Annotated in this window: 50 protein-coding genes; 25 read left to right on the top strand and 25 right to left on the bottom strand. The window is 68.6% G+C overall.

What is annotated here, in order from left to right; translation table 11 throughout:
• Positions 1-163 precede the first annotated feature (163 nt).
• Positions 164-925: a DUF2470 domain-containing protein gene (locus GC106_RS39350; RefSeq protein WP_312873239.1), complete on the bottom strand. Its 762-nt coding sequence runs from the start codon at positions 923-925 to the stop codon at positions 164-166.
• 311 nt (positions 926-1236) lie between these two features.
• Here GC106_RS39350 and GC106_RS39345 point away from each other — a divergent pair, with 311 nt between their 5' ends.
• From GC106_RS39345 to GC106_RS39330, 4 genes are all read left to right on the top strand, one after another.
• Entirely contained in the window at positions 1237-1566 is a 330-nt protein-coding gene (locus tag GC106_RS39345; protein WP_217281528.1) for a YciI family protein, read from the top strand.
• A gap of 3 nt (positions 1567-1569) precedes the next feature.
• On the top strand, positions 1570-1884 hold the full coding sequence (locus tag GC106_RS39340) for a YciI family protein (RefSeq protein WP_173141112.1): 315 nt from the start codon (positions 1570-1572) through the stop codon (positions 1882-1884).
• Complete coding sequence (locus GC106_RS39335; RefSeq protein WP_376777812.1) at positions 1881-3071, top strand: RNA polymerase sigma factor; 1191 nt, start codon at positions 1881-1883, stop codon at positions 3069-3071. The genes GC106_RS39340 and GC106_RS39335 overlap by 4 nt, the downstream gene beginning before the upstream one ends.
• Before the next feature lie 328 nt (positions 3072-3399).
• Positions 3400-4083, top strand: a complete 684-nt coding sequence (locus tag GC106_RS39330; RefSeq protein WP_312873237.1) for an HAD hydrolase-like protein — start codon at positions 3400-3402, stop codon at positions 4081-4083.
• Positions 4084-4215: 132 nt separating this feature from the next.
• On the opposite strand, the gene GC106_RS39325 is transcribed toward GC106_RS39330, so the two are convergent.
• Positions 4216-5253: a hypothetical protein gene (locus GC106_RS39325; RefSeq protein WP_173141108.1), complete on the bottom strand. Its 1038-nt coding sequence runs from the start codon at positions 5251-5253 to the stop codon at positions 4216-4218.
• A 190-nt stretch (positions 5254-5443) separates the two neighbouring features.
• Between GC106_RS39325 and GC106_RS39320 the strand changes: the two genes are divergently transcribed.
• The 3 genes from GC106_RS39320 to GC106_RS39310 all read left to right on the top strand — a co-directional run bounded on the left by GC106_RS39320 (position 5444) and on the right by GC106_RS39310 (position 6825).
• Positions 5444-5770, top strand: coding sequence for a hypothetical protein (locus GC106_RS39320; protein WP_173141106.1), 327 nt, complete (start codon positions 5444-5446; stop codon positions 5768-5770).
• 69 nt (positions 5771-5839) lie between these two features.
• Entirely contained in the window at positions 5840-6085 is a 246-nt protein-coding gene (locus GC106_RS39315; protein WP_173141104.1) for a helix-turn-helix domain-containing protein, read from the top strand.
• A 116-nt stretch (positions 6086-6201) separates the two neighbouring features.
• A complete protein-coding gene (locus GC106_RS39310) occupies positions 6202-6825 on the top strand; it encodes a LysE family translocator (protein WP_173141102.1) in 624 nt (207 codons plus the stop codon).
• 37 nt (positions 6826-6862) lie between these two features.
• On the opposite strand, the gene GC106_RS39305 is transcribed toward GC106_RS39310, so the two are convergent.
• From GC106_RS39305 to GC106_RS39280, 6 genes are all read right to left on the bottom strand, one after another.
• On the bottom strand, positions 6863-8014 hold the full coding sequence (locus GC106_RS39305) for a VWA domain-containing protein (RefSeq protein WP_173141100.1): 1152 nt from the start codon (positions 8012-8014) through the stop codon (positions 6863-6865).
• Positions 8011-10197, bottom strand: coding sequence for a DUF5682 family protein (locus tag GC106_RS39300; RefSeq protein WP_173141098.1), 2187 nt, complete (start codon positions 10195-10197; stop codon positions 8011-8013). Before GC106_RS39300 ends, GC106_RS39305 begins: the two co-directional genes overlap by 4 nt.
• The gene (locus tag GC106_RS39295; protein WP_173141096.1) at positions 10194-11285 is read right to left on the bottom strand and encodes an ATP-binding protein; all 1092 of its coding nucleotides are present in this window, start codon (positions 11283-11285) and stop codon (positions 10194-10196) included. The genes GC106_RS39300 and GC106_RS39295 overlap by 4 nt, the downstream gene beginning before the upstream one ends.
• Positions 11282-12658, bottom strand: coding sequence for a DUF5691 domain-containing protein (locus GC106_RS39290; RefSeq protein WP_173141095.1), 1377 nt, complete (start codon positions 12656-12658; stop codon positions 11282-11284). The genes GC106_RS39295 and GC106_RS39290 overlap by 4 nt, the downstream gene beginning before the upstream one ends.
• Positions 12655-13938 (bottom strand): SWIM zinc finger family protein, encoded by a 1284-nt coding sequence (locus GC106_RS39285; RefSeq protein ID WP_173141093.1) that lies wholly within the window; start codon positions 13936-13938, stop codon positions 12655-12657. Before GC106_RS39285 ends, GC106_RS39290 begins: the two co-directional genes overlap by 4 nt.
• Before the next feature lie 89 nt (positions 13939-14027).
• The gene (locus GC106_RS39280) at positions 14028-14855 is read right to left on the bottom strand and encodes a helix-turn-helix domain-containing protein (protein WP_173141091.1); all 828 of its coding nucleotides are present in this window, start codon (positions 14853-14855) and stop codon (positions 14028-14030) included.
• Positions 14856-14944: 89 nt separating this feature from the next.
• Between GC106_RS39280 and GC106_RS39275 the strand changes: the two genes are divergently transcribed.
• Complete coding sequence (locus GC106_RS39275; RefSeq protein ID WP_173141089.1) at positions 14945-15160, top strand: hypothetical protein; 216 nt, start codon at positions 14945-14947, stop codon at positions 15158-15160.
• Here the strand turns inward: GC106_RS39275 and GC106_RS39270 are convergent.
• Positions 15157-16335 carry a homogentisate 1,2-dioxygenase gene (locus GC106_RS39270; protein WP_173141087.1) on the bottom strand — a complete coding sequence of 393 codons (1179 nt, stop codon included), beginning with the start codon at positions 16333-16335 and terminating at the stop codon, positions 15157-15159. The two genes, GC106_RS39275 and GC106_RS39270, sit on opposite strands and share 4 nt — an antisense overlap.
• A gap of 69 nt (positions 16336-16404) precedes the next feature.
• Between GC106_RS39270 and GC106_RS39265 the strand changes: the two genes are divergently transcribed.
• Genes GC106_RS39265 through GC106_RS39255 form a run of 3 tightly spaced genes read left to right on the top strand, consistent with a single transcriptional unit; the run spans position 16405 to position 19075 of the window.
• On the top strand, positions 16405-17271 hold the full coding sequence (locus GC106_RS39265; RefSeq protein WP_312873236.1) for a hypothetical protein: 867 nt from the start codon (positions 16405-16407) through the stop codon (positions 17269-17271).
• Positions 17268-18431 carry a fumarylacetoacetate hydrolase family protein gene (locus tag GC106_RS39260; protein WP_173141085.1) on the top strand — a complete coding sequence of 388 codons (1164 nt, stop codon included), beginning with the start codon at positions 17268-17270 and terminating at the stop codon, positions 18429-18431. Before GC106_RS39265 ends, GC106_RS39260 begins: the two co-directional genes overlap by 4 nt.
• A complete protein-coding gene (locus GC106_RS39255) occupies positions 18428-19075 on the top strand; it encodes a helix-turn-helix domain-containing protein (RefSeq protein ID WP_173141083.1) in 648 nt (215 codons plus the stop codon). Before GC106_RS39260 ends, GC106_RS39255 begins: the two co-directional genes overlap by 4 nt.
• Here GC106_RS39255 and GC106_RS39250 read toward each other — a convergent pair.
• Positions 18993-20180 (bottom strand): MFS transporter, encoded by a 1188-nt coding sequence (locus tag GC106_RS39250; protein WP_173141081.1) that lies wholly within the window; start codon positions 20178-20180, stop codon positions 18993-18995. The two genes, GC106_RS39255 and GC106_RS39250, sit on opposite strands and share 83 nt — an antisense overlap.
• Positions 20181-20264: 84 nt before the next feature.
• Between GC106_RS39250 and GC106_RS39245 the strand changes: the two genes are divergently transcribed.
• The 4 genes from GC106_RS39245 to GC106_RS39230 are packed head-to-tail and all read left to right on the top strand — an operon-like array spanning position 20265 to position 27312.
• Entirely contained in the window at positions 20265-21734 is a 1470-nt protein-coding gene (locus GC106_RS39245) for a cytochrome ubiquinol oxidase subunit I (protein ID WP_173141079.1), read from the top strand.
• Positions 21735-21743: 9 nt separating this feature from the next.
• Positions 21744-22751, top strand: a complete 1008-nt coding sequence (gene cydB, locus GC106_RS39240; protein ID WP_173141077.1) for a cytochrome d ubiquinol oxidase subunit II — start codon at positions 21744-21746, stop codon at positions 22749-22751.
• Positions 22748-26167 carry a thiol reductant ABC exporter subunit CydD gene (gene cydD / locus GC106_RS39235; RefSeq protein WP_246367853.1) on the top strand — a complete coding sequence of 1140 codons (3420 nt, stop codon included), beginning with the start codon at positions 22748-22750 and terminating at the stop codon, positions 26165-26167. Before cydB ends, cydD begins: the two co-directional genes overlap by 4 nt.
• A 14-nt stretch (positions 26168-26181) precedes the next feature.
• Positions 26182-27312 carry a GAF domain-containing sensor histidine kinase gene (locus GC106_RS39230; RefSeq protein WP_173141075.1) on the top strand — a complete coding sequence of 377 codons (1131 nt, stop codon included), beginning with the start codon at positions 26182-26184 and terminating at the stop codon, positions 27310-27312.
• Here GC106_RS39230 and GC106_RS39225 read toward each other — a convergent pair.
• Positions 27301-27933 carry a response regulator gene (locus tag GC106_RS39225; RefSeq protein WP_173141073.1) on the bottom strand — a complete coding sequence of 211 codons (633 nt, stop codon included), beginning with the start codon at positions 27931-27933 and terminating at the stop codon, positions 27301-27303. The two genes, GC106_RS39230 and GC106_RS39225, sit on opposite strands and share 12 nt — an antisense overlap.
• 2 nt (positions 27934-27935) lie before the next feature.
• Positions 27936-28859, bottom strand: a complete 924-nt coding sequence (gene coaA / locus GC106_RS39220) for a type I pantothenate kinase (RefSeq protein WP_173141071.1) — start codon at positions 28857-28859, stop codon at positions 27936-27938.
• 69 nt (positions 28860-28928) lie between these two features.
• Between coaA and GC106_RS39215 the strand changes: the two genes are divergently transcribed.
• On the top strand, positions 28929-29414 hold the full coding sequence (locus GC106_RS39215; protein WP_173141069.1) for a GNAT family N-acetyltransferase: 486 nt from the start codon (positions 28929-28931) through the stop codon (positions 29412-29414).
• Here GC106_RS39215 and GC106_RS39210 read toward each other — a convergent pair.
• The gene (locus tag GC106_RS39210; protein ID WP_312873235.1) at positions 29403-29999 is read right to left on the bottom strand and encodes a macro domain-containing protein; all 597 of its coding nucleotides are present in this window, start codon (positions 29997-29999) and stop codon (positions 29403-29405) included. The genes GC106_RS39215 and GC106_RS39210 overlap by 12 nt on opposite strands.
• Positions 30000-30062: 63 nt before the next feature.
• On the opposite strand from GC106_RS39210, the gene pheA reads away from it, so the two are divergent.
• Positions 30063-30971 (top strand): prephenate dehydratase, encoded by a 909-nt coding sequence (gene pheA / locus GC106_RS39205; protein ID WP_173141067.1) that lies wholly within the window; start codon positions 30063-30065, stop codon positions 30969-30971.
• A complete protein-coding gene (locus tag GC106_RS39200) occupies positions 30971-31579 on the top strand; it encodes a histidine phosphatase family protein (protein WP_173141065.1) in 609 nt (202 codons plus the stop codon). Before pheA ends, GC106_RS39200 begins: the two co-directional genes overlap by 1 nt.
• Before the next feature lie 32 nt (positions 31580-31611).
• On the opposite strand, the gene GC106_RS39195 is transcribed toward GC106_RS39200, so the two are convergent.
• Complete coding sequence (locus GC106_RS39195) at positions 31612-33360, bottom strand: phosphocholine-specific phospholipase C (protein WP_217281509.1); 1749 nt, start codon at positions 33358-33360, stop codon at positions 31612-31614.
• A gap of 134 nt (positions 33361-33494) precedes the next feature.
• Between GC106_RS39195 and GC106_RS39190 the strand changes: the two genes are divergently transcribed.
• Together GC106_RS39190 and GC106_RS39185 are read left to right on the top strand one after the other, a co-directional pair.
• Entirely contained in the window at positions 33495-34097 is a 603-nt protein-coding gene (locus GC106_RS39190) for an FMN-binding negative transcriptional regulator (protein ID WP_173141063.1), read from the top strand.
• A gap of 57 nt (positions 34098-34154) precedes the next feature.
• The gene (locus GC106_RS39185; protein WP_173141061.1) at positions 34155-34805 is read left to right on the top strand and encodes a DUF4232 domain-containing protein; all 651 of its coding nucleotides are present in this window, start codon (positions 34155-34157) and stop codon (positions 34803-34805) included.
• Here the strand turns inward: GC106_RS39185 and GC106_RS39180 are convergent.
• Positions 34793-35533, bottom strand: coding sequence for an SDR family NAD(P)-dependent oxidoreductase (locus tag GC106_RS39180; protein WP_173141059.1), 741 nt, complete (start codon positions 35531-35533; stop codon positions 34793-34795). The two genes, GC106_RS39185 and GC106_RS39180, sit on opposite strands and share 13 nt — an antisense overlap.
• A 166-nt stretch (positions 35534-35699) precedes the next feature.
• Between GC106_RS39180 and GC106_RS39175 the strand changes: the two genes are divergently transcribed.
• Positions 35700-36059: a PASTA domain-containing protein gene (locus tag GC106_RS39175; RefSeq protein ID WP_173141057.1), complete on the top strand. Its 360-nt coding sequence runs from the start codon at positions 35700-35702 to the stop codon at positions 36057-36059.
• Between the two features lie 185 nt (positions 36060-36244).
• On the opposite strand, the gene GC106_RS39170 is transcribed toward GC106_RS39175, so the two are convergent.
• Together GC106_RS39170 and GC106_RS49560 are read right to left on the bottom strand one after the other, a co-directional pair.
• On the bottom strand, positions 36245-36898 hold the full coding sequence (locus tag GC106_RS39170; RefSeq protein WP_312873234.1) for a response regulator: 654 nt from the start codon (positions 36896-36898) through the stop codon (positions 36245-36247).
• Positions 36895-38589 (bottom strand): sensor histidine kinase, encoded by a 1695-nt coding sequence (locus tag GC106_RS49560; RefSeq protein ID WP_173141055.1) that lies wholly within the window; start codon positions 38587-38589, stop codon positions 36895-36897. Before GC106_RS49560 ends, GC106_RS39170 begins: the two co-directional genes overlap by 4 nt.
• A gap of 760 nt (positions 38590-39349) precedes the next feature.
• On the opposite strand from GC106_RS49560, the gene GC106_RS39160 reads away from it, so the two are divergent.
• Both GC106_RS39160 and GC106_RS39155 read left to right on the top strand, forming a co-directional pair.
• Positions 39350-39535 (top strand): hypothetical protein, encoded by a 186-nt coding sequence (locus tag GC106_RS39160; protein ID WP_173141053.1) that lies wholly within the window; start codon positions 39350-39352, stop codon positions 39533-39535.
• Positions 39536-39539: 4 nt separating this feature from the next.
• Positions 39540-39863, top strand: a complete 324-nt coding sequence (locus tag GC106_RS39155; RefSeq protein WP_173141051.1) for a nucleotide pyrophosphohydrolase — start codon at positions 39540-39542, stop codon at positions 39861-39863.
• Here the strand turns inward: GC106_RS39155 and shbA are convergent.
• Positions 39850-40467: an RNA polymerase sigma factor ShbA gene (gene shbA / locus GC106_RS39150; protein ID WP_173141049.1), complete on the bottom strand. Its 618-nt coding sequence runs from the start codon at positions 40465-40467 to the stop codon at positions 39850-39852. The genes GC106_RS39155 and shbA overlap by 14 nt on opposite strands.
• A 146-nt stretch (positions 40468-40613) precedes the next feature.
• On the opposite strand from shbA, the gene GC106_RS39145 reads away from it, so the two are divergent.
• The gene (locus tag GC106_RS39145) at positions 40614-41786 is read left to right on the top strand and encodes an RtcB family protein (protein ID WP_312873233.1); all 1173 of its coding nucleotides are present in this window, start codon (positions 40614-40616) and stop codon (positions 41784-41786) included.
• Positions 41787-41818: 32 nt separating this feature from the next.
• Here GC106_RS39145 and serS read toward each other — a convergent pair whose 3' ends face one another.
• From serS to GC106_RS39130, 3 genes are all read right to left on the bottom strand, one after another.
• Positions 41819-43084 carry a serine--tRNA ligase gene (gene serS, locus GC106_RS39140; RefSeq protein WP_173141047.1) on the bottom strand — a complete coding sequence of 422 codons (1266 nt, stop codon included), beginning with the start codon at positions 43082-43084 and terminating at the stop codon, positions 41819-41821.
• 161 nt (positions 43085-43245) lie between these two features.
• Positions 43246-44703 carry an aldehyde dehydrogenase family protein gene (locus GC106_RS39135; protein WP_173141045.1) on the bottom strand — a complete coding sequence of 486 codons (1458 nt, stop codon included), beginning with the start codon at positions 44701-44703 and terminating at the stop codon, positions 43246-43248.
• A gap of 36 nt (positions 44704-44739) precedes the next feature.
• Positions 44740-45636: an SDR family oxidoreductase gene (locus GC106_RS39130; RefSeq protein ID WP_173141043.1), complete on the bottom strand. Its 897-nt coding sequence runs from the start codon at positions 45634-45636 to the stop codon at positions 44740-44742.
• Between the two features lie 81 nt (positions 45637-45717).
• On the opposite strand from GC106_RS39130, the gene GC106_RS39125 reads away from it, so the two are divergent.
• Entirely contained in the window at positions 45718-46338 is a 621-nt protein-coding gene (locus tag GC106_RS39125; RefSeq protein ID WP_173141041.1) for a TetR/AcrR family transcriptional regulator, read from the top strand.
• A 9-nt stretch (positions 46339-46347) separates the two neighbouring features.
• Here the strand turns inward: GC106_RS39125 and GC106_RS39120 are convergent, their stop codons facing one another.
• From GC106_RS39120 to GC106_RS39105, 4 genes are all read right to left on the bottom strand, one after another.
• A complete protein-coding gene (locus GC106_RS39120) occupies positions 46348-47370 on the bottom strand; it encodes a MerR family transcriptional regulator (RefSeq protein ID WP_173141039.1) in 1023 nt (340 codons plus the stop codon).
• Between the two features lie 92 nt (positions 47371-47462).
• Positions 47463-47924, bottom strand: coding sequence for a DUF350 domain-containing protein (locus GC106_RS39115; protein WP_173141037.1), 462 nt, complete (start codon positions 47922-47924; stop codon positions 47463-47465).
• A 42-nt stretch (positions 47925-47966) separates the two neighbouring features.
• Complete coding sequence (locus GC106_RS39110) at positions 47967-49133, bottom strand: glutathionylspermidine synthase family protein (RefSeq protein ID WP_173141035.1); 1167 nt, start codon at positions 49131-49133, stop codon at positions 47967-47969.
• Between the two features lies 1 nt (position 49134).
• On the bottom strand, positions 49135-49758 hold the full coding sequence (locus GC106_RS39105; RefSeq protein ID WP_246367849.1) for a hypothetical protein: 624 nt from the start codon (positions 49756-49758) through the stop codon (positions 49135-49137).
• Positions 49759-49815 lie beyond the last annotated feature (57 nt).

Below are 49815 nucleotides of genomic sequence, written 5' to 3'. Positions count from 1 at the left end.
TAGGCCGTGTTTCAAATGCCCGATCGCGATAGCCGGGCCGGATGCGGCCCCTGACGCCACCGCGGGACCGCCCAAAGACAACCAGTATTCGCGGCGATCCCGCGGCGACGCCAGGAACCGCCCCGATCCCGACTCTCATCGACCGGGACATTCAAAACACGACCTAGTGCTGCCTGCGCGTCTCCGCGAGGAACGGGCAGCCGACCAGGCGACGTAGTTCGTTCGCCAGTTCGGCTGTCGTCGCCACCGGCTGCTCGAACGCGAGCCGCACGTCGTGGTCGGCGTCGGCTGCCTCGACCCGCAGCCGAAGCCCGAACCGGTCGAGCCCGAGCGGCCGGATGTGACCGCCGCGCAGCTCGTCCGGCAGGTGACGGCCCAGCATCGAGACGACGTCGGTGTGCGCGAGCTCCAAGTGACGCAACCAGTCCGCCTCGTACGCGCAGAACGGGTCCGGCGTCGCGGCGGTGAAGTCCTCCAGCGACAGCGAGTGCGTGCCCTCGGCGTCGGCGAGCACGAGCGAGGCGGGGATGACCTGGAGCATCGTTGCGCCGTGGCCGACGTCCAGCAGACGCGGGTCCGGACGCTCCTCGGCGACCAGCATCGCGGCGCGCCTGGCTTCGTCGTCGGACAGTGCCCGCACCCAGCCCGTGAACCACAGCAGGCCACGCACCGGCTCCCGCAACGGAACCGGCGCAGTGTCCGCGAGCTCGAGCATCGCCGCGAGCTCACCGCGTGGCGCCGCCCACGCGGCCGCCACGAACGGGTTACTCTGCGCGATGAGCACGCTGGCCACGCCGTCCGCGTGCACGTGGTGTGTCAGTGGCACGACTTTTCCGGCACCTTCGGCGGACGGCATCAGCGTGGCCTTGCCGCCGCGCGTGGCGATGGTGCGCGCACGCTCGGCCGGAGTGGGTGTCTCGGTCACTGTCACCTCCAAGTTAGGGCAGCCTAACTTGGAGAGCCGGTTCTTGGGAAGTGGGCGTCACCCGAACCGGTGGGCGACGCCGCCTGCGCCAGCGCTGGACCAGCCGTCCGAGCCGGTTGTCCACTTCGAGGCGGTCCTGGCGGGTTTCGTGGTCGATGCACCAAGCGTGGTTGATCATGGCTTCCTCCTTCGTCATGAAGGCGACGCGCCGGGCCGGCGAAATCGACAGCGCGGGGGATGTCGATTTCCGGCCGTTCCCGCGTCGTGTCGGTGAGAACCTTGACCCGACAAGGAGGCCTTGAGTGCGGTACATGCTGATGATCTGCGACGACGGGGCGAAGCTGGAAAGCCCCGCCGAACTGGACGCCAAGCCCGACCACGTGGCCTGGATGCGCGATCTGGACGAACGCGACATGAGCCGTGGCAGGTACCTGATGCGTCCGCCCGCGGAGGCGAAGACCGTGCGGGTGCGGGACGGCAAGGAACTGGTGTCCGACGGTCCGTTCGCCGAGACCAAGGAGTGGGTCGCGGGCGTCGAACTGATCGAGTGCGCGGACCTGGACGAGGCGATCGCGATCGCGTCGGCCCATGAGGCCGCGGGCCGGTACCCGATCGAGATCCGTCCGTACTGGGAGGACTGAGCGATGAAGTTCATGATGTGGGTCTGCGTGGACGACGCCCTGATCGGGACCACAGAAGACTGCCCGGACACGTGGATCGCCGACACCGGCTCGCGCCACCTGGAAGGCAACCAGCTTCGGCCCGTCTCGGACGCGACAACGCTGTGGCCACGTGACGGCCGGGTTTTCGTGTCGGACGGCCCGTTCGCCGAGACGAAGGAGCAGATCGCGGGCTACGACATCCTGGAGTGCGCCGACATGGACGAAGCGTTGGCGATCGCGGCCAGGCACCCGGTCGCGAAGTTCGGCGCGATCGAAGTGCGGCCGATTTGGGAGTGACGGAAGCGATCGAGGAAGCTTTCCGCGCCGAATGGGGGCGCGTGGTCGCGACCTTGATCCGCCTGACCGGCGACTGGGACCTCGCGGAGGAGTGCACCCAGGAAGCGTTCGCGCGCGCCATGGCCCACTGGCCCCAGGACGGCGTCCCCCGCCGCCCTGGGGCTTGGCTCACCACGACAGCGCGCAACCGTGCCCTCGACCGCATCCGCCGCGCGGCCGCGGAAACCAATCGTCTGGCCGATCTCGCGACCATCGGGTCACCTGAGGCGTCCACAGAGGACTCGTTCCCGGACGACCGGCTGAAGCTGATGTTCACCTGCTGTCACCCGGCACTGCCGCTGGAAGCCCAGGTGGCGCTGACCTTGCGCACGTTGACGGGCATGACCACCCCGGAGATCGCCCGCGCGTTCCTCGTGCCAGAGCCGACCATGGCCCAACGCCTCGTACGCGCGAAACGGAAGATCCACAACGCGCGCATCCCGTACCGCGTTCCGCCGCCTTCGTTGTTGCCTGAACGCACCTCGGGCGTGCTGGGTGTGCTGTACCTGCTGTTCAACCAGGGCTACTCGAACTATTCGTTGGTGGACGAGGCAATCCGCCTCACCAGAGTCCTGGTCTCGCTGATGCCGCACACGCCGGAAGCCAGCGGCCTGCTGGCCCTGATGCTGTTCCACAACTCCCGCCGCGACACCCGCCTCGACGCGTCCGGCGATCTCGTGACGCTCGAAGACCAGGACCGATCCCGATGGGACCAGGAGTTGATCGAGGAAGGCATCGCGGTACTGGACGCGGCGCTGGAACAAGGCCACCCGGGCCCGTACCAACTCCAGGCCGCGATCGCCGCCTGCCACGCCACCGCACCGACGGCATCGGACACGGACTGGCCCCGCATCGCCATGCTGTACGAGGCAATGCTCCGCCTGAACCCGTCACCCGTCATCGAACTGAACCGCGCCGTCGCCGTCGCCATGGCCTCCGGACCGTCCGAGGGCCTGGCACTGCTCGACTCCTTGCAGGACAAGCTCACCGGCTACCACCTCCTGCCCGCGACCCGCGCCGACTTCCTACGGCGGCTCGGCCGCATTCCAGAAGCGGCCGAGGCCTACCGCGAGGCCCTGGAACTCGCACCCACCGATGCCGAACGCCGCTTCCTCACCCGCCGCCTCTCGGAGCTGGACAGCGCTTGACCTGACCGAACTCGGCCCTTCACGGGTCGACCGTTGACACACCGTGGACAGGAAGACTGATCTTTGTAGGCTCAGTGCACGGGTACAGCCAGCTGTGCGGCGAGGCGAGCGGCTTCGGCGGCTACTGACCGACGACCACTGTCGACGATAAATCTGATAGCGGCGCCCCGGTAGAGCGCACCCGTTCCCCGATGCGTCGGGCAAGCTGCTCGTCCACAGTTTCTCGGTCGCCTTGCCTTGGGGGCTGTGACCTCGAATGATGTTACGCGGCACACCCGTGACACGACCAGGTGACAGACTTGCTGGCGTGCCTTCGCCGTGCATACTCGTGCTGTTCGACGTCGACCACACGCTCGTCGAGACGCGCGGGATTGGCCGTGAAATGTATGAACGCGTGTTTCCGGCTGTGACCGGGGTGCCGTTTCACAAGCTCGCTGCTGTCTCCGGACGGACTGAGCTGGACATCATTCGCGAGACCTTGGATCTGCATGGTGTGGAACCCACCGCGGAGGCGATCCGGAAGCTGGCTGATGCTCTGGCTGCGGGCTATGACGCTGCGCGAGATGAACTCGCCGAACGTGGCCGTGCCTTGCCGGGCGTCTTGCGGTCGCTCGCCACATTGGCAGGAGAACCGAAGATCCATCTCGGTGTGCTGACCGGCAATCTGCGGGCTGTCGCGCAGATCAAGCTGGAGGTCTTCGGACTTGATCGATACCTCGACCTGGAGACCAGTGCGTACGGGGACGATCATGCCGTGCGGTCCGAACTCGTGGCGATTGCGCAACGGCGGGCTGCTGAGCGAACAGGCGTCACGTTCGGCAACCGACGCACGATCCTGATCGGTGATACCCCGAACGACGTTGAAGCAGGACTGGTCGCTGGTGTGAGCGTGATAGGCGTGGCCACCGGCGAGAGCACCACCCAGGAATTGCGAGAAGCTGGAGCAACGTGGGTGATCGCTGACCTGGCCGATCCCATAAGCCTGCTTCAGGTCATCGACCAGAACTCGTAGACAGGCCGCGCTGTCAGCTCTGGTTACCGGCAGGTAACCGCCCTAAAGTCCCGACTGGCATCCAGTGGCGGGACCAGAGAACGGCTACACCAGGACAGACGTTCACCTCGCGCGATCAATGATGGACCACTGTCAGACTTTCAGGTGGTATGCGCGTTGCACGCCCTTGGTCGTCGCCGGTTCTTGCCAGGTAAGTGTCCACTCGCCACTGTTGATGGTGAACTCGCGGTCGTAACCCACCCATTTCCCCGTCATGGACTTGCCCATAGGATCGATGATCAGCTGTATGGCACCGTGGTAGACCGCACCACGGTAGTGGCCGGTGAGAGAGGTGCGCTCGGACCAGATTCCTGTTGCGATCGGACCGCTTACCGCAAGATCCAGATTCAGTAGTGATCCATTCGTTGCGGGCACGCTTTGCCCGAACAGCTGATTGCCGCGCTGTCGCATGACGACGTAGTGATCGCCAGAGACGTTCCCGCCCCGACTGGTGCTCGGATAAATGTATCGACTGTGCCATATTCCTTCGTAATCGCCAGCTACTCCACTGGCGGGTGGTGCCTCCTCGGACTCATCGGCGAGCGCAGGCGCGGCCGCCGCCAACGACAGTGCAGCGCTGAGTTTGAGAAGTATGGACCTACGACTCGCGCCCTTCAGGCTATCCGCCCATGAGGCGGTCAAGCGTGCGAGTTCGGTTACGTCAATTGATTCCAGTTTCGAAACAAGACTCGCGGCATTTGTGGGTCGGGTCTTGTCGTCGCCGTGGTCGAGCAAGGCTTGTAGGCCGTGCAGTCGTCCTGCATCCCCGTGAATGGAGTCGCGATCTCGGAAATCGCCGCAATCCCACACCAGATCACTGATGCTGCACTCGTAGAGTTCGGCGAGTCTGCCGAGTACGTCCAACGACGGCGCGTACCCGGTCGATGCCGGCCACAATTCCCAGTACGAGAAGTTCTTGAAGGTCTTCGAGTCCGCAGGCCAGCGACTGTTCCACCGTTCAGCGGCATCCCGCTGGCTCCACCCGTGGGCCATCCGCATCGCCGCGCGTGCGTTGACGTGATACCGGTCGCTGAACACGCGCCCGACTTCAGCCCACGTCTTGCGCTGGGCGCGCAACTCGGCTGACAACTGCCGCTGCTCCTGCCGCTGGCTACGAATCGAGACTGACATGGCGGCTGCTCCTTTCCAGATGGGCGGAACGGTAACGCCTGACCATCATCCGGCAGAACATCCCTGTTGAACAGGGAGGCGCGGACGCGCAAGATCACGGTCTGCCTGGGTGTATCGATTCCCAGGACTGCGGTTTCCTTCTTTCGCATAACGTCGCACGTCAAATCCGCTCACCAGATGGAGTTCAACCGTGTCGGAACAATTCACCGTCGCGCCCGGCAGCACGCCGAACCTTGTTGTCTACGACACCGACTTCACCACTGCTGTCGCCGAGATGGTCACGGAGCACGCACCCCGGCTGTTCGCCGTCGTGCTGGAGTACGGCGAACAGACTGACGCGCGAGTCGCGGCGTGGGGAATGACATTGGAGGACGGTGCCTACATGATCACGGCTGATGGGAAGAATCAGTACGTCTTGGCCGAGCCGGAGAACGCGCTGCGGTATGTCCGTCGCCACACCAATATCACGCCACATCTCGTATGGGCGGCACCTTCCGCACCGCGGGAGCACGAGTAACTTTGCGAAGGCTGAAAGGATTCAGGCACTGGTTGGAGCGGGAAGTGTCAGTGTCGCAAGGAGAATCGCATGCCCGAGCTTGACCGCGAGGCTTGTCCGCGTGCCCAACTGGGAGCGAAGCTCCGCCGCATGCGTCAACAGGCTGGCTTCACACTCGAAGACGCGGCTTCGATGTTGGAAATGTGTCCCAACAACCTGCGCCGCCGAGAGAACGGCTACACCAAGACAGACGTTCACCTCGCGCGATCGATGATGGACCTCTACAACGTCCCCGACGCCACGCTGCTCGACGAGGTACGCGAGGCGTGTCGGTGAAGGCCGCCCTGGGAAGCCAGGTCGGTCGGGTATGCGGCCCGCAAGACGGCGTGGATGTCCGGAATGGGCGGATTTGACCGAGATAACCATTGGCTAGCTGCGGTTATGCTCGCGGCATGGTTACTGGGGTTCAGATGCTCGCCTTCATGGGCGTGGTCCTGCTGGCCGCGATGGCGCCGGGGCCGGATTTCATCATCGTGACCCGGCACGCGGCGGTGTCGGGACGGCGGGCGGGGGTGGCGGCTGGGCTGGGGATCGCCAGCGGCGTGTTCGTCTGGGCGGTTGTGGCGGCGTTCGGTGTGGCCGGTTTGTTGGCGGCGTCGGCGGTCGCGTTCACCGTCGTCAAACTGGTCGGCGCGGCCTACCTCGGTTACCTCGGCATCAAGGCCCTGATCGGAGCGTGGCGGCGCGGCGAGCGTGTGCAGGTGGACGCGCACCTGGCGACAGTCCGGGCCCTGGTGGCGTTCCGGCAAGGGCTGATCACGAACCTGCTGAACCCCAAGTGCGCGGTGTTCTTCGTCGCCCTGATGCCCCAGTTCCTCTCCAGCACGCCGCACACCGGCGAGACGCTGCTGCTCTCGGCGCTCGCCGTGATCGTCACCGCCGTGTGGTTCACCGTGCTGGCGAACATCGTCGGCGTGCTCAAGCGCTTCTTCACCTCCGCGCGCGTCCGCAAGGTGCTGGACTCGATCACCGGCACCATCCTGGTCGCCTTCGGCGTCAAGATCGCCCTGGATTGAGCTACCGGTACACCGGACCTGTTCGACCAGGTCCGGTTCAGCGGCCGACGGCCATGCCTTCTTGTTCCGCCCAGGCGGCGACGTCCTCGCGGCGCAGCGCTGTGGCGAGCAGGTCGGGGAAGGCGTCGGGCGTGCAGGCGAAGGACGGGGCGCCGATGGCGGACAGCCGGGCGGCGAGTTCGTGGTCGTACGAAGGCTTGCCGCTGTCGGACAGGGCGAGCAGGACGACGACCGTCACGCCGCTGGCGACCATTTCCCGCACTCGGCGTTGTAGCTCGGCCGCGACGCCGCCTTCGTAGAGGTCGCTGATCAGCACCACCACGGTGTCGGCGGGGCGGCGGATGTGTTGCTGGGCGTACGCCACCGCGCGGTTGATGTCCGTGCCGCCGCCGAGTTGCGTGGAGAACAACAGGTCAACGGGGTCGTCCAGCGTTTCGGTCAGGTCGACGACCTCGGTGTCGAAGACGACCAGCCGCGTGGTGACCGACCGCAGAGAGGCCAGCGTCGCGCCGAAGACGGCCGAGTACACCACGGATTCGGCCATCGAGCCGGACTGGTCGACCAGCAGGATCACGTCCTTCAAGGCCGCGCTGCGGGACTTGCGGTGCGAACCGATCAGGCTTTCCACCACAAGGGTGCGCTGGTCCGGCTGGTAGTGCCGGAGGTTCGCGCGGATCGTGGCCGGCCAGTCCACATCGGACATCCGGGGCCGCCGGGTCCGCTTGGAGCGGTCGACGGCACCGTTCACCGCCGCGATCAGCCGGTCGGCGAGCTTGCGTTCGATCTCCTCGACCACCTGGCGCACCACCGCGCGGGCGGTTTCCCTGGTGCGCGCGGGAATCGCGTGCGACAGCGAGACCAGCGTGCCGACCAGGTTCACGTCCGGCTCCACCGACGACAGCAGCTCCGGTTCGAGCAAGAGCTTGGTCAGGCCAAGGCGTTCCACCGCGTCGCGCTGCATCACCTGCACGACCGACTTGGGGAAGTACGTCCGCACGTCACCGAGCCAGCGGTGCAGTTTCGGCGAACTGGCGCCGAGCCCGGCGCCACGCTTGCCGTCGCTCTCCCCGCCGCCGTACAGCGCGGTCAGTGCACTGTCGCGACGTGAGTCGTCCTCGTCCAGGCCGGTCAGTTGCTCGGCTTCGGGGCCCAGCAACAGACGCCACCTGCGCGATCGTTCGTCGGTCATACCCGTGCCCCTTCGTAAAGCCCACGCACGAACTCGACAAGCCGAGCGGTGCGCTCGGGGTCGCCGTCGTCGGCGATCAGTACGGCCGGACCGCCACCTTGCGCGACGCGTTCGGCGAGCGTGCGGCGTTCGGGCGCGGAGAAGTTGGAGATCGCCCGGCGCAGCAACGGCAACGCGTCCTCGAACGCCTCGTTCGGCAACCCGGTGAGCCACTCGTCGACCAGGCCGAGCAGCCGTGGATCGGCCGCCAGCCGGACCGCGGAACCACGCAGGAATCCCGCGACAAAAGACGTTCCGGTGCCGAAAGTGGACACGGCCCGTTGCATACGGATCGCGACGGCCTCGGTGTCCAGACGGTCGTCTTCCCACAGCAACCGGGTCGCACGGCCGGTTGGCAGGCCGTGCGCCGACGGTTCGGTTCGGACGAGCCGGTGTAAGGCGTCCCACCAGCCGGCGCTGTGGTCGTCGTCCGCGGCGAGGATGACCGCCTCATGCGCCTTGTCCAATGTCGACAAGGCGACTTCTGCTGTGTCGTCGTCGATCCCGTAGCAGGCCAGCGGAAGACCGGCCGAGCCACGCGCGAGCAACCCGTGCATGGCAGCCCGGAGCAGCTCCGGATCCGTCCCGCGCACCGATCCATATCGGACAGTCGCCGCCAACGCGGGCAACGCCTGGAGCAGTTCCAGAGCATCGGTGGCGGCCGCGGCACAACGGTCGAGCGCGGCCCGTGCCGCCGCGACCGCGCCGACCAGCTCACACGCCACCGCTTCCTGTAGCACCTCGGCGGCATGGGCGACGGTCTCCGCGGACTTCGCCCGCTCCACCAGAACGTGCTCAGCAGCACCCTCCACAGTGGCACCATGGCGGGCAGCCGCGGCGACCGCGACGGCGAGGCCGGGATCCCAACGGACCGTCCACGCCTCGGCGAACGTGCCGAGCGTGCTCGTCTCGTCCGGCTCACCCCACCGGACGTGCAGAACGTGCAACTGCCGAAGAAGCCGGGACCGGCCACGGTCGATCTCGCGGCGCAGGTCGAGCCGCATGTTCTTCTCGGTCGCACTCGCCGGCAGCCGCAACTTCTTCTGCAGCCGTTCCAGGTCGGTGGCCAGCGGTGACCGGGGAACGCCTTCGCCGACCTGGCCCAGTTCCTCCCCGACGACGAGCTTCTCGTGCACGATCCGCAGGCCGACATCGTCGCCACCGCACAGCACGGCCAAAGCCGCTTCGCTGACCTCGGACAACCCAGGCGACGGGCGCCCGCGCAACGCGGCCAACGTGTCCGCGAGACGTACGGCCTCGACCGCGCTCGCGGTGGACGCGGGCAACCCCTCCTCGCGGAGGACATGCGACGTGCGCGCCATCCACCGCGGGATCGTGTCGGTCGGGTACTCCCACAGATGGGCGTACCAACCCGGCGACGCCACGCCTGCGCCGTACCCCGAAGTCGCGGCGAGACGGCCATGACTCCACGGCACCCAGCTGCCGGCGATCTTGCGTTTCGGCAGGCCCTTGAGCAGATCGGCGTCGGCCTTGGCGGCAGGCAGTTCCCGCAGGGCGGGGACGTGCCAGGCGCCGCAGACCACCACGATCGGCCCGTCGTACTCGGTCAGCGCCTTGCGCAGGACCTGACGCATCCACGCCTCGCGCTGCAACGTCCGCTCGTCGACGGTGTCCGCGAACTCCTCCCGCAGGGCCGTCATCGCTTCGGCGACGGCGGCCGCGAGCTGGGTCGGCTCCGCGCTGGAGTGCTCGACCACGTCCTCCCACCAGCGCTCCGGGTCGTCGAACCCGGCCGCCTCGGCGAGCACCCCGAGCGGGTCCACCACCACTCGGTCGACGTCGTCGGTCTTCTCCCGGGACAACGAGATCCCGGCAGGCAGGTCGGCGAACCGCACGTCCACGTTGTGCCGTGCGCCCCACGTCAACGCCTGCCACTCGGGCGAGAACCGCGCGAACGGCCAGAAGGCCGCGTCAGCCGGATCTGCCGCGTCGTGCAGCAGCAGCGCGACGGGCGGGATGAGCTCGCCGACGTGCTCGATCAGGGCGTCGGCATCCGGCGGGCCTTCGACCAGCACGAGCTGCGGTCGCACGACGTCGAGCGCCGCCCGGACCATGCGTGCCGAACCCGGCCCGTGATGCCGGATGCCCAGTAAGGTCACCCGGTCGGGAAGCGGTTTCGTCACGCCGGGTCCAGCTCCCGGCATGCCCGGTAGAGGTCGCGCCATTCCTTGCGCTCCTTGACCACTGCTTCGAGGTATTCCTGCCAGGCCGCGGTGTCCGACACCCGGTCCTTGATCACCGCGCCGAGCAGGCCCGCGGCCAGCTCGTCGGCACCCAGACTGCCGTCGCCGAAGTGGGCGGCCAGCGCCATTCCGCTGGTGACCACCGAGATCGCCTCGGCCGTCGACAGGCTGCCGCTCGGCTTCTTGAGCTGCGTGCGGCCGTCGACCGTGCTGCCGCCCCGCAGTTCGCGGAAGATCCGCACGACCCTGCGCACCTCGTCCAACGCCGGCGGCTCGGACGGCAGTTCCAGCGCACGGCCCAACTGTGCGGCCCGCTGGGAGACGATCTCGACCTCGGCGTCCTCCGTGGCCGGTGGCGGCAGCACGACGGTGTTGAACCGGCGGGCGAGCGCGGAGGACATCTGGTTCACGCCACGGTCCCGGTCGTTGGCCGTCGCGATCACCGTGAACCCGGGGATCGCCTGGAACTGCAGGTTCAGTTCCGGCACGGGCAACGCCTTCTCGGACAGGATCGTGATCAACGAGTCCTGCACCTCGGCGGGCATCCGGGTGAGCTCCTCGATGCGGGCCACGGCGCCGGTCCGCATCGCGCGCAGCACCGGGCTCGGGACCAGGGCGGCCTCGCTGGGGCCCTCGGAGATCAGACGCGCGTAGTTCCAGCCGTACCGGACCGCTTCCTCGCTCGTTCCCGCCGTGCCCTGGACGATGAGCGTCGAGTTGCCGCTGATCGCGGCGGCCAGGTGCTCGGACAGCCACGACTTCGCGGTGCCGGGGACACCGACGAGCAGCAGCGCGCGGTCGGTGACGAGCGTGCCCACCGCGACCTCGACGAGGCGCCGGTCACCGACGTACTTGGGCGTGATGACGGTGCCGTCGGACAGCGTGCCGCCGAGGACGTAGCGCACGACCGCCTGCGGCGAGAGCCGCCACTGCGGCGGGCGCGGCTTGTCGTCGGTCGCGGCCAGCGCGGTGAGCTCGTCGGCGTACTGCGTTTCCGCACTTGGGCGCAGCACAGTCGGTGTGGTCACGGGTTTCCGCTCCGTTCGATCTCTTCGTGAAGTTCGGTTCGCAGCCGCAGGACGAGTTCTTCGGCGCCGTGCACCGGCCAGCGGGTGGCTATCCGGGGCCAGTGGTCGTGCAGGACGCGAAGGTCGCCGCGGCGTAACAAGGCTTCGGGAGGACGGCCGACGCGCCAGCCGCGGTCGGCCAGTTCGGCGAACCGCTCCAGCACGACCCTGGTCACGTCCGGGTTCCAGGGCGAGGGCAGCAGTCCGCAGAAGTAGTCGAGTTCGTTGGCGTCCCACGACCCGGCGAGCTTGATCAGCACGCGGGACAGCGTGGGCGACGGGAGGTTGTCCAACGCGTCGAGCAGAGCCGTCGAGCTGATCGTGGAGGACAGGTCGGTCAGCCACGGCACGGGATCCTGCGCAGCGCCGAGGTTCTCCGCGACGCCCTGCAACAGCGCGGTTCCCCACGTGCTCAGGCGCATCTTGCGGGGTGCCTTCGGGCCGAGCCAGTCGATCCAGAAATCCGGCGACACGCTGGCGGCGTCGGCCTTCAGCCGCGCCGACCCCGTGCGGCGGACCGGTGAGTCGCGCAGTTCCTCACGGGTCGGCTCCTGCTCGTACGGTCCCTCCGGGTGCAGGTCGACGGTCGCTTCGACCAGCCCGTCACGCAGACGCTGCTCGGCCCGTTTGGACAGTGCGGAGCCCGGGAGCTTGCGCAGCAACGCGACCGCTTCCTCGCGGACGTTGGCCGACCGGTCGTCGAGCGCCTGTTCGAGGATCGGTTCGTCCTCGGCGGCGAGCTTTTCCGACAGCGCCGCGATGAGCAGCTTGCGGTCCTCGACCCGGCGCAGCTGCGGCCAGTTCTCCGCGATGTACGCCCGGAACCGCGGCGGATCCTGTTTGCGGGCGGTGACAAGGCGCGCTTTGCGTTGCATCGGCGACAGGTCGAGGGCCTCGTCGATGTCGATGAGGGTGTCCTGCTCGGGTTCACCGGCCGCCCACGCCCAGCCGACCCGCCGCTGCGCGAGCCACCGCCCCCGCGAGCCCAGAGCGGGCAGGACCGCGTCGCGGACAACGGATCGGGCCGTCGCGGCGGCCAGGATGTCCGGCAGTTGGCGATACGGCACGACGAGGTTCGCGCGGTCGAGCGCGAGACAGCACTCCCGCAGCATCTCGTTGTCCTCGGTCGCCATGACCTGGCTGAAGATCGCGCCGACCCGCGCGGACGCCTGCCTGCGGTGGTCCTGGGGCGCGGGCTCGATCGGTTCGGCGTCCGCCACGGGCGCGATCCGGCCGCCGCGCCGGGCCAGGCCGTACGCGGCGCAGTCGGCCAGCGCCTGGTCGGGCTCGGACGAGCCGATGATGATCTTCTGGGTGACCTCGGCCCAGCTCACGAGACCACCTCCGGTGCACCGCCAGGCTCGGCGACCGCGCCAAGCCGGAAGGACCAGCCGTCCCACAGCCCGATGGCGTCGAACGGTTCGCCGCCGTGGAGGGCGAGCGCACGGTCGGCCGCGATGTCGTCGACGACCGGCAACGCGCGGCCGTCGGTGTCGATCGCGGTGAGGCCCTCGGCCAGGCGGATCTGCTTGCACGTCAGAGGATGCAGCCGTTGCCACGGGTCTTGCCGGAGGAGCGGTTCCAGGCCTGCCAACGCGTCCGTCCAGGTGTCGGAGATGTCGATGGGACGGGCGGCGACCGACGGATCACGGTCGCCGACAGCCATCCGGCGCGGTGCGCCCGCGGGATACGGGTGCAGATTCCCGGTGAATTCACCGACCGGCAGGGCCGGGCCGGGAATGGCGTTCCCCGCCGCATGGCGGATGACGGTCACCCATTCGCGCCGCTCGCGTCCCCACACCCATTGCCGGGTTGTGCGTACACGGCCGTCGTCCTCGTCCTTACGAAGGAGGACAACCCACGTGTCATGCCATGCGGGTTTGTCACGCACCTCTTGTTCGGTCACCGTGTAGCCCAGACGCATGCGTACGACGTCGTTCATCTCGGGCGGCGGGTTGGCCGCGAGCGTGACGAGCAGGTGCAGGCTGCCGAGACGGTCGGCGGCCCGTTCGGCCCAGTTGCTGCCGCCGGAGAACACCACGGTGGCAAGGTCTTCCACAGCGCCGGCCAGGCCGGGAGCCTGCGCGTCGACCATCCGCCGGATGATGGATTCCCACCAGGTGCGATCCCGCCCGGCGAGTTCGGCCACGCCCCGCCTGGCGACATCGGCCAGCCATTCCCGCAGCCCCGCGACACCACCTTGGACGGCCAGATCCCGCGCCTCCACGGTTCTGGCCCGTTGCGCGGCCCGCCGCTCGACGGCTTCGGGCGAGTCGTCGAGCGGTTTCGGCGTTTGCCGGACCTCACGGCGGTGCTGCCATTCACTGACCCATTCGGGTGGCTGACCGGCCGGTGCTGAGCCGCGCGCGTGCAGGACCTGGACGGCGATCGCGTGTTTGCACGGGAATTTCCGTGACGGGCACGAGCATTTTGTCGCCCGGTCGCCGAGGTCGACGCACACTTGGTACGGCTTTTTGCCGCTGCCTTTGCACAGGCCCCATAGAGCGTGCTCGTCGTGCCCGAGCTCGCTCCAGTTGCCGGGCGCGGCCAGCCGGGCCGCGCTGCCCGCGACCTGCTTGTCCGGGCTCAGCGCCAGGACCGCGTCGACATCCATTCCGCAAGACCCCCAACAAAGTCTCGATCTCGGGTGAGACTCTAGGGCCACCCACCGACAATCCGGTGTTGCCGCAGGTCAGCGGATGATCATGGCCGGCCGGTGCGCCGCTTGATCAGCGCGACGGACTCGGCCGGGTCCAGCGCGACCGACTGGAGCTGGGCGAAGACCATTCTGGCTTCCCGGACCTCGTCCTCGTCCTCATTGTGCACGGTGCCGGTGACGTGTTCGACGTACAGGTATTCGGGGTCCTCCGGATCGGGGAAGGACAGCAGGCAGAACGGGCCGGGCAACGCGTCGTGCACGCCCTGCGCGAGAGTCAGCACGCGCAGATTCACGGTCGGCAGATTCGCGAGCTCGATCAGGTGGTGCAACTGTTCGCGCATCACCGCGGGACCGCCGACCTGACGCAGCAACGCGGCCTCGTCGACGATCGCGGTGTAGGTCAGCGGCCGTTCCTCGGAGATCAGTCGGCGTTGCCGGAACAGCCGGATCAGCGCCGCCTGGTCGGAATTCGTGCGGCCACGAGTCGTGACGAGAGCACGGATGTAACCGTCAGTCTGCAACAGCCCCGGGACGATCTGCGCGGCGAACTCGTCGACGTGACTCGCCTCCGTTTCCACGGCGAGATATCCGCCATTGTCCTGCACGCCATAAGCGGAGAACCACGGCTTCCTGAGCGAGCGGCGTGTTTCGTCGATCAGGGCCTGGTCGACGTGGTCGTACAGATCCATCATCGTCCGGACGAGATGCACATTCGCTTTCGTCTCGCCCGTCTCTATACGATGCAACGCACTGCGTGTCTTGTCCAACGCGTACGCGGCTGAGTCAAGCGTATGACCGGACGCTTCCCGCATACGCCGTAGCTTTGCCCCCAGCCTTCGGCGCAGATATGGTGGGCGTTCTGCTTTAGCCATGCGGGCATAAAACACCACGCCGGTTCAATATTGGGAATTCCAGTTGTGCACACGACGGAGTTGAGTGTCCCATGTGGATACTCGGAACCATGGACGCGCAACTTTTCACGCTCACCAACGCCGAGAACCCGAACCAGGTCTTCGCGTGGGGCATGCAGATCACCGCGGGCGACGACGTCGAGGCCGTGGTCTACCGACGTGATCCGATCACCCGGCGGACCATGTTCGGCGTGCACAACTCGGCCGAGGACGCCCTCGCCCGCTACGGCGGCAGCCGCGATCTGGCTCTGCAGTGGGAGAACTAGCCCTCGCTGGGGCCGCGCCGTGCCCAGCTCCACGCGTACGACGGGTCCTCGCAGGCCTCGGCCGCCTCGCCGAGCTCCAACGGGCGGAACGTGTCGACCATGACCGCGGTCTCGTCGAACTGTTCCACGCCAAGGGAAGCCTCGACGGCGCCGGGCTGTGGGCCGTGCGTACACCCGGACGGGTGCAGTGACAACGAACCCAACCCGATCCCGGAACCCTTACGGGCCTCGTAGTTCCCGCCGACGTAGAACATCAGCTCGTCGGAGTCCACGTTGGCGTGGTTGTACGGCACAGGCACAGCCAAGGGGTGGTAGTCCACTTTGCGCGGACAGAACGAGCACACCACGAAGTTCGGGCCTTCGAACGTCTGGTGCACGGGCGGCGGCTGGTGCACGCGGCCGGTGATCGGCTCGAAGTCACGGATGTTGAACACCCACGGGTACAGTGCGCCGTCCCAGCCGACCACGTCGAACGGGTGGTGGGCGTACGTGAAGCGGGTGACGCCCGCGCGGTGCCGGACGAGAACGTCCACATCCTCGCCGTCGACCAGCAGGGGCTCGGTCGGCGCGCGGAGGTCACGCTCGCAGTACGGCGAGTGCTCCAGGAACTGTCCCTTCGAGGACAGGTACCGCTTCGGCGGGCCGATGTGCCCGGTCGCCTCCAGGACGAGCATCCGGAGGTCCTCGCCGGGCACCACCCGGTACGTGCACGAGGTCGGGATCACGACGTAGTCGCCGTCGCCGACGGTCAGCGCGCCGTAGATCGTCTCGACCACCGCGGTGCCTGTCTGTACGTACAGCAGCTCGTCACCGGCCGCGTTGCGGTACAGCGGTGACGGCTGCGTCGCGGCGACGAAGCAGATCTTCACGTCGGCGTTGCCGAACAACAGGCGACGCCCGGTCACGGCGTCCACCTCGGCGGGCGAGTCCCACTTCAGGTCCTGCGAGCGGAAGTGCCGGGGCTTGAGCGGCATGTTCGGCGACGTCGAGCGCTCGTCGGCGACCTGGACGGCGTTGACGATCGCGGTCGGCAGGTGCCGGTGGTAGAGCAGTGCCGAGTCACTCGAGAAGCCTTCCACACCCATCAGCTCTTCGGCGTAGAGCGATCCGTCCGGTGCGCGGAACTGGGTGTGCCTCTTTCGGGGTATCTCGCCCACGCTTCGGTAGTAAGGCATGACCTCTCTCCTGTGTCCGGATAGCGGACATTTTTGTTCAGTTCCCGGTACGCTACTAGCGTGTCAGCCGTGTCAAGCGCAGTCGAACTCCCGCCGCCCGGCCCTCGAGGTGTTCCGCCCCTGCTCGCGAGGCTTGTCGACGACGCCGCCCTGTTCCCGCCGGGCAACGCCGCGATGCCCGACGCGATCGCCGCGCACCTGGAGATGCGGTCGTCGAACCGGGCCGCGGTGATGGGCCTCTTCCTCTGTCCGGCGTCCCGGTTGCCCGAGCTGATCACCGAGCTGATCAAGGTCCGCCCGGTCAAGCCGGTCGCCCTGTCGCTGGTGATCGACACCGGTCTCGGCGGCGTGCCCAAGGCACTGTCGATCGTCGAGTCCCGCACCGAGCTGCTCGCGCTGCGGATGGTCGAGATGCCGGCGCCGTCCGACGTCGACGACCAGTGGCTCGAACGGGTCTCCGAGTTCGTGCCGGAGGACGTCATCCGGGTGATCGAGCCGCGCCGCGGCGGCCCGGACTGGCTGGCGAGCATCCGCAAGGTCGCCGAGCACGGCAGCTGGCCCAAGCTGCGCTGCGGCGGGCTGAGCCAGCAGGCGTTCCCGACCGTGGACGAGATCTCCGACTTCCTCTCGGTGGTCAGCGCCGGCGGCGTGTCGTTCAAGGCGACGGCGGGCCTGCACAACGCGGTCCGGCACACTGACGAGGAGACCGGGTTCACCCACCACGGCTTCCTCAACCTGCTCGTGGCGACCGCGCGGTCGCTGGCGGGCGGAGACGTCCGCGAGGCGCTGAACAGCACCGACTCCGAGGCGCTGGCCAAGGAGGCGAGCGAGTTGTCCGAGGCGGCCTCGCACGCGGTCCGGGGTGTCTTCGCGTCCTACGGTTCGTGCTCGCTGGCCGAGCCGGTCGCCGACTTGGAACAACTGGGGTTGCTGTGACGTGGGTGGACGACGAGGCCTTCAGCCCGGACCAGCCGTTCGGTCCGCAGACGCTGCCGTACGGCGTGGTGGACGGCCAGGTCGCCGTGCGGCTCGGCGACCGGGCCCTGCCGCTGCGGCCGATCGCGTCCTCCTTCGGTGACCACGCCGATCTGGTGGCCGCGGACTCGCTCAACCCGCTGCTCGCCGCGGGCAGACAGGCCTGGACGGACGTCCGCGCGCGGCTGATGGAGCTGACGCAGGCGTCGGCCGCGCCCAAGGGCGCCACGCTGGTTCCGATCGACAACGCCGTTCTGCCGTTCGCGGTCGCCGACTACGTGGACTTCTACTCGTCGAAGTACCACGCGGAGAACGCGGGCAGGATCTTCCGGCCGAACGACTCGCCCTTGCTGCCCAACTGGACCCATTTGCCGGTCGGGTACCACGGCCGCGCCGGGACCGTCGTCGTGTCGGGCACGCCGGTCGTGCGTCCGCACGGCCAGCGGAAGGGCCCTGTCTTCGGCCCGTCGCAGCGGCTGGACATCGAGGCCGAGGTCGGGTTCGTCTGCGGGGGACCGGTGACCGGCCGGGTGCCGACGTCCGCCGCGGCGGACCACGTGTTCGGCGTGGTGCTGGTGAACGACTGGTCCGCGCGGGACATCCAGGGCTGGGAGTACCAGCCGCTCGGGCCGTTCCTCGGCAAGTCGTTCGCGACGTCGATCTCGGCATGGGTGACCCCGCTCGACGCGTTCTCGGCCGCGCGCGTGCACACGCCGCCGCGGACGCACCCGGTGCAGGAGTACCTCGTCGAGGACCAGCCATGGGGCCTGGACCTGCTGCTGCGGATCGACTGGAACAACACGACCGTGTCCCGGCCGAGGTTCGCGGACATGTTCTACTCGTTCGCCCAGCAACTGGCGCACATGACCGTGAACGGCGCGACCGTGCGGCCCGGCGACCTGTTCGCGTCCGGCACGGTGTCCGGCCCGGAGCGCGACCAGCTGGGCTGCTTCCTCGAGATGAGCTGGGGCGGCCGGGACAAGATCACGCTCGCCGGCGGTGAACAGCGCACGTTCCTGGAGGATCACGACACCGTGCGGATCACCGCGACCGCGCCGGGCCCGGACGGCTCGGTCGTCGGGCTCGCGGAGGTCGTCGGCACAGTGTTGCCCGCGTCATGACCTCCCCGGGCGCGCACGGCAAAGAGAGCTCCCTGACGCTCGACCGGGGGCTGGCGCTGTTGCAGGCGGTCGCGGACTCCGAGTCCGAGGCGCCGACCATCAGCGACCTCGCCGCCGCGATCGGCGCCAGCCGCGCGGCGGTGTACCGCCTTCTGGTGCCGTTGCAGGCCCGTGGGCTGGTCCGGCGGGAGGGATCGCGTGTTCGCCTCGGTCTGGGGCTGCTGAGGCTCTCTGCGCGCGTTCTGCCGCAATTGCGGCATGCCGCGTTGCCCGCGCTGCGTGAGCTCGCCGAGTCGATCGGCGCGACCGCTCACCTGACGGTCGCCGACGGAGACGAAGCACAGGCCGTCGCCGTCGTCGAGCCGTCGTGGACGGCGTATCACGTCGCCTACCGCGTGGGGACGCGTCACTCGCTGCGTAAGGGCGCTGCGGGCAAGGCCATCCTGTTGCCGTTCGACGGTCCGGAATGGGTCGCGACGGCCGGAGAGCTTCAGGCGGGGGCGTACGGCATCGCAGCGCCGGTGCGGGGCGTGTCAGGGCTACGGGCGAGCGTCGGCGTGGTCACTTTTGAGCGTCTGCACGCGGAGGTTGTGGGACCTCAGGTCGTACGGACTGCTGCCGAGGTCGCGACTGCGTTGCGATGACCGCGGGTATGGCAGCCGCTGAGGTCGCGGCCAACGTCAGCCATAGCGCCGTCACGCCGACCGTCATCAGGCCGGTGAGCAACCACGGCCCGGCAGCGACCGCGATGCCCCAGGACAGCTGGAACAGCGCGCTGGCCCGGCCCTGGGCCTGCTTGGGGGCAGCGTCGGCGGCAGCGGCCGTGCTGAGCGGGCTGAAGAGGGCCTCGGCGACGGACATGACCGCGCTCGTGGCGAAGATGACCGGCGTGGCCGGGAAGATCGCCAGCGCGCCGAAGCTCACCGCGAACAGCCCGGCGCCGACGATCATGCCAAGGCTGCGCGGGAACCTCTCGGCGATCCGCAACACGGGTTCCTGCACGAGGATGTAGACGACCGTGCCGATGATCATCGCGGCTCCGGCGACCCACTGCTGCATGTGCAGCTCGTTGATCACCACGAGCGGCAGGACCGTGTACTTGCCGACGCTGGCGAGGCAGAACAGGACCTGTGTCGCGCAGATGGCCACGTACCGGCGGTCCCGCAGCACAACCGGCCAGCCCGCTTTCACCGTGGTCTGTCCCGGAGTCGTGATACCGAGCAGGATCACCGCCGCCAGGCCGAGCGCCGCCGCGGCCACGTAGTTCACGACGTTGTAGATCGCCGGATCGGCCACGTCCGGCATGACGCCGATCAACGCCGAGCCGATGCCGAAGCCGGCGAACCGGCCGATCGACTGGCGGCCGAGCAGCCGTTCGACGTCCCGCTCACCGGTGCTGACGGCTTTGGCGAACGGCGCGTTCGACGTCCAAAAGAGACGGTCGCCCACACTGATCACCGTCGCCACGAGGATCGCCTCCGGCACGGTGTCGGCCTGCGGGTAGTACGCGAACCCGGCCAGCCGGACCACATTGGACGCGATCACCAGCCGCGCGGGCCCGATCCGGTCCAGCAGCATGCCCACGGCAGGGCCGGCCGTCACGCCGATCAGACCGCCGACCGTGATGCTCATCCCCGCTGTGGTGTCCGCCATGTGCTGCACGTTCACCAGGAACAGCAGCGCGAACGGCGGCCACACACCGCTGGCCGTCGAATCGATGATGGACGCGATCGCGAACCGCGTGCGCATAGTCACACCCCCCGGGACCTAGGTCCCGACGATAGGGGACTGCCGCACCAAGAGAAAAATCTCCGCCGGTCGCAGGATCGTGGTGTGGACGTTCTGGATCTGGCCCGGTGGCAGTTCGGCATCACCACCGTCTACCACTTCCTGATGGTCCCGCTGACGATCGGACTGGCGGTCCTCGTCGCCGGGATGCAGACGGCGTGGGTGCGTACCGGTGACGTGAAGTACCTGAAGATGACCAAGTTCTGGGGCAAGTTGATGCTGGTCAACTTCGCCATGGGGGTGGTCACCGGGATCGTCCAGGAGTTCCAGTTCGGGATGTCCTGGAGCGCGTACTCGAAGTTCGTCGGCGACGCGTTCGGCGCGCCGCTGGCGATGGAGGGCCTGCTGGCGTTCTTCGTCGAGTCCACGTTCCTCGGGCTGTGGATCTTCGGCTGGGACAAGCTGCCCAAGAAGGTCCACCTGGCGTGTGCGTGGGCGTTCTCGCTGGCCACGATCGCCTCGGCGTACTTCATCCTGGCCGCCAACTCGTGGATGCAGCACCCGGTCGGCGTCGAACTGGTCGACGGACGGCCGCGGCTCACCTCGATCTGGGCCCTGCTGACCAACAACACCGCGCTGGCCGCGGTCCCGCACACGATCGCCGGGTGTTTCGCGGTGGCCGGGGCGTTCCTGGTCGGCATCGCGGTCTGGCACCTGACGCGGCGGCGTGAGGAACAGGCGGTGTGGCGGTCGTCGCTCAAGCTCGGCGGCGTGGTCGGGATGATCTCGTTCGGGCTGCTCGCGGTGACCGGCGACCTCCAGGGCAAGCTGATGTTCGAGCAGCAGCCGATGAAGATGGCCGCGGCGGAGGCGTTGTGCCACACCGAACAACCGGCCAGCTTCTCGGTCTTCGCCTACGGGGACGTGGCCAGGCCGGACTGCGAGAACGTCAAGTCGATCACCGTGCCCGCGCTGCTGTCCTTCCTGGCGCACAACGACTTCACCAGCGAGGTCAAGGGCATCGAGGACCTCGTCAAGGAGTACCAGGCCAAGTACGGCGAGTTCTACCCGGTCGACCCGAAGCTCGGCGAGCTGTCCGGGCAGCCGATCGACTACGTGCCCAACCTGCCGGTCACGTACTGGGGTTTCCGGTTCATGATCGGGTTCGGCGCGCTGGCGGCGTTGGCGGCCGCGGCGGCGTTGTGGCTGACTCGCGGCGGGCGCATGCCGCAGTCGCCGTGGTTCCGCCGGGCCGCGCTGGCGGGCATCGCGACTCCGTTCCTGGCCAACAGTTTCGGGTGGATCTTCACCGAGATGGGACGGCAGCCGTTTGTGGTCGTGCCGAACCCGACCGGGGTCGACGGGGTCTGGATGTTCACCGCGCGCGGTGTCTCCGGGCTGACCGTCGGGGAGGTCCTGACCTCGTTGATCGTGCTGACGACGGTCTACGCGGCACTGGCTGTCCTTGAGGTGTTCCTGTTGCGGCGCTACGCCCGCGCGGGAATCGCCGGGGTGATGCCGCCGCCGGACAAGCCCGCCGAGAAGAAGTCCGACGAACTCGCGTTCGCGTACTAGGAGTCTGCAATGGACCTGGCCCTCGTCTGGTTTCTGATCATCGCCTTCTTCTGGCTGGGCTACCTGTTCCTGGAAGGCTTCGACTTCGGCGTCGGAATGCTGCTGCCCGTGCTGTCGCGCGACGAGACCGAACGGCGCGTGATGGTGAACACCATCGGCCCGGTGTGGGACGGCAACGAGGTGTGGCTGATCGTCGCGGTGGGCGCGACCTTCGCGGCTTTCCCAGGCTGGTACGCGACATTGTTGAGTGCCGCGTACCTGCCTTTGCTCGCGGTACTCGTCGGCCTGATCGGACGGGGTGTGGCCTTCGAGTACCGCGGCAAAGTGGATTCGGTGCGGTGGCGGCGCAACTGGGACCGGGTGATCGTCGTCGGTTCCTGGCTGCCCGCACTGGGTGTGGGTCTGTTGTTGTCGTGGAACGTGCTCGGGTTGCCCATTGACGCGGCCGGGAACCGGGTGGGGTCCGCGTTCGCCGCCTTCCAGTGGGAAACCCTGCTCGGCGCGCTCGCGATCGTAGGTTTCTCGCTCGTGCACGGAGCCGTGTTCGTGGCGTTGAAAACCGATGGGGAAATACGATCGCGAGCGCGCCGTCTCGCCCTGCGCATCGGCCCGGCCGCCTTGCTCCCGTTGCTGGGACTGTTGTTGGTGGTACAGACGCGCGCCGGTTCCTCGTGGACCTGGCTCGTTGTCGGGCTTGTCGTGCTCGCGGGCATCCTGGCGCTTGTCCACCTGTCCGTCGGCCGGGAAGGCCGGGCGTTCGCGTTGATGGCGATGGTGATCGTCGGATCGGTGGTCGCGTTGTTCGGCGCGCTGTACCCGAACGTCATCCCGTCCACAGTGGACCCGTCGTTCTCGCTGACCATCGAGGCGACCGCGTCCAGCCCGTACACCCTGCAGGTGATGACGTGGATCGCCGGCTTCGGCGCGCCCGCGGTACTGGTGTACCAGGGCTGGACCTACTGGGTCTTCCGCAAGCGCATCGGCACCGGGCACATCCCGCCGGTGCGTGTGCCATGAGCTTCCCCGGCCGGCGAAATCCCGCCCAGGACCGGCTGGGGAGGGGCCCGCTCGGCGCGCTGCCAGCATCCGCGCGCCGGGCTTTGGCCCTCTGTTTTGTCCTGGCCTTCCTCTCGTCCCTCGCGTTGGTCGCCCAGGCGTGGTCGCTTGCTTCCGTGGTCACCGGCCATGGATTGCTGGTCGTTCTCGTCGGATCGGTCATCGCCCGGGCCTTGTTGACGTGGGCGACCCAGGTCGTCGCCGCACGGGCCGCGGCAGGTGCCAAGGAGGAACTGCGGGCACGTGTGCTCGACACGTCGTTGGCGCGTGGCCCGGAATGGATCTCCTCGCAGGGCCCGGCTGCGTTGACGGTGCTCGTCACGAAGGGCTTGGACGCGCTCGACGCGTACTTCACGGTGTATTTGCCCGCACTGGTGAACGCGGCGGTCGTGCCGGTGTCGGTCGGCGCGGCGATCCTGTTCATCGACTGGCCCGCCGCGGTCGTGATCGCGTTGACCGTGCCACTCGTGCCGTTGTTCGCGATCCTGATCGGCAGGTACACGGCTGACAAGGTGGCCGAGTCCGCCGACGCGACGGCACGGCTGTCCGCGCATCTGCTCGAAATGATCCGGGCTTTGCCCGTGCTGACGGCATTCCGGCGGGCCGAGACCCAGGCCGAGGCCGTCCGCCGGGTGTCCGCACAGCACCGCCGCGCGACCCTGGCGACCCTGCGGACCGCCTTCGCGTCGGCCCTGGCACTCGAACTGATCGCCACGTTGTCGGTCGCGGTGGTCGCCGTGATCATCGGAGTGCGCCTGGTCTCAGGCGACATGACGCTGCTGGTCGGCTTGTTCGTGCTGATCCTGGCGCCGGAGTGCTACTTCCCGCTGCGCGCCGCCGGAGCCGCCCACCACGCCAGCGAGGACGGGATCGAGGCGATCCGCCGCGTGCACGCGCTGTCCGGCGATACGCCCGCAGGCTTGCGGTTCTCCGGCGACGTCGTGGCGGAGGTCTCGGACCTGCGCGTCGCCCGGCGAGACGGCTTCGCGCCCGACGGGCTGTCGTTGTCGTTGCGGCCAGGGGAGATCGTCCGGCTTTCGCAGCCGAGCGGCGGAGGGAAGTCGACGGCCATCGCCGCGCTGCTCGGGTTCGTCTCCCCGGCTTCGGGCTCGATCGTCGTCGGCGCTTCAGACCTGGCCGCGTGGCGCCGGATCGTGGCGTGGGTGCCGCAACGGCCCGCCTTCGCCGCAACGACCGTCGCCGAGGAACTCCGGTTGGCCGTGAGCGACCGCAACGTGCCGCCCACCATCGAGGAGATGCGCGCGGTCGCATCTTCGGCCGCCGCCGAGCACCTGCTCGACCGCAAGATCATCGAACTGTCCACAGGGGAACGTCAGCGCGTCGCGATCGCCCGTGCCCTGTTGCGTGTCAAGCGAGGCGCCCGCGTCCTGTTGCTCGACGAACCAACCGCGCACCTGGACAGCGCTACCGCCAGCCAGGTGATGCGGGCGGTGTACGACGTCGCGAACGACGGCGTGGCGGTTCTGCTCGCGACACATCGCACGGTCCGTGTCAGCGACGAGCCTGTGCAGCCGATCCGTGTCTCGACGACCGAGGCAAACGCACCTCGTAAGCCTGTCCGAGTGAGGATCACCCGCAGGGAACTGCTCGGCGCGATGATCGGCGCGTTGGCGCTGGCCAGCGGAGTCGCGCTGACCGCCGTATCAGCCTGGCTGATCGCCCGCGCCGCCGAACAACCGCCGATCCTCACGTTGACCGTCGCCATCGTCGGCGTCCGTGCATTCGGCCTGGCCCGCGCGGGATTGCGCTACCTCGAACGGCTCGTCACCCATGACGCCGCCTTCCGCCGCGCCGAGGACATGCGGGTGTCGTTGTGGCAACGACTGGTCTCGTTGGGCCCGGCACGGACCGCCGGACTGGCGCGCGGCGAAGGTCTACAGCGGCTCGTCGACGACGTCGACACCGTTCGCGACCTCACCCCGCGCGTGCTCGTCCCACCCATCATCGCCGCAGTCGTGTGCACGGTCGCCGTTGCCGTTCAGGCGATCCTGTCGTTGCCAGCCGGTCTCGTACTCGCGGGTGCAGTACTCGTTGGCGGCGTCGGCGCCCCTTTGCTCGCCCGATTCCTGGAGCGTCGCGCTACAACGGCTCTCGCGGACGGACGGCGCGGTATCGCCGCAGGCGTGCTCGCGTTGCTCGAAGCCGCGCCCGAGCTCATCGCGTTCGGCGCCCACGAACAGAAGCGGGCGGCACTGGCGCGGGTCGACGCGGACCTGGTTCGACGGGCCCGCCGGCAGGCGTTCGGCGCGGGCGCGGCAGCCGCGTTGATCACCCTCGGCACCGGCCTGGCCGCCGCTTTCGGTGCCACCACCGGGAACCCCGTGCTGGCGCTGGTCCCGTTGGCGTTGGCCGAAGTCCTGTCCCTGCTCCCGCCGGCACTGCAACACCGCGACACCCTCAAAGCCGCCTACACCCGCACCCAGGCGATCCACGCGCACGTCGCTCCGCAGCGCAGCAGCCGTCAAACCCAGGACGGCACCCCGCACCGCGCACCCCAGGACACCTTCGCAACCGCGCCCCAGGTCAACGTGCCAACCACGCCCCAGGAGAGCCTCGCCACCACGCCCCAGACCGGCACCCCGAAACCCAGTCCGCAAAACCCCCCAAGCAGCCCCCACCACTCCCGGGGGGCGACCCCGGACCCAGTCTACCGGGATAACACCAGGTCAGAAGGGTTACTGGCGGGTTGTGGACAACTAGATGGAGCGAACGGACCGTTCGTACGGGCACAGGCCGACACGACCAGCACCAACGGGCCGAACGCCATCAGCCTGACCGGCGTCGACGTGCGCTGGCCGGGCGCGGACGAGCCGAGCCTGCGGGACGTCACCCTGACGATCCCCGCGGGCAGTCACGTCGCGGTCCTCGGCCCGTCGGGCGCGGGCAAGTCCACTTTGCTCGCCCTGCTGCTGGGCTTCCTGCCTGCCGAGAAAGGCGCCGCGCAGGTCCCGCACAAGGTCGCCTGGTGCCCCCAGGAGCCGCAGCTCGTCTCCACGACGATCCGCGAGAACCTCCGGGTCGCCGCCCCGGACGCCAGCGACGAACTGCTGACGCAGGCCCTGACCGACGCAGGTCTCGGCCATTGGACGCATAGGTTGGACAGTCTCGTCGGCATGGTGTCCGGTGGCGAAGCCGAGCGGCTGGCCCTCGCCAGGGCGCTTCTGGCGGCACCCGAGGCGGACCTCGTGGTCCTTGACGAGCCGACGGCCCACCTCGACGTGCCCACGGCCAAGACGGTCCTCGAAGGCCTGGCGAAGAACCTGGCGGGCCGCACGGTCGTGCACGTGACGCATCGGCCGGAGGAAGCGGCCCAGGCGGACATGGTGATTCACGTCGACGCCGGCCGGGTGGCATAGCCTTGTTGACGATTATGGATCCGACATTGGCCGCGCGGGCCCTGACCGCGTCCACCGAGATCGCCACGGCCGCGTTGTCCGGCGACGACCCCGAGGCGGTCCTCGCCATGGTCGTCGAGGTCGCGGCCGAGCTGGCCGAGGCCGACCTCGGGCTGGTGATGGCGCGTGGTGAGGACGGCAGGCTCACGGTCGAGGCCGCGCACGGCAACTCGATCGTCGACGACCCGGTCGGCCTCGTGCTGTCCACGCGGTCGAGTGCGGCGAGGGTCGCGCGCAGTGGCATTCCGATGGTGGTCGAGGACGTCACCACGGACCCACGGACCTCGCCGTTCGTGCCCAAGGAGCTGTGGGGTTTCGGGCCGTTCGCGGCGGCGCCCTTCGGTACGAGGGAACGTCGGCTCGGGGCGTTGACGGTCTACCGCAAACGGGGTGCGCAACCGTTTGCGCCGCCCACGGTGGAGGTCCTGACGGCGTTCGCCGCGCAGGCCGGGCTGGTGCTCGTGCTGGCTGAGGGCTCGAACGCGCGTCAGCGTGTCGCCGTGCTGGAGGAGCGCGAGAAGATCGCCCGCAACCTGCACGACGTGATCGTCCAGCGGCTCTATGGCGCCGGGATGCAGCTGGACCTGCTGGTCCGGCGGCCGACCAAACGGCTGGCCAAGGCGGATGCGGCGAGGCTGGCCGACGCGGTCGACCAGCTGGACGCGACGATCGCCGAGATCCGCGGCACGGTCCGTGCCCTGCTCAACCCGGACCCGACCGAGCCGACTGACCTCACCGAGACGGTCCGCTCCGAGGTCGCGACCGCGGGCGAGCTGCTCGGTTTCACGCCCCGGCTCGATCTGATCGGTGACCTGAAGTCCGTGCCGGGCGAACTGGCCGACCACGCCAGGGCCGCGCTCCGCGAGGCACTGTCCAATGTGGTCCGGCATTCCGGTGCCAGCAGCGTCCGGGTGCAGGTCAAGGTCACTCCGGTGGTCCTCGAGATGCACGTGATCGACAACGGTTGCGGCATCCCGCCGGGCGTCACCCAGCGCGGCCTGAACCACCTGCGGGAACGCGCCGAGCAAGCGGGCGGCCACTGCGAGGTCCGTTCCAGCGCCCGCACGGGCACCACGGTGACCTGGACGGTCCCGCTAGCGGGTTGAGCGCCGGGCCACCCACGCCGCGGCCTGCGTGCGGCGCTCCATACCGAGCTTGGCCAGCACCGAGGTCACGTAGTTCTTCACGGTCTTCTCGGCGAGGAACAGCTGCTCGGCGATCTGGCGGTTGGTCAGTCCTTCGCCGATCAGCTCAAGGACCTTCCGCTCGCGCTCGGTCAACGTGTTCAGCTCGTCGGAATCCGCGGCACGACGCATGCGGTCGAGCACACGCGCGGTCGTGATCGGATCCAGCAGGGACCGTCCCGCAGCGACCTCATGCACCGCCGTCACGAGGTCATGCCCACGGACCTGCTTCAGCAGATAACCCGACGCCCCGGCCATGATCGCGCCGACCAAGGCCTCTTCGTCGTCGAACGCCGTGAGCACGAGACAACGCGGTCCGTCGGGCAACGAGCGCAGCGTCCGGCACAACTCGACGCCGTTGCCGTCGGGCAGACGCACGTCCACGATCGCCACGTCAGGCTTGCTGGCCGGGGCACGCACCAGGGCTTCGCCGACGCTGCCGGCTTCGGCGACGACCTCGATGTCCTTCTCGCCGTTCAACAGGTCACGCAGCCCTCGGCGGACCACTTCGTGGTCGTCGACGAGCAGCAACCGGACGGTCATACCTAGAGCTTACGGAGCCGGACGCGGCACACGTTGTGATCCGGTCCTTTCCGCAGGACGAGAGTGGCGCGCGGCCGGGTCGGCAGGATGTTCTGGACCAGGTTCGGCTCGTTGATCCCGCTCCACAGCTGCATCGCCTCGCGCCGCGCCTCGTCGTCGCTCAGCGAGGCGTAGTGGTGGAAGTGCGACTCAGGGTTGGCGAACGCGGTGTGCCGCAGCGTCAGGAACCGCTCGATGTACCACCGGGCCACGTCCTCGGTGTGCGCGTCCACGAAGATCGAGAAGTCGAACAGGTCCGCGACGGTCAGCCGGGGTCCTGGCTGGAGCACGTTCAGGCCTTCGACGATCAGGATGTCCGGCCGCCGGATCACCTGCTCCTCGCCGGGCACGATGTCGTACAGCAGGTGCGAGTAGATCGGCGCCCGCGCTTCCGGGGCGCCCGACTTGATCTCCGAGACGAACCGCAGCAGCGCCCTGCGGTCGTAGCTCTCCGGGAAACCCTTGCGGTGCATGATCCCGCGCCGCAGCAATTCGGCCCGCGGCCAGAGAAACCCGTCGGTGGTGACGAGTTCGACCTTCGGGTGGTCCGGCCAGCGCGCCAGAAGCGCCCGCAGGACACGTGCGGTCGTGGATTTCCCGACCGCCACGCTGCCCGCGACGCCGATGATGAACGGCACCTTCTCCGATTCGCCGAGAAAGGTCGCGGTCGCGTCGGACAGCCGTTGCCGGGCCTGCACCTGCAGGTTGATCAGCCGGGACAGCGGCAGGTAGACCTCGGCGACCTCACTGAGGTCGACCGGATCGTTCAGGCCGCGCAGTCTGGTCAGATCTCCGGCGGACAGTGGCAGGGGCGTCGACTTGCGTAGCTCTCGCCACTGCTCCCGATGCAACTCCACATACGGGGTCAGGTCACGCACGCGCGCCATCGCGCCACTCCTCGCCGAGGCAGGGAAAACTCGTAGTTAACGGTAGGTGCTCACTGGCAGGCTCGCGCTGTGACGAAGTACACGCTGCGGCCCATCGAAACGGCCGACCAGTCGCGAATAGGGGAGTTGCTGACCGAAAGCTGGGGGTCGCCACGGGTGGTGGCCGGGCACGGCAGGGTGCACGACGCCGCCAAGTTGCCGGGGTTAGTCGCCTCACAGGACGGCCAGGTTGTCGGTTTGCTCACGTACTACATCGAGGGCCGCACTGCCGAACTCGTGACGCTCAACGCATATCGGGCCGACGGCGGCATCGGGACGGCGCTGCTCGAAGCGATGACGTCGATCGTCAAACAGCTCGGCTGCGAGCGGATCATCCTGATGACCACCAACGACAACACCGACGCGATCCGTTTCTACCAGCGGCGCGGCTTCCGGTTCCGTGAACTGCGGGTCGGCGCGATCGACGCCGCGCGGCAGCTCAAACCGGAGATCCCGGAGATCGGCGAGCACGGCATCCCGATCCGCGACGAGCTCGAGCTGGAGCTACTGCTCTGAGAAGACCTCGTCCCACGCCGCCATGACCTGACGCGCGCACGTCTCCGGCGCGACGCCGCCGATGCCGGTTCCCAGCCCTGGCATGGCGATGGTGCGGATGACATCGCGGATCAGTACGCCCTCGTCGAGCAAACCGTCCCGCCATAAGCGGAACGCGCCTCGCGCGGCGAGATAGGGATGCACGGTGTCGGCAGGCAACTGCTCACCTGGCTCCCGCATGGTCGGTGAGCTGATCAGCCACGCGGGCACGGGCCTGCCCGTCGGGACGATCAACGCCTCGCCGACCGGCAGTTCACCGCCGTGAAACGCCAGGACCGCACTGCGCACGGTCTGCTCGATGTTCGGGAACGCCTGGGCGTAGACCGCGTCGACGCCGCCACGCATCCAGCCGTACGAGTTCGCTGGGCTCACTACAGCCTGCGCGCCCACGTCGAGCACCGAGCCGTGGTGCACCCGTATGCCGTGGCGCTGGCGCGCCGCCTCCTCCCATGCGTGCGCGAGTGGTTGCTCAACCGCGCACAACACCAGTTCCGGCGAATAGGAACCCGACAGACGCTCGGTACTTGCCTCCGATTCGGCGGTCACACCAACAGCATGTCAGGCCAGGGACAGCACGGGAACCGCCATCAAGTGCCCTATGGTTGTCCAGTGTCACGAATCGCCTACTTCGGCCCGCGGGGGACCTTCACCGAACAGGCCGCCCGCTCGTTCGGGGACGCCGAGTTCGTCGCGGTAGATACCGTTCCGCTGGTGCTCGCGGCCGTACGCGCGGGTGAGGTCGACGCCGGCTGTGTGCCGGTGGAGAACTCGGTCGAGGGCGCCGTGACCGCGACCATGGACGCGTTGGCGGAGGACGAGCCGCTGTACGCCGTCGGCGAGGTCGTCTTGCCCGTACGGTTCTCGGTCCTGACGCGTCCAGGTGCCGAGCCTGAGGACGTCAAAACCGTCGCCTCGCACCCGCACGCGCTGGCTCAGGTGCGTCAGTGGGTTGCCGAACACCTGCCCAACGCCGTGCCGGTGGCGACCACGTCGACGGCGTCGGCCGCGGTCAAGGTCAGCGAGGGCGAGTTCGACGCGGCCGTGTCCGCGCCCGTCGCCGCCCTGCACTATCCGCTGACCGAGCTCGCCACCGACGTGGCCGACGTCGACACCGCGGTCACCCGGTTCCTGCTGCTGCGCCGGCCCGGCAACCTGCCGCGGCCGACAGGCCACGACCGCACCTCGCTTGCCGTCGTCATCGCGCACGACGAACCTGGTTCGCTGGCCAACACGTTGTCGGAACTGGCGCTGCGCGGCATCAACCTGACGCGGATCGAGTCGCGGCCGCTGCGCGGACAGTTCGGTGAATACCGCTTCTACCTGGACCTCGACGGGCACGTCGCCGAGCAGCGGGTCGGCGACGCGCTCGCCGCGTTGCACCGGGTCAGCCGCCAGGTCCGGTTCCTCGGGTCGTACCCGAAGGCCGACCAGTCCCCGTCCCAGGCGCCGCCCCGGGCGACCGACTCCGACTACCACGCCGCCGCTGCCTGGGTGGCCGAGGTCCGGGAGGGCCGCTGATGCGGTTGATGCTCGTCCGCCACGGCCAGACCGCGTCCAACCTGCAACGTGCCCTCGACACGAGCCTGCCCGGCGCGCCGCTCACCGAAGAGGGGCACCAGCAGGCCGCCGACTTCGCCGCACGCATGTCCGAGGCGCCGGTGGCGGTCTACGCGAGCCTGGCCACCCGTGCGCAGGAGACCGCCGCCCCGATCGCCGCGGCGCACGGCCTCGACGTCCAGGTCGTCGAAGGCGTGCACGAGGTGTTCGTCGGCGACCTGGAAGGCCGCACGGACGAAGCGGCCATCAGGGAGTTCTTCGAGATCTACCTGCGGTGGACCAACGACGACCTGGCCGCGCGGATGCCCGGCGGCGAGAGCGGCGCGGAGATCCGTACCCGGTTCCTCGACGCGGTCCGGCTGATCCAGGACAAGCACTCCGACGGCCTGGTTGTCCTGGTCAGCCACGGCGCCATGATCCGGCTCGGCGCGGAATGGCTGGCCGAGAACGTGACCGGTCAGCTCGCCAACGTCGGCGTGCTGCCGAACACCGGTCACGTCCTGCTGGAGGCCAACGGCGACGGCTGGAACTGCCTGGAATGGACCGGCCTCGACCTACCCCACTCGTGAGTGTTTATCAGGGTTAGAACACGGATAAACGCTCACGAGGTGAAGGTGCGGCGGAAGCCGGCCGGGCCGTGCACCTCGATGTGGTAGTCCTTGCCGGGCAACGGGATCCGGACGATCTGCAGGCCGAGCACGTCGACGTGCTTGGGTGCGTCGAACTCCTTGCCGTACGGGTAGATCGCGAAGTGCGCGCTGCGCGTGCCGAAGTTCCGCAACGTCACCACGAGGGTCCTGCCTTCGCGCTTCGCCCACGCCTCCGGCCGGTACGGCAGCGGCCGCGCGGGACGCTTTCCGGGCTCCTGCTGGGGAATCGACTGGTCGCTCGGCGGTGCCGGCGTCCACCGCGGCACCGGCGCCGGGACCGGGCCGGGTGTGTCGAGCTCCGGTTTGCGGCCGCCGCGTTTGAAGTCGAACGCCGAGGTCAGATCGCCCGCGACGGTCCGGCGCCACGGGCTGATGTTGGGCTCGTGCACGCCCGTCCACCGCTCCAGGAACTGGATCACCGAGGTGTGGTCGAAGGTCTCCGAGCAGACGTAGCCGCCGATGGTCCACGGCGAGACGATGGTCGTGGGCACGCGGAACCCCAGGCCGATCGGCTTGCCGTCGTGGAACTCCTCGGTGCGCGCGGCGGGCGGGACCGGCGGCGGCACGTGGTCGAAGTAGCCGTCGAACTCGTCGAACGTCAGGATCAGGGCGGTCTTGGCCCACACCTCCGGGTTCGAGGCGATCGCGTCGAGGATGTCGTAGGTCAGCTTGGCGCTGGCCGCGGGCGAGGACGCCGACGGGTGCTCGGAGTCCGCGGCCGACGGCACCAGGTACGAGACCTTGGGCAGTTTGCCCGCCTCGATGTCCGCCCGGAACGACTTGGCCAGTTCACCTGGCCGGACGCGCGCCAGAGCACGGTCGTACAGCGAACGCTCGGCCTTGTCGAGCGTGGCGACCCCGTCGGCCAGCTGCTTCAGCATCGTTTCACGGTCCGCGGCCGAGGCCTTGAAAAGGTTGGCGTAGAACCGGTCCATGCTGCGCAGGCCGAGCGGCTTGAGCACCTTGCGGGCGATTTCCTTGAAACGGGCGAAGAACTCCAGCGCGTTGTCCTGGTAGTTGTCCCATTCCTGGTAGGTCTTCCACGACACGCCACGGGATTCGAGCCGTTCGGCGTACGTCGTCCAGCTGTAGCCGGGGTGGTTGTCCTCGTCGTACGCGTCGTTGCCGACCACACGCTGCTGCGTCCCGGGCTCGTAGCCGACGTTGCCGCTCCACATGTACAGCCGGTTCGGGTTGGTCGGGCCGAACACCGAGCAGTGGTAGGCGTCGCACAGGGTGAACGTCTCGGCGAGCTCGTACTGGAACGGGATGTCCCGCCGGTCGTAGTAGGCCATTGTGGACTTCGACTTGGCCGGCACCCAGCCGTTGTTCCAGCCGTTCGCCCACGCGGCCTGGCCGCCTTCCCAGCTGTGGTCGAGCGAGCCGAGGTACTGGATGTCGCTGCCCGGCCGGTTCGCGCGCTCGGCGGCCTCGCGTGCGGAGAACGGCATCACGCCGGACTGTTCGAAGATCCCCTTGAGCGCGGCCGGGTCGCTGAAACCGCGGACACCGCGCAGGGTGCCGAAGTAGTTGTCGAACGACCGGTTCTCCTGCATCAGGATCACCACGTGCTCGATCGCGTTCAGGCCACCTGGTCTCGCGGGCTCGGCCATCGCGGCGTGCACCGAGGGCGGGAGCAGGGAGCCGGCGGCGACACCGCCGGAGAGGGCGAGCAGGCGGCGGCGGGAGAGGTCAGTCATGATCCAGGAGCCTCCGGTGCCTCGACGAACGTGACGTGAACTCGCGCGAGCAGCCCGATGAACAAAAGTGGCCTTGCGAAATGGGGCAGAAATGGCACTTCTGGATGACCACATCCGTGTTCAAGCTGGTAGCCATGCTGGTTCATCCCTGGGACTCCGCGCCACCCGCCGAGTGGCGGGAATGGCTGCGGGCCGGGCACGACTTCGGTCAGCTGATCGCCCCCGGGCGCGATCGGGACCTTCCGATCATCGTGCCCACGCACTTCACGCTCGACCGCGAAGACGGCAACACGGTCTGGCTGCACCTCGCACGACCGAACCCGGTCTGGCGTGCCCTGGATGAACGTGCGCGCGCGACGCTGAGCGTGGTCGGCGACTACACGTTCATCCCGTCAAGCTGGAACGGTGGCGTGCCGACCTCGTACTACGCCGCTGTCCTGCTCGAATGTGACGTCCGCGTGGTCGACGACCCCGCCGAGAAGGCCGTGATCCTCAACCGGCAGCTCGCGCACTTCCAGCCTGGCGTGCGGCCGGAGGTCGACCGGAACGAGCGCCTGTTGTCCGGTATCCGGGGAATCCAGCTGACGGTCACCGACGTGACCGCCAAGTTCAAGTACGGCGGCAACAAACCCGCCGAAGTCAGGGCGCACATCGCCGGCCAGTTGGTGCGACGCGATGGACTGTTCGACCGGGTGGCCGCGGACCATGTTGGTGAACGCCTGACGCAACCTACTTAGGTTTCGGTACGTCCTCACAGTGGGCATCCAGGAGATGACACGCTGGAGGCGAACGCCATGAAGGTCCCCAAGATCGGCATCCTGGCAGCGAGCAGCCTGTTCCTGCTGGCCGCGTGTACCGGCCAGCCCGAGCCCGTCGCCAATCCGCAGATCCCGACGATCGGCTCCACTCAGCCGGCCGTCAGCACCGCGACCACCACTCCCTCGGAAACACCCACATCGGCGGCCGCGCCACCGCCGGCGCCGCCCGCGCCACCGCAGACCCCCGCCCCGCAACCCGCGCAGGACGGGCTGTGCAAGTCGGCCAACCTCAAGCTCAGCTTGTCCGACGGCGACGCCGCCGCGGGCACGGTCTACCGCAAGCTCGTCTTCACCAACGCGGGCTCGGCCGCGTGCACCATCCAGGGTTTCCCTGGAGTGTCCTATGTGACCGGTGACAGCGGCCAGCAGGTGGGCGAACCGGCCGTGCGCGAGGGCACCAAGGGCGCACCGATCAAGCTCGCGCCCGGCCAGAGCGCGTTCGCCCCGGTCGGGTTCACGCAGGTGCGGAACTACGACCCGGCGGTGTGCAAGCCGACCGAGGTCCGTGGCCTGCGCGTGTACCCGCCGCAGGAGACCGCGTCGATGTTCGTGCCGTTGACGGGCACCGGGTGTGCCGGTGACCCGCCTGGGCAGCAGCTGCGCGTGAAGACGATTCAGAGCACCTGATCGGTCGGCCGGATCAGGATCTCGTTGACGGCGACGTAGTCCGGCTGCGTCACGGCGTACAGCACGGCCTTCGCGATGTCCGCCGCCTGCAACTGCCTGGTCCGGCTGGCCCGCTCCTCGATCGCGGCTTTGGCGTTCTGGTCGGTGATGTGATCGCGCAACTCGGTGTCCACCATGCCGGGCTCGATCAGCACCACCCGGACGCCCTTGTCGGTGACCTCCTGGCGCAGTGATTCGCTGAAGGCGCCGACGGCCCACTTCGAGGCGTTGTAGACGCCCGACCCCAGCCGCGCGACCCGGCCGGCGACCGACGACATCTGGACGATGGACCCCTTGCTGGCCAACAGGTGTGGCAGCGCGGCGTCGGTCATGTACATCAGGCCGAGGACGTTGGTGTTGATCATCCGCGTCCACTCGGTGGTGTCCGCTCCGACGATGCTGCCCAGCAGCATCACGCCCGCGTTGTTCACCAGGACGTCCAGCTGGCCGAACTGGTCGACCGCCGCCTGGACCGCGGCCTGGCAGGCGTCCTGGTCGGTCACGTCCAGTTCGACGCTGAGCACCTTGGTGCCCGTCGCGGTGAGCCGGTCCTCCAGCGCGGCCAGCCGGTCCGTCCGGCGAGCCCCGATGACGACCGACGCGCCCGCCGCCGCGAGCTCCTCCGCGGTCGCCTCGCCGATCCCCGACGAGGCGCCCGTGACCAGTGCGACCTTCCCGTTCAGTGTCATGACGCCATCACACACCCTGGAGCGCGCTCCAGGTCAAATCGGACAACGGCGGCACCGAGGTGACGAACTCCGGCGGTCCACGGCTCCCGGTCTGGGACACTGATGGCGACTGGGACGGTCTCGCGGGCAGACTGGCGGACGGATTCGGCTGTGAAGTGAGGTCACGATGCGAAAGGCACTGCTGACAGGGCTCCTGCTGCTTGCCGCGTGCTCCTCGCCACCGCCGCCTGCGCCGCCGCCACCGCCGGCACCTGCGGAGGCGGTGATCGGCCAGACGGTCGTGCCCGGCTCGAAGGCGCCCAGCGGGCACATCGTTCCCAACGTGGTCGGCAAGAACCACCAAGAGGCGCAGGACGCGATGCAGGCCGCGGGTTTCTACCGGTTGGCCGAGGAAGACGCCACGGGACGGAAGCGGTCGCTGATCATGGACCGCAACTGGGTGGTCGTCGAGCAGAACCCCCAGGGCGGAACCGTGCTCGACCCCAAGGAGACCATCACGTTGCGGTCGAAGAAGTACACCGACTAGGCCGTGTTTCAAATGCCCGATCGCGATAGCCGGGCCGGATGCGGCCCCTGACGCCACCGCGGGACCGCCCAAAGACAACCAGTATTCGCGGCGATCCCGCGGCGACGCCAGGAACCGCCCCACCGAGCCGATTCCGGCCTCCGGCCGGGGCAGACTCTCATCGACCGGGACATTCGAAACACGACCTAACCGTTGCTCATCAGGCCAGTGCGCCACGCCCACGCGGCCACTTCGACACGGTTGCGCGCGTCGATCTTCGACTGCACCGCCGCCAGATGCGTCTTCACGGTCGACAGCGACATGAAGAGCTCGTTGCCGATCTCGGTGTTCGTCAGCCCACGGGCGACCGCGCGCACCACGTCCTGCTCGCGCTCGGTCAGCGTGACATCCGTCGCGCGAGCGGTCTTCGCGGGCGCGGCGAAGTGCCGCAACAGCCGGACGGTGATCTGCGGCGAGATCAACGCGTCGCCGCGGACCGCCGCGCGGACCGCTTCCAGCAGCAGCGCGGGCCCGGCGTCCTTGAGCAGGAAACCGCTGGCGCCGTTGGCAAGCGCGGTGTGCACGTACTCGTCGAGGTCGAATGTGGTCACAACGACGACCTTCAACGGATCCGTGACCCCCGGACCGGCGAGCATCTTGGTCACCTCGAGCCCGTCGATCCCCGGCATCCGGATGTCCAGCAGGCAGACGTCCGGCCGCAGTTCCCGGGCCTTGGCCACGGCCGCGCGGCCATCCGGCACGTCCGCGACGACCTTGATGTCCTCCTGGGTCTCCAGGATCATCCGGAACCCGGCCCGGACCATCTCCTGATCGTCGGCGATCAGCACGCGGATCGTCACGTGGCTTCCTCTTCTTCCTCGACCGGCAGCCAGGCGTCGACCTGCCAGCCGACCGGGTCGGCCGGGCCGGCGGCGAACCGGCCGCCGAGCAGTTCGACGCGTTCACGCATTCCGACCAGACCGTAGCCGCCCGACCCGCCGACCGGATCTTGGCGTCGGCCGGTGCCGTTGTCGGCCACCCGGACGTGGATCTCCGAGTCGCTGGTGATCACCTCGACGCTGACCGAGGTCGCGTCGAGCGCGTGCTTGCCGACGTTGGTCAGCGACTCCTGGACCAGCCGGAGCACCGACCGGCCGACCTCCTGCGGCACGATCTGCGGCACGTCCAGGTTGAGCTTGACGGGCGGACCGCTGAAGTTCTCGATCACAGCGGTCAGGTCGGCGGTCAGGTCGGTGGTGGCCTGTTCGGTCGCCTCGGACGTGCCCGCCGGTTTGGCGCCACGCATGCTGGCGACCAGGAACCGCATGGCCTTCAACGCCTCGACCCCGCTGGTCTCGATCTTGTCGAGCGCCTGCACGGCGATCCGCGGGTCCCGGTCCGACACCAGTTTCGCGGCCTGTGCCTGCACGACGATGCCCGTCACGTGATGCGCCACGACGTCGTGCAGTTCACGCGCCAACGCCAGCCGCTCACTCTGCTGTGCGCCCGTCACCGCGGAGCGAATGGACTGGTTGCGCTCACGGTCACGCGATCGGAAGTACATTCCCGTCGCCACCGCGATCACGAGCAGGAACGCGAGAAAGAGCCCGAACTGGTCGCCCCGGTTGCTCGCACTGCTGTCCAGCAGGCTGCGGAGTTCCAGCGCCAGGAACGTGGCCAGCGCGAGCGCGGCACTGCTGAGGATGGCGGGCCACCGCGGCGCCCACCGGACGTCGTACGCGATCAACGCCATGGCCGCGGCGACCTCGGTGAACACCAGGGCGTCCTGGCCCGACCGGTTCGGCAGAATCCCCCCGCTGAGGTACAGCGCGAAGGGCGCCAACGCGATGCCGATGGTCGCGACCAACGTCAGGGTGACCGGCGCACGCGGCGCGAAGAAGGCGCACACCGAAGCGACCATCGCACCGCCGAGCGCGAAGATCTGGTTCGGTGCCTCGCCGAGCCGCAGGTCGAGGAAGAAGATCAGCGCGAGCGCGGCGGCCAACGGCCACTGCCTGCGCACCAGCGCCCCGAGTTCGGTCTCCGTGCGCTTCCCGCTCACCCCACGCAGGTAAACGCCGATGACGACGGACCCGATCAGGATCAGCAACCCGAGTTGAATTGTCCGCACTTCGGACAGCGACCACGACCCGGTCCGGAAGAACGTCGCCAGCAGCGCGGCGACGACCAGCGACGCCGTGCTGAGCGTCGCTGTGAACGGACGCGTCCGCCAGACCACCAGCACGACGAGCGCGACACCCGCGGCGACCTCGGTCAGCAGGAGGTCGTTCAGGCTGATCGACTCGGGCCTGGTGTCCGACAGCCGGATGACCGCCGTCGACACAAGGAGCACGGCCGAGCCCGCCCACGCCCCCAGCGTCGGCTTCTGCGCCCCCAACAGTGCACACAACCCCAGCATCGCGGCACCTGGAAGTGCTCCCAGAGCCGGCCTGCCGCTGTCGAACGACAGCAGTACGTCGATCAGGAACGACGCGGCGAGCAGGGTCAGCAGCCAACGGCTCGTCCGAGGCTGGACAGGGGGCACCGTCACGGAACGAAAGCTTCGCACCTCGCGGCCGCTGCCGCCTCGGTCAACCGGCGCGTGTCCCTCGGCCGATCGGCCAACCGGGACAACCCTGAGGCCAGCCCCTGCCTCCGCGCAGCCCTCATCGCAACACCCTCGCCGCCTGGGGGACCCCCGATTTCAACGTTACCGAAATGGTCCGACAGTTCCGCGTTTCAGCAGGTCAACCTGACGCGGGAACCCCGTGGGCGGCTTTGAAGGGACAGGTCGGACTGGGGGTTTGGCAGGCCAGGGCGATGCGGGAAACCCGTGGGGCTCGGAGAGACAGGTCCGGCTGAAGGGTCCCTTCCGGGTTTCGGCAGGTCAGCTCGACGCCGGGTCCTCGCAGGCTTCGGGGAGGTAGGCGGGGGAGGCCCCATGGCCGCCGTGCTTGTCGACCAGTTCAGCCGCCGGGCCTCTGGGCCGCCCTGCCCCCGGGCAAACCGCTCCACCACAAGGTTTTCCGCAAGTCAGCCCGGCACTGGCCCTTCGTCGGCGACTTGGCCCTCCGTCCGGGCCACCCGTGCCCGGCCATCAGCGCAGCCGCCATCACATCAACATTTCCCTGAGGGGGACCCCCGAAATCCACGTTACCGAAGGGGTCCGACAAAACCGGCCCTGATGTCCGGGGTGACCTGCGTAATGCCTGGTCATGGCCATTCGGCGGCTGGGGATGGCTTTTCGGCCGATTCGGCGCACCGGGCCGGTGAGCCAGGCTGGTGTCAGCTCGAACAGACGGGAGAACACAATGCTGATGCTGGTGCTGACCTGGATCGGGGCCGTGCTGGGGGTGGCCCTCGTGCTGCTGATGGCGCTCGGTCCGGTGATCGTCGAACTCGACAGCATGGTCGCCCAACGGCGCCGGGAGCGTCGCCGTCAGGTCGCGAACGAGCAGGCCGCGGCCAACGTCGCGGCCCACCCGGTGTTCCATTGAGCACATGAGCCTCGCCGACTTGACCATGCGTCTTCGTGACTTCGCCGCCGCTCGCGACTGGGAGCAGTTCCACACGCCCAAGAATCTTGCGATGGCGCTGTCCGGCGAGGCGGGCGAGCTGATCAGCCTGTTCCAGTGGCTCACGCCCGAGCAGGCCGCGGCCGCCATGCGGGACCCGGAGCTGGCCGCGGACATCGAGGACGAACTGGCCGATGTGCTGCTCTACCTCGTGCGGCTCGCCGACGTGCTGGACGTCGACCTCATCAAGGCCGCGAACGCCAAGATCGACCGCAACGAGACGCGGTTCCCCCGGATCAGTCCCGGGTGACGACCTTGCGCAGCCGGGTCAGGGCCCGGTGCTGCGCCACCCTGATCGCGCCGGGAGTCGAGCCCATCACGTCCGCGACCTCCTCCGCGGACAGGCCGACCACCAGGCGCAGGACCAGGATCTCGTGCTGACGCGGTGACAACACCTGGCGCAGCAACTGTTCCATCCGGCTGGTCAGCTCGAACTGCAACGCGTGTTGTTCCGGCGTCGCCTCCTGGCTGGCGACATCCGGGATTTCCGGCACGGACAACGCCGTGGCCACACGGGCCGCGTTGCGCCGGGCGTCGGCGACCTTGTGGCCGGCGATGCCGTAGACGAACGCCAGGAACGGCCTCCCCTGGTTGCGATATCCCGGCAGTGCCCGGAACAGCGCCAACAGCACCTCCTGGGCGACGTCGTCGACCGAGATCGCCGTCCGGTGCCCCCCGATCCGCGCCTGGCAGTAGCGCAGAACCAATGGCCGCACATAGCTCAGCAGCCATTCTGTGGCGGCCGTGTCCCCCGACACGGCCGCCTCGACCACGGCGTTGAGCACGATCTCGTCCACGGGCTCCCCACTCCGTGTCCTCTTGTCCTCGCGTTCCGCCAACGCTGTTACGGACATCCGTGCCTCCTCGCCGCGGGCCTCCCCGATGAGAAAGGAGTCAGCGGCCCTGTCCCAGATACGGGGTGTTAGGGGGAAATTCCGACTGTGACCGAGCTGTCACCGAAGGCGAAAATCCCCTTGGCGGCTGACCTAGCCTGGAAGACGTGAACGCAACCGTGATCCGCGGCAGGAACGTGGACATCCGACTCTGGACTCGGCCCGAGGAGGTCGAGGAGCAGGCCATGCGCCAGCTGCACAACATCTCCGCGCTGCCTTGGGCTTTCAAGCACGTCGCGGTGATGCCGGACGTGCACTACGGCAAGGGCGCGACAGTCGGGTCCGTGATCGCCATGCGAGACGCGGTTTCACCCGCGGCGGTCGGTGTGGACATCGGCTGCGGCATGGCGGCCGTCCGGACCTCGCTGCGCGCGTCCGACCTGCCCGACGACCTCGGCCGGATCCGTTCGGAGATCGAGAAGGCGGTGCCCGTCGGGTTCGCCATGCACAAGGCGACGGCGTTCGACGGACGCGACGCCGGTGACTGGGGTGCCTTCTGGAGCGGCTTCGACCAGTTGGCCGGCGGGTTCGACCGGGCTCGTGCGCTGCACCAGATGGGCACGCTCGGCGGCGGCAACCACTTCATCGAGGTCTGCCTGGACACTCAGCAGCAGGTCTGGGTGATGCTGCACTCGGGCTCTCGCGGCGTGGGCAACATCCTGGCGCAGCACCACATCGGGATCGCGAAGGGCCTGGCGCACAACGCCGAGCTGCCGGACCCGGACCTGGCGGTGTTCCTGGCCAAGACGCCCGAGATGGAGGCGTACCGCCGGGACCTGTACTGGGCGCAGGACTACGCGCGCCGCAACCGTGCGGTCATGCTGCGTCTTGTCTGCTCGGTGCTGCGTGAGCAGTTCCCGCAGGTGAGCTTCGAGGAGCCGATCTCCTGCCACCACAACTACGTGGCGGAGGAGACGCACTTCGGCACGGACGTGATGGTCACCCGCAAGGGCGCGATCCGCGCGGGCCGTGGCGACCTGGGCATCATCCCGGGCTCGATGGGCACCGGGTCGTACATCGTGCGTGGCCTGGGAAACCCGGACTCGTTCGAGTCGGCGTCGCACGGCGCGGGCCGTCGCATGTCGCGGACCAAGGCGCGCAAGAAGTTCAGCGCCGAGGACCTCGCGGCGCAGACCGCGGGCGTGGAGTGCCGGAAGGACTCCGGCGTGGTCGACGAGATCCCGGCGGCGTACAAGGACATCGACGAGGTCATCGCGAACCAGTCCGACCTGGTGGAGATCGTGGCGAAGCTCAAGCAGGTCGTCTGCGTGAAGGGATAAGGAAAAGGGCCCCGGCCGGGGCCCTTTCCGCGTCACGCCTTGGGTTCGAGGACTTCGACACCGCCGAGTCCCGGCCGCAACGCCTCCGGGACCACGACCGATCCGTCGGCCTGCTGGTGGTTCTCCACGATCGCGACGATCCAGCGCGTGGTGGCGAGCGTCCCGTTCAGCGTCGCGGCGGTCCGTGGCTTGCCGTTCTCGTCGCGGTACCGCACGTTGAGCCTGCGGGCCTGGAACGTCGTGCAGTTCGAAGTGGACGTCAGCTCGCGATACGCCTGCTGCGACGGGAACCACGCCTCGCAGTCGAACTTGCGCGAGGCGCTCGTGCCCAGGTCGCCCGCGGCCGTGTCGATCACGCGGTACGGCACCTCGATCTTGGCGAGCATCTCCTCTTCCCACGCCAGCAGCCGGCCGTGTTCGGCCTCGGCGTCCTCGGGCTTGCAGTAGGTGAACATCTCCACCTTGTCGAACTGGTGGACCCGGATGATGCCGCGGGTGTCCTTGCCGTACGACCCGGCTTCCCGCCGGTAGCACGACGACCAGCCCGCGTACCGGCGTGGACCCGCCGAGAGGTCGAGGATCTCGTCGGCGTGGTAGCCCGCGAGCGGCACCTCCGACGTCCCGACCAGGTACAGGTCGTCCTCGGCCAGGCGGTAGACCTCGCTGGAGTGCGCGCCGAGGAAACCCGTGCCGTCCATGATCTCCGGCCGCACCAGCGACGGCGTGATCATCACCTGGAAGCCGTTGGCGACCGCCTGCTGCACGGCCATGTTGAGCAGCGCCAGCTGGAGCTGCGCGCCGATGCCCGTGAGGAAGTAGAACCGCGAGCCCGACACCTTCGCGCCGCGCTCCATGTCGACGCCGCCCAGCTTGGTGAGCAGATCGAGGTGGTCGGCAGGCTCGAAGTCGACCGGCTTGGGCTCGCCGACGTGCTTGAGCACGGCGTAGTCGTCCTCACCGCCCGCGGGCGCGGCCGGGTGGACCAGGTTCGGGATGGCCCGGTGCAGCCTGGTGACCGTTTCCTCGGCCTCGGCCTGCTCGGCCTCGGCGGCCTTGACCTCGGCGGCCATTTCCTTGCCCTTGGCCAGCAGGGCCTCGCGCTCCTCGCCCTTGGCCTTGCCCACCTGGCGGCCGAAGGCCTTCTGCTCGGCTCGCAACGTGTCCGCCCTGGAGACGGAACCGCGGCGACGCTCGTCGGCGGACAGCAACTGGTCCACCAGCTGCTCGTCCTCACCACGGGCACGCTGCGAAGCGCGCACCGCCTCCGGGTCTTCGCGCAGTGTCTTCAGGTCGATCACGGTGCCTATTGTCCTCGCTCGGCTCGGGCGGACTCAGTCGCCCCAGCCGACCATTTCCACCACATCCCGCGCAACGGATATCCGCGCTCCGACCGGTTCGCCGTGCGACCTGCTCTGGGCCGCACGGCGAAACCGCACGAACTGTCCGCTGGGCCGGGCTTCTAGGCCGGGTGTGGGGCCATGCTGCCGTAGGTCTTGAGGTGCTGGAACTCGCTCATTGCGGTCGGCCCGCACAGCGTGCCGTAGCCGCTCTGCTTCATGCCGCCCTGCTCGAAGTGTTCGGACATCGAGCCCCAGGTGTTGAACCAGATGCCACCGAAGCGCAGGGCGCGGCCGACTCGGCGGGCCCGCAGGTCGTCGAGGGTGAACACGGAGGCGGCGAGGCCGAACTCGGTGGCGTTCGCCCGCTGGATCGCGTCGGTCTCGTCGTCGAAGACCTCGAAGGTCTGCACCGGGCCGAACACCTCCTGCTGGACGACGGGCACGTCGATCCGGTCGACCTCGATCAGGGCGGGCCGGAAGAACGCGCCACCGGCCAGGCCGGGGCCGGTGACCGGGCCACCCCGGACGATGATCTTGGCGTAGTCGGCGGCCTCCTCGACGATCCGGTCGACCCTGGCGACGCTGGCCTTGTCGATCAGCGGGCCCATCTGACTGGTGGGGTCGAGCGCGGGGCCGACCTTGACCCCTGCCAGTGCCGCCGCGAGCCGGGTGCGCAGTTCGTCGGCGATGTCGCGCTGGGCGAGGACGCGGGAGCCGGTGCAGCAGAACTCGCCGTTCATCAGGATGCTGCTCATCACGAGCGTGGGGACCACGCTGTCCAGGTCGGCGTCGTCGAAGACGATCAGCGGCGTCTTGCCGCCCAGTTCGAGGCCGAGCCGCTTGAGCGTGGGGGCGGCCGTGGCCGCGATGGCGCGCCCGACGTGCGTGCTGCCGGTGTAGCTGAGCACGTCGATGTCCGGCGAGGCGACCAGCATCGGCGCCACCTCGTTACCGGCCTCGGTGAGGATGTTGACGACACCGGCGGGAAGCGAGGACGTGGCGGCGACGGCCTCGGCGAACAACGCGTTGGTCAGCGCGGTCTGGCCGGGCATCTTGGCCACGGTGGTGCAGCCGGCCCCGATGGCCGGGCCCAGAGCGCGGACCAGCAGGATCACCGGGGAGTTCCACGGGGCGATGATGCCCGCGACGCCCGCCGCCTCGGGGACCGAGTGGTAGTAGGCCCCCGGGGTGGGTTCGGCGGCGCGCCCGGCGATGTGGACGAGCGCGGAGGCGGCGCTGTAGCGCAGCCATTCGACCGAGGTCAGCAGCTCCCAGGTCGTCTGGGCGAGCAGCTTGCCGTTCTCCCGAGCCAGCATCCGGGCGATGGCGGGCACCCGTTCGGCGAGCCGGTCGGCCAGTTCGTACAGGGCCCGCGATCGTAGGGACGGATCGCGCGACCAGCCGGTGGTGTCGAAGGTGGAGCGAGCGGCGTCGATCGCGGCCTGCGCCTCGGCGCGGCCCGCGGAAACGTAGGTTCCGACGACCTCACCCGTGGAAGGGTCGATCGACTCGTGGACCGAGCCGGTGTCGCTCCACTCGCCGTTGACGAGATTGCGGGCGGTGCTGGTGGTCGACATGGTTGTCCTCTCGATTCTGCTCAGGCGGGGTGGCGGTCAGGCGGCGTCTGCCGCGGTCGCGCGGCGACGGGTCTTGGCGGGGTAGTGCTTGCGCAGGTCGGAGGTCGTCATCCGGTCGAGCATCCGGTCGGACACGAAGCGGGACACACCGATGAGGAAGGCGGCCGTGACGCCGATCGTGTAGCGGATGCGGGGCCTGCGGTCGGTCACCGCCTTGGCGATCTTCTTCGCGGCGACGTCGGAGGTCACGCCGGCCTTGGTGAACGCGGCCACGTGGGAGGGGATGGCCTGCATCAGATCGCCGTAGCGCGCGTTGTGCTCGGGCGTCATCCCATCGCCGAGGCGGCCGAGGGCGGCGAGGCCGACGCGGGACATCTCGGTTTTGACTCCGCCCGGTTCGACTACCACCACCTGCACACCGTGCGGGGCTAGCTCGTTGCGCAGCGCGTCGCTCACGGCCTCCATCGCGAACTTGCTGGCGGCGTACGGCCCGTAGCCGGCCATGGAGACCTTGCCGTTGAGGGAGGTGATGTTGACGACGCGGCCCTTGCCGCGTAGCAGCGCGGGAACCAGCGCCTGGATGACGGCGACGTGGCCGAAGACGTTCACTTCGAAGATGCGCCGCCATTCGTCGAGCGGCATCACTTCGACCGGGCCGGCGCCGGGGATGCCGGCGTTGTTGACCACTGCCCGCAGCGGCCGCGCGTCCCGCTCGACGCGTGTGGTGAGCGCGGCGATGTGGTCGGGGTTGGTGATGTCGACGATCACCGGCTCGACGCCTGCGGCGCGCAGCGCGTCACCGTCGCTGTCGCGCCGCACGCCGGCGAGGACGTGAAAGCCGCGGCGGGCCAGTTCCCGCGCGGTGGCCGCGCCCATGCCGGTTGACGCTCCGGTCACGACCACGAGCTCCCGAATTTCAGATGACTTTGTCATCTTCTGAGTGTGGAGCTTTCAGATGACGATGTCAACTGACTCAAGTGACTTAGTCATCACAAGGGAGCTAGGATCGTCCGCATGACCAGCCGCGCCGAATCAGCCGCCGCCACGCGCCGCGCCCTGCTCGACGCGGCCGCTGAGCTGCTCGATTCCGGTGGCCTGGACGCCGTGACGTTGCGCGCGGTGGGAGCACGCGCCGGAGTGACTCGCGGGGCGCCCTACCGGCACTTCCCCGACAAGGAGAGCCTGCTGATCGCCGTCGGGACACAGGCCTGGGACACACTAGGAGACCGCATGCACGCCCTCCGCGCGGATCCGGGCCTGTCGCCCGCCGAGAAAATGCGCAACGGCCTCATCGCACTCATCGACATCGGCCGATTTCAGCCGCACCTCTACAAACTCATGTTCAGCAACCCACCCGGCGACCCCACGGCACTCGCCCGGGCCGCCCAGCGCAGCCAGACCGAGTTCCTGGCCGTCGTCGCCGACCTGGTCGGCGAGCAGGACGCCCGCCGGTACGCGGCCCTGCTCATCAGCAGCGCGAGCGGGATCGCCGGCCTGGAGGCCAGCGGCCAGCTCGCCGACCCCAAGTGGGGCGGCGTCTCCGCCGAAGACCTCACCGACACCCTCGTCGACATGGTCGCCGGGAAGAGGTCGCCCGCGCCCGCGACCGACGACCTGCCGCCCGGCACGCCCTGATCCGCCGGCTCAACGGGCGGGGGCGTCGTTGGTACCCGATGAGAGGGCGGCGGCGATCCACTGTTCGCTCGCGCCGCCGTTCGGCTCCGGTGTCCCGCTGATGGTTGTCATCAGTGACACGTAGGTGCCAAGCAGGTCGTTGAACTCTGACACGGCACGGTCGGCGTGGTGATGAGCGGGAGTGGTGGGGTCGGGGTCGGCCATGGAATGCCGCACCTCGGCGACGTCGTCCTCGCTGAGTGGTTTCCCCGTGGCCGTGGCGGTGAGCTCGGCGATCGACGCCACCAGGCGTTCGGCGATCTGCCGGGCCTGCGGGGTGTCCGGGGACAGCCCGGCCTGTTGTGCCGACCAGGCCTCCATTTCCAGCTTCCGGTGCCTTTCGATGCGTTCCATCATCGCCGGTGTGGTCATGTTCATGGCTTTCGGGGAGGCGAAGCTGGTGTGGAAGTACTCCCGGACCGAGCGGCGGAACTCCTTGTCCTGCACCAGGTCGGCCAGTTCGATCCAGGCCTGGAGCTGGTCGGTGGTGGGGTGCTCGGGCAGGACCGGGCGCATCTGGTGCAGCTGCTCGGTGAATTCGGGATGCACGGTGGTGAGGTCTTCGGTGATCTCGTCCCAGAACTCGTCGAGCAGCCGGTTGCGGTCGTCGTCGGACATGGACACGAGGTCGTGCATGAGGGCCACCTGTTCGGTCGCGGTGTGCTGGTTGACGATGGTCCGAAGGACGGCCCGCCTGGCACGTAGGTGACGCATCTGGCGCTCGACGAGCGCGAGGTGGGTCGTGGCCAGGTCGTGCAGGGTCGTCTCGTCGGCCAGGAGCCTGCGGATGTCATCCAGGCTTGCGCCCAGGTCACGCAGGGTGCGGACGAGTTCCAGCCGCGCGATGGCGTCGATGTCGTACAGCCGGTAGCCGGCGTCGGTGTGGCTCGTGGGTACGACCACACCGGCGTCCGCGTAGAACCTGATGGCACTCACGCTCAAACCGGTGCGACGCGCCACGTCGCCGATCGAGTAAAGCTGGTTGTCCTCCACAGCTCCACTCTGAGGGCTCAAGCGGCTTGAGAGTCAACCGGAAACCGCAGCGAACCCCTGCGGGCGCCGCCCGCAGGGGTTCGACAAGGGGGTCAGCTGATGGCGACGGCCACGACGAGACCGAGGGCCACGTGCGCGGACGCGACCACGACGCTGGCCGGGGTGAACCTTTCGGCCTGGATGACCTCGCCGATGTCGATCCGCGTCGCCCACTCCAGGATTCGCACGGCCGCGACCTGCACGATGATGCCGAGCAGGCCGTAGACCAGCGACGTGATCAGGCCGGCGGTGAGGTCACTGGCCGACGAGGTGATCGCCAGCACGATGATGAAGGCCATGCTGACCAGGCCGGCCGAGGTGATCAGGACCGCGTTCGGCCTGCCGGTGCGGACCAGGTCGGTCAGCTTGCCCGGCGTGGTCCAGTCGATGGCGTAGAAGCCCGCCAGGATCAGCGCGAGGCCGACGATCGCGTACAGCGCGATCGCGCCGATGCCCCGGCCGAGTTGCGCTCCGAAGTCAGGGTCGAGCGCAAGGATCTGGGTGGTGTGCTGCACGGGTCCCTCCGGCCTAAATGGACATGTCGGGTTGGTGGATTATCACGATTCCGGGATGCGATGGGGGACAAACGCCGCACCATCGTCGGTGACCAGGCCCGCTGTCTCGCGGATGCCCAGTCCGGCGGCCGAGTCGCCGACGATCCACGCCCCCAGCGCGGGCCGGTAGCCGTCGAACTCCGGCAGCGGGTCGAACGCCTGGTAGACGAAGCCTTCCTGGCCGTAGACGCCCCCGGTCTGGGTCTCGTAGCCCGGAGCCACGATCTGGATGTTCGAGCCTTCCCGCCCCAGCCGCGGTTTGCGCACGTACTCGGTGAGCAGGCCCGGCTGGTCCAGGAAGGCGGGCAGCAGGTTCGGGTGCCCCGGGTACATCTCCCAGAGGATCGCCAGCAGCGCCTTGTTGGACAGCAGCATCTTCCACAGCGGCTCGATCCACAGCGTCTGCGGCAGGCTCTCCACCGCGCGCCTGCCGAACTCCTCGTCGACCACCCACTCCCAGGGGTAGAGCTTGACGATGGCGTTCATCGGTGCCTCTTCGAGGTCGACGAACCGCTTGAGCAGCGAGTGCCAGCCGATCTCCTCGATCGCCAGGCCGACCGTGTCCAGCCCGCCTTCGGCCGCGGTCTCCTGCAGGTACGCCGTGGTGACGTGGTCCTCGCCGGTCGGGTCCGCGGTCGACCAGGTGAAGTGCACCTCGGTCGACGGGAGCTTGTCGCCGATCTCACGCCAGCGCTCGACCAGCTTCTCGTGGATGGAGTTCCACTGGTCGTCGTCCGGGAAGACGTCGGTCTTCCAGAACCACTGCACGACCGCGGCCTCCAGCAGGGAGGTCGGTGTGTCGGCGTTGTACTCCAGCAGTTTCGCCGGGCCCGACCCGTCGTAGCGCAGGTCGAACCGGCCGTAGACGTGCGGGTCGTGCCGCCGCCACGACTCGGCGATGTGCGGCCAGGTCCATTCGGGGATGCCGAAGTCCTTGTACCGCTCGGTGGTCACGACCGTGTCCACGGCTTCGAGGCACATCGAGTGCAGCAGTTCGACGTCGGCCTCGATCGAGAGGATCTCGTCGATGTCGAACACGTAGTGCACGGACTCGTCCCAGTAGGGACGCCGGTTACCGGCTTCGTCGCGGGCAGGCGTGCCGAACACCAGACCCTGTTCCGCGATCTTGCTCTGCCAGTCCCGCCGGGGTTGCGAGGACTCCCGGTGCAACTCAGCTGCCTCCGCTCTTGCCGCCGCTGCTCACACCGAAGCCACCGCGCTGGATTGTCTTGCCGGACGTACCGCTCTTGACGGTCGTGCCGCTGCCGGGCGCGGCGGTGGACCCGCCGGACACGCGACGGTTGGGGCCGGTGCCGGTCACCGTGCCGCCGTAGTTGTAGTGATAGCTGCGGTACTGACCGTTGCCGATCGGGATGAACCAAAAGCCACCCGCGTGGTAGCCGCCGTGGCTGCGTACGTACTCCTCCGAGCAGATGTTGTCGTCCGACGACACTGTGTTGCTCTCGTCCACGCAGTACGCGGTGACCTCGTCGGGTGTCGCGGCCGCGTACCAAACGGCGACCGTCGCGACGATGCCGACGGTCACACCGGCACCGATCATCACGCGACGGCGGCGCAGGGACTTGCGTTCGGCCTCCGCGACGAGTGCCCGCTGCTGCTCTTTCTCTTCGTCACGCGCCCTACGCATAGCCCTCTTCTCGGCCAGCGTCGGTTCCCGCGGGGTGGTCGTCTCCGCGTCCTGGAAGCGCATCGCGCCACGCCTGGGCTCAGCCGGTGGCTGCGGCTGTGGCTGCTCACGGCTGGGCTCGACGTTGTCGTCCCTGTTGTCTGTCATCCGGGCCCTCCCACTCGCGGACAGTACATTCGCCGACCTCATACGTGGGGACGGGCG

This window comes from Kibdelosporangium persicum, assembly GCF_013280595.1.
GTDB classification, from domain to species: Bacteria; Actinomycetota; Actinomycetes; order Mycobacteriales; family Pseudonocardiaceae; genus Kibdelosporangium; species Kibdelosporangium persicum.
The sequence above is the reverse complement of the archived record's forward strand: the minus strand, read 5'-3'. Positions and strand labels throughout refer to the sequence as shown.

Bases quoted from the DNA above. Each gene is read 5' to 3' on its own strand.
- GC106_RS39345 (WP_217281528.1), top strand. From the start codon at position 1,237: ATGCTGATGATCTGCGACGACGGGGCGAAGCTGGAAAGCCCCGCCGAA.
- GC106_RS39340 (WP_173141112.1), top strand. From the start codon at position 1,570: ATGAAGTTCATGATGTGGGTCTGCGTGGACGACGCCCTGATCGGGACC.
- GC106_RS39325 (WP_173141108.1), bottom strand. From the start codon at position 5,253: ATGTCAGTCTCGATTCGTAGCCAGCGGCAGGAGCAGCGGCAGTTGTCA.
- GC106_RS39315 (WP_173141104.1), top strand. From the start codon at position 5,840: ATGCCCGAGCTTGACCGCGAGGCTTGTCCGCGTGCCCAACTGGGAGCG.
- GC106_RS39310 (WP_173141102.1), top strand. From the start codon at position 6,202: ATGGTTACTGGGGTTCAGATGCTCGCCTTCATGGGCGTGGTCCTGCTG.
- GC106_RS39305 (WP_173141100.1), bottom strand. From the start codon at position 8,014: ATGACCGACGAACGATCGCGCAGGTGGCGTCTGTTGCTGGGCCCCGAA.
- GC106_RS39285 (WP_173141093.1), bottom strand. From the start codon at position 13,938: ATGGATGTCGACGCGGTCCTGGCGCTGAGCCCGGACAAGCAGGTCGCG.
- GC106_RS39280 (WP_173141091.1), bottom strand. From the start codon at position 14,855: ATGGCTAAAGCAGAACGCCCACCATATCTGCGCCGAAGGCTGGGGGCA.
- GC106_RS39275 (WP_173141089.1), top strand. From the start codon at position 14,945: ATGGACGCGCAACTTTTCACGCTCACCAACGCCGAGAACCCGAACCAG.
- GC106_RS39270 (WP_173141087.1), bottom strand. From the start codon at position 16,335: ATGCCTTACTACCGAAGCGTGGGCGAGATACCCCGAAAGAGGCACACC.
- GC106_RS39255 (WP_173141083.1), top strand. From the start codon at position 18,428: ATGACCTCCCCGGGCGCGCACGGCAAAGAGAGCTCCCTGACGCTCGAC.
- GC106_RS39250 (WP_173141081.1), bottom strand. From the start codon at position 20,180: ATGCGCACGCGGTTCGCGATCGCGTCCATCATCGATTCGACGGCCAGC.
- cydB (WP_173141077.1), top strand. From the start codon at position 21,744: ATGGACCTGGCCCTCGTCTGGTTTCTGATCATCGCCTTCTTCTGGCTG.
- cydD (WP_246367853.1), top strand. From the start codon at position 22,748: ATGAGCTTCCCCGGCCGGCGAAATCCCGCCCAGGACCGGCTGGGGAGG.
- GC106_RS39230 (WP_173141075.1), top strand. From the start codon at position 26,182: ATGGATCCGACATTGGCCGCGCGGGCCCTGACCGCGTCCACCGAGATC.
- GC106_RS39225 (WP_173141073.1), bottom strand. From the start codon at position 27,933: ATGACCGTCCGGTTGCTGCTCGTCGACGACCACGAAGTGGTCCGCCGA.
- coaA (WP_173141071.1), bottom strand. From the start codon at position 28,859: ATGGCGCGCGTGCGTGACCTGACCCCGTATGTGGAGTTGCATCGGGAG.
- GC106_RS39200 (WP_173141065.1), top strand. From the start codon at position 30,971: ATGCGGTTGATGCTCGTCCGCCACGGCCAGACCGCGTCCAACCTGCAA.
- GC106_RS39195 (WP_217281509.1), bottom strand. From the start codon at position 33,360: ATGACTGACCTCTCCCGCCGCCGCCTGCTCGCCCTCTCCGGCGGTGTC.
- GC106_RS39190 (WP_173141063.1), top strand. From the start codon at position 33,495: ATGCTGGTTCATCCCTGGGACTCCGCGCCACCCGCCGAGTGGCGGGAA.
- GC106_RS39185 (WP_173141061.1), top strand. From the start codon at position 34,155: ATGAAGGTCCCCAAGATCGGCATCCTGGCAGCGAGCAGCCTGTTCCTG.
- GC106_RS39180 (WP_173141059.1), bottom strand. From the start codon at position 35,533: ATGACACTGAACGGGAAGGTCGCACTGGTCACGGGCGCCTCGTCGGGG.
- GC106_RS39175 (WP_173141057.1), top strand. From the start codon at position 35,700: ATGCGAAAGGCACTGCTGACAGGGCTCCTGCTGCTTGCCGCGTGCTCC.
- GC106_RS39160 (WP_173141053.1), top strand. From the start codon at position 39,350: ATGCTGATGCTGGTGCTGACCTGGATCGGGGCCGTGCTGGGGGTGGCC.
- GC106_RS39155 (WP_173141051.1), top strand. From the start codon at position 39,540: ATGAGCCTCGCCGACTTGACCATGCGTCTTCGTGACTTCGCCGCCGCT.
- shbA (WP_173141049.1), bottom strand. From the start codon at position 40,467: ATGTCCGTAACAGCGTTGGCGGAACGCGAGGACAAGAGGACACGGAGT.
- GC106_RS39135 (WP_173141045.1), bottom strand. From the start codon at position 44,703: ATGTCGACCACCAGCACCGCCCGCAATCTCGTCAACGGCGAGTGGAGC.
- GC106_RS39130 (WP_173141043.1), bottom strand. From the start codon at position 45,636: ATGACAAAGTCATCTGAAATTCGGGAGCTCGTGGTCGTGACCGGAGCG.
- GC106_RS39125 (WP_173141041.1), top strand. From the start codon at position 45,718: ATGACCAGCCGCGCCGAATCAGCCGCCGCCACGCGCCGCGCCCTGCTC.
- GC106_RS39105 (WP_246367849.1), bottom strand. From the start codon at position 49,758: ATGACAGACAACAGGGACGACAACGTCGAGCCCAGCCGTGAGCAGCCA.